The sequence below is a fragment of the Variovorax sp. Soil_C_26 genome, from assembly GCF_057657075.1.
Genome location: NZ_JBDGJC010000001.1, coordinates 1 through 54,613, shown reverse-complemented (window position 1 = coordinate 54,613; position 54,613 = coordinate 1). Strand labels below are relative to the sequence as shown.

The following is a 54,613-nucleotide window of genomic DNA, read 5'->3' as shown; positions in this document are numbered from 1 at the left end:
TGAAGGGCGCCGAGCCCGGCGACCTGCTGGTGGTCGACCTGCTCGACATCGGCGCCAAGCCCGACAGCCTCTGGGGCTTCAACGGCTTCTTCTCGAAGAAGAACGGCGGCGGCTTCCTGACCGATCACTTTCCCGAAGCGCAGAAATCGATCTGGGATTTCAAGGGCATGTTCACGAGTTCGCGCCACATCCCGGGCGTGAACTTCGCGGGCCTGATCCACCCCGGCCTCATCGGCTGCCTGCCCGACAAGCCCATGCTCGACATGTGGAACGAGCGCGAGAACGCGCTCATCGCCACCGATCCGGACCGCGTGCCCGGCCTTGCGAACCCGCCGTTCGCGGGCACCGCGCACATGGGGAAGATGACCGGTGAAGCGCGCGCCAAGGCCGCGGCCGAAGGCGCGCGCACCGTGCCGCCGCGCGAGCATGGCGGCAACTGCGACATCAAGGACCTCTCGCGGGGCGCGAAGGTGTTCTTTCCCGTCTACGTTGACGGTGCAGGCCTCAGCGTGGGCGACCTTCACTTCAGCCAGGGCGACGGCGAGATAACTTTCTGCGGCGCGATCGAGATGGCGGGCTGGGTGCACATGAAGGTCACGCTCATCAAGGGCGGCATGGCGAAGTACGGCATCAAGAACCCGATCTTCAAGCCGAGCCCGATCACGCCGCAGTACAACGACTACCTGATCTTCGAGGGCATCTCGGTCGACGAGAGCGGCAAGCAGCACTACCTCGACGTGAACGTGGCCTACCGGCAGGCCTGCCTCAACGCCATCGAGTACCTGAAGAAGTTCGGCTACTCGGGCGCACAGGCCTACTCGATCCTCGGCACCGCGCCGGTGCAGGGCCACATCAGCGGCGTGGTCGACGTGCCCAACTCGTGCGCCACGCTCTGGCTGCCCACGGGCATCTTCGACTTCGACATCAACCCGAGCGCCGCCGGGCCAATGAAGGCGATCGACGGCAGCATCCAGATGCCGCTCTCGCACGACCTGCGCTGAGGACGACGCGACCATGCCGACCTACGACTACGCCTGCGCGCAGTGCGGTGGCTTCGAGGCGCTGCGCCCCTCGGCGCTGCGCGACGACCCGGCCTGCTGTCCCGACTGCGGCGACGCCTCGCCGCGCGTGCTCTCCGCCGCGCCGCGGCTGGCGCTGATGGGGGCCGACGCGCGCCATGCAATGGCCACCAACGAGCGCGCGCGGCACGAGCCGGGCAGCTCGCGCGACTACGCGCGCTTCAAGCACCCGGCGGGCTGCGGCTGCTGTTCCGGGGCCTCCCGGCGCAGCGCGACGGTGGTCGCACCGAACGGCGCCAAGTCGGCGCCGGCCAAGCGGCCCTGGATGATTTCGCACTGAGCTGCTGCTGAAGCAGCAGCGGCCGCAGCGCGCGATTGTTTCGATCCCGTGAACGCCGCGATTCTTTTCGCCGAGGTTTTTTGGAGGCCTTCAGGTTCAAACTTCATTCCATCGACCAACCCATTGAAGGAGATTGAATGAATGCCTCGAAAGTCCTCGCCGCTGCTGCCCTCTCGCTCCTGGCTGCTGCCGGTGCACATGCAGAAACCTATGACGGCGTGCACACCGTGAACTCCACCCTGTCGCGTGCCGAAGTCGCATCGCAGGCCGTGGCCGCGGCGCGTGCCGGCAACGAATACGGTGAAGCCGCCAGCGCCGGTGCGCAGCGCTTCAACTCGACCGCCGACCGTTCGGTGGTCCAGGCCGAAGCCGTCGCCAAAGCGCACGACCCGCTCGCGAGCCTCGACCGCCGCGCGTTCTTCCGCGACGAAGTGCCGCAAGCGTACAAGAAGCCCAGCGTGTCGTTGACGCGCCAGGCCGGCCTGTAAGCCACTCGCGCGGTCGCCCGCGAACAACGCCCTCCAGCCCTCCGGCCGGAGGGCGTTTGTCGTTCAGTCGACCTTGACCTGGGCGTTCTTCACGATCTCGGCGTACTTCTTGAGGTCGGCCTGGATCTCTTGCGTGAACACAGCGGGCGTGTTGCCCGAGGCGGTGATGCCGAGCGACGCGAGCCGCTCCTTCACCTCGGGCGAATGGACCACCGCATGAAGTTCGCGCTGCAGCCGGTCGACGATGGCCTGGGGCGTCTTCTTCGGCGCGAGCACGCCGATCCACGAACTCGATTCGAAGCCCGGCACGCCCGACTCGGCCACCGTGGGCACATCGGGCAGGGAGGCGAGGCGTTCCTTGCTCGACACCGCGATCGCGCGGACCTGCCCGCGCTGCACGAACGGGTAGGCGCCGGCCACAGCCGTGTAGAGCATCGGCAGCGTGCCGCCCACCACGTCGGTCAGCGACTGGCCGCCGCCCTTGTAGGGCACGTGCACGAAGTTCGCGCCGGTGCGCAGCTTCAACAGTTCGCCCGCGAGGTGCGGCGTGCTGCCGGTGCCGGCGCTGCCGTACGAGACGCCGCCCGGATGGGTCTTCGAATAGGCCACGAGCTCGCCGAAGGTCTTGGGCGGCACCGACGGGTGCACGACGATGATCAGCACGGCGTCGCCGATCTTGCTGACCGGCGCGAAGTCGCGCACGGTGTCGAAGGGGATCTTCGAGAACACATGCGGATTGATGACCAGCGTGCCGTCGAAGCCGAGCAGCAGCGTGTAGCCGTCGGGCGCGGCCTCGGCGACCATCTGGGTGCCGATGTTGCCCGACGCGCCGGGGCGGTTGTCGACCACCACGGTCTGGCCCAGGCGCGCACCGAGCTTCTCGGCCACCACGCGCGCACCGGTGTCGGTCACGCCGCCGGGCGTGAAGGGCACGACGAGCCGGATCGGCTTGCTCGGATAGTCCTGTTGCGCGGCGGCGCCCGTGGCCGCGACCGCGGCGGTGAGCGCAACGGCGCAAAGCCGTGCCAGCGATCGGCGGCGGGTGGAGCCCGTGTGGTTCTGCGGGATGGTCATCTGTCTGTCTCCTTGTTTGTTGGTCTGTCCGCTTGCTTCTTTGTCTTCGCGCGATCGGCCGGCTCAGCGCGCCCACCGCCTGTCGAATTCCCACACGTCCTCGAAGCCGATGCGGCGGCAGAACTCGTCGAAGTCGAACAGCGCGGTGTCCGGCGCCTGGCTCGTGCCGTGGGCCTTCAGGTGCTGCAGCGCGCGCGCCATCGCGGCGGCGGCCGCCAGGCTGGTCATCGAAGGGTAGATCGCGAGCGCGAACCCGATCTGGCGCAGCGTTTCGGCGGGCAGCACGGGCGTCTTGCCGCCATCGGCCATGTTGGCGAGCATCGGCGTGTCGAAGGCCTCGCAGGCGCGGCGCATCTCGTCTTCCGACTGCGGCGCCTCGAAGAACAGGATGTCGGCGCCCGCGCGCGCATAGGCCTCGAGCCGGCGCAGCGCTTCGTCCACGCCGAGTTCGGCCCGCGCGTCGGTGCGCGCGACGATGAGGAAGTTCTTCTTGTCCTCACGCGCTTCGACCGCCACGCGGATCTTGTCGACCATCTCCTGCACCGGCACGCAGCGCTTGTTGGGCGTGTGACCGCACTTCTTTGGAAACACCTGGTCCTCGAGCTGGATTGCGGTGACGCCGGCGGCTTCGTAGCCGCGCACCGTGTGGTGCACGTTGAGCAGGCCGCCGTAGCCGGTGTCGGCGTCGGCGATGACCGCCGCGCCGCCGCTGCTGCGCACCAGCGTGGCCATGCGGTCGAGCATCTGCGTGTAGGTGGCGATGCCGGCGTCGGGCAGCCCGAGGTGCGAGGCCGTGAGCCAGAAGCCCGAGCCGTAGACCACGTCGAAGCCGACCTTGGTCGCCATGGTCGCGGCGATCATGTCCTGCAGCCCCGGGGCGACGACGAACTCGCCGCGATCGAGCTTCTCTCGGAGGAGGGGGTTGGCCATGCTGCCGGTCACTCCGCCGTGATGCCGCCGCGCTGCGCGACCGCGGTCCATTTGCGCGTCTCGGCGGCAAGGAAGCTGCGGAACTCGGCGGGCGGCGTCAGCGTCATGTGCGCGCCCTGGTCTTCCATCTGCTTCATCACGGCCGGATCGGCCGCGACCTTCTTCAGGTCGCGGTTGATCTGCGCCACGACCGGATCGGGCAGCCCGGCCGGACCGAAGAGGCCGTACCAGCTCAGCGATTCGACGCCCTCGAGGCCGGCTTCCTTGAAGGTCATCGCGTCGGGAAAGAGCGCCATGCGCTTGTTGTCGGCCACCGCCACCACGCGCAGCGCGCCCGAGCGCACGTGCGGCAAGGCGGTGAGCACGCTCGTCACGCCCATTGGCAGGTGGCCGCCGATGATGTCGACCATGATCGGCGCGCCGCCCTTGTACGGCACGCCCGTGGTCTGCAGCTTGCCGGCCTGGCGGATCAGCTCGCCGGTGAGCCGGGTCTGGCCTTCGGAGTAGCCCACGCCGAGCGGCTCTTTGCGTGCGGCGTCGAGCACGTCGCGCAGCGTCTTGTAGGGCCCGTTGGCACGCACCACAAGCACCGAGGGCGAACTCGCGATGTTGGTGATCGGCGTGAACGCGCGATCGGTGTCGTAGGGCAGGTTCTTCATCAGCACCGGGTTCACGGCATGCGAGCCGACCACCAGCAGCAGCGTGTGGCCGTCGGCGGGCGCCCGTGCGACGGTGGCCGAGCCGATCACGCCGTTGGCGCCGGTGCGGTTGTCGACCATCACCGACTGGCCCCAGAGCGCCGAGAGGCGCTGCGCCATGACCCGGCCGACGATGTCGGTGCCGCCGCCGGCCGAGTAGGGCACCACGAGCGTGACGGCCTTGGTGGGAAACGCGGGCGCCTGGGCCCAGGCGCCGGGGGCCGCGGCCATGGCGGCGAGCGCGGTCAGCGCGGCGCGCCGGGTGGTGCAGAAGGACTTGGATCGTTGGCTTGTCATGTCGTCGTGTGTCTCCGTGGTGTCTTCTTCAGGCATTCGCCTTGTCGCGCTGCCGGCGCAGCCAGGCGATCGAACGGCCACCGAGCGGGCGCTGCAAACGGGCCTCGGCGAAATCGATCGCATCGAGCAGGCCGTCGGGCGCAATGCCGGTGGCGAAGCCGCTGCGTTCGGCCATCAGCACCAGGTCCTCGGTCGCCACGTTGCCAGCCGCGCCGGGCGCGAACGGGCAGCCGCCGATGCCGCCCACGCTCGCATCGAAGCGTCGCACGCCGGCCTCGAGCGCGGCCCAGGCATTGGCCACGGCCATGCCGCGCGTGTCGTGCAGGTGCACCGCGAGGCGGTCGATCGGCAGCGTGTCGGCCAGCGCGGCGAAGCGCGCCTTCACCATGCCCGGCGAGGCCGAGCCGATGGTGTCGGCGATCACGATCTCGCCGGCACCGGCCGCGTGCATGCGCGCAGCCAGGCGCAGCAGTTCGGCGAGCGGCGTCTCGCCCTCGAACGGGCAATCGAAGGCCACCGCCACGTAGGCGCGCGTGCGCAGGCCGAGCGCCTGCGCGGCGGCGAGCGTCTGCTCGCTGATCTCGGTCGCCTGGCCCAGGCCCATGTTGATGTTCTTGCGGTTCATCGTCTCGGTGGCCGAGAGCACGACCGCGATCTCGGTCGCGCCGGCCGCATGCGCACGCTCGAGGCCCTTGAGGTTGGGCACCAGCACGGAGGTGCGCAGTGTCGGCAGCGCGTCGCGCAGCATCGGCAGTAGCGTGCCCGCGTCGGCCATCTGCGGCACGGCCTTGGGCGAGACGAAGCTCGTGGCCTCGACGCTCTGCACGCCGGCCGCGGCAAGCCGGCGCACCAGTTCGAGCTTGTCGGCCGCGGCCAGGTGCACCGGCTGGTTCTGCAGCCCGTCGCGCGGCGCGACGTCGGTGATGTGGATCTGTTCCATCGTGTGTCTCCGGTGCCGTCAGGCGATCGTGCCGGCGCGGCGCAGCGCTTCGAGCTTCTCGGCCGGGTAGCCCGCCAGCGCGCCGAGCACCTGCTGCGTGTGCTCGCCGAGCCGCGGCGGACTGCCGTAGGCCATCGGCGCGGCCGCCGAGAGCTTGATCGGGTTGCCCGGCATGCGCACGCGCTCGCCGTTGGCCAGAAGGACCTCGACCACCATGTCGCGCGCCACCACCTGCGCATCGCCGAGCGCCTGCGCAAAGTTGTTGACCGGCCCGCACGGAATGCGCGCCGCCTGCAGGCGCTCGAGCCAGTGGGCGGTGGGCTGCTTCTTCAGTTCGCCGGCGATCAGCGCGTCGATCTCGGCCTTGGCCGCGAAGCGCACTGGCTGCTGGCGGTAGGCCGGGTCGCGCAGCGCGGGCAGGTCGATGAACTCGACGAAGCGCTCGAAGAACGCATCGCCGATGCACGCGACGATGATGTGGCCGTCGGCGGTCGGGTAGCTGTTGTAGGGCACATGCACGAAGTGGCCGTTGCCGATGCCTGCCGGGACGTGGCCCGACATCAGGTGCATGGTCGCCATGTAGTTGAGCAGCGAGATCTGCGCGTCGAGCATCGAGATGTCGACATGCTGGCCGCGCCCGGTGCGCTCGCGCTCGGCGAGCGCCGCGAGCACGCCCATGGCGCCGAACATGCCGCCGCCAAGGTCGCCGATCGGGATGCCGCTGCGCGTCGGTCCGCTTTCGGGCGTGCCGGTGATCGACATGCCGCCGCCCATCGCCTGCACCACCTGGTCGAACGCGGGGCGCTGCGTCTCGGGGCCGGTCTGGCCGAAACCGGTGACCGAGCAGGTCACGATGCGCGGATTGATGCGCGCGAGCGCGGCATGGTCGATGCCGAGCCGTTCGGTGACGCCGACGCTGAAGTTGTCGAACACCACATCGGCGGTGCGCACCAGGTCGAGGAACACCGCCTTGCCGTCGGCGCTCTTGAGGTCGATGCAGACGCTCTGCTTGTTGCGGTTGAGCGTGAGGTAGTAGGCGCCCATGCCGCCGCGCGCGTAGTCGGGGTCGTGCTCCAGCAGCCGGCGCGTGCCTTCGCCGCTGCCCGGCGGCTCAACCTTGATGGTGCGCGCACCCAGGTCGGCCAGCAGCATGGTGCCGTACGGACCCGAGAGCATGTGCGTCAGGTCGAGCACGGTGATGTGTTCGAGTGCCAAGTCGTGTGTCTCCTGAAAGCAGCAGATGTCGCACGCAACGTGCCAGCACGGTCGGGGGGTGCGTAAGTCATTGATTCAAAACGAAAAGCGCTCGCGAATTGGGTAATTTCCCTGAGTTTCGCGAGACACGAAAGAGACGGTCGTGTGTTGCAATGCGACTGACCATGGAACATGCAACGACCTCCGTTTCCACCGCCCGCCGCGGCCTTCCGCGGCTGTGCTTCATGAGCTACCGGCAGATCCGCGAGTTCGCGCTGCCCGTGGTGGCGGAGTTCGTCGGCCGGGCCGACATCGAGGTGGTCGACGGCACCTTCGGCGATGCGCTCGCCACCGCGCGCGACCGCATCGAGCGCGGGCTCGTCGATGCCTTCGTGAGCGCCGGCTCGAATGCGAGCATCCTGCGCGCGGGGCTCGAGGCGCCGGTCGCGACGATTCAGCTCGGCGGCTTCGACCTGATGCAGGCGCTCATCAAGGCGCGGCGCATCTCGAGCCGCGTCGGCGTGGTGATGTACGGCCAGACCATCCCCGAACTCGACGAGGTGAAGGACCTGCTGAACATCGAGGTCAGCCAGTACGCCTACCAGACCCCCGACGATGCGCGCCAGCGCTTCGAGATGTTGCGGCGCGCCGGCTTCGACGTGATCGTGGGTTCGAGCCTCGTGGTCGAGCTTGCCGAGCAGGCCGGGCTGCACGGCCTGCTGGCCTATTCGCTCGCGAGCATCCGCAACGGCTTTGAGGATGCGCTCGAGCTCGCGCGCGTGGCGCGGCTCGAGGCCGGGCGCTACGAGCAGCTGAACGGCGTGCTGCACAACCTGCAGGAAGCCGTGCTCGCGGTGGATCGCGACAACCGCATCATCGCGGCCAACCCGCCGATGCAGCAGCTGCTCGGGCGCGGTTCGGCGCGGCTCCTGGGCCGCTCGCTCGACGCTGCGCAGCCCGAGCTCTCGTTGCAGGCCACGCTCGAAACCGGCCTCGAGGAGCGCGCGCTGGTGCAGCGCTTCGCGCAGCGCGACTGGGTCGTCAACCGCACGCCGATCCGCGAACATGGCGAGATCGTCGGTGCGGCGCTCACGCTGTACGACGCGCGCGCGATCCAGCAGGCCGACACCAGCCTGCGCATGCAGCACGGCCGGCGCCAGAGCGCGGCGCGCCACCGCTTCGACAGCCTGATCGGGCAGAGCCCTGCGTTCCTGCGCGCGGTGCGGACCGCGCAGCGCTTCGCGGGCAACGACCTCACGGTGCTGATCGCGGGCGAGAGCGGCGCCGGCAAGGAGCTGTTCGCGCAGGCGATCCACAACGGCAGCGCGCGGGCGGGGCGGCCGTTCGTCGCGATCAACTGCGCGGCCTTTCCCGAGGCGTTGCTCGAGAGCGAGCTGTTCGGCTACGAGGAGGGCGCCTTCACGGGCTCGCGCCGCGGCGGCAAGCGCGGGCTGTTCGAGACCGCGCACACGGGCACGCTGTTCCTCGACGAGATCGGCGATATGCCGCTGCACCTGCAGACGCGGCTGCTGCGCGTGCTGCAGGAGCGCGAGATCACGCGCCTGGGCGCCACCGCGCCGATTCCGGTCGACGTGCGCGTGATCGCCGCCACCCACCAGCCGCTGGACCAGATGATCCGCGACCGCAGCTTCCGGCAAGACCTGTACTACCGCATAAACACGCTGCGGCTCGCGCTGCCGGCGCTGCGCGAACGCCCCGAAGACGTGTCGCTGCTGGCCGAAGCGCTGCTCGGCGGCTGCCTGCGGCGCCTAGGCGTGGCCTTCGATGCGCGGCGCGCGCTCGCGCCGCTGCGGGCGCGGCTCGAAGCCCACCCCTGGCCCGGCAACGTGCGCGAGCTGGAGAACCTCTGCGAGCGCCTCGCGGTCTTCCTCTCGCAGTTCGAGCGCCTCGAGGTGGTGCGCTGGGACGAGCTGCCGCAAGAATGCCCCGAGATCTTCGCGGCCGACCCGCTGCCCGCGGCAGCAGCCGGGGCCGCGGACGTCTCGCCACGGGCACGGCTTGCCGAGGTGATGGCCGCGCACGGCGGCCATCGGCGCAATGCCGCACGCGAACTCGGCGTGAGCCGCTCCACGCTGTGGCGCTGGCTGCGCGAAGGCAGCGCGTAGGACGCACCCGCGCCACGAGGCCCAGTTAAGCTCGCGCCCCATGAAGCGCAACAGCAGCAGCCACAGCACGCCCCGATCCTCCGGCACCAAGGCGCCCGCGCCGCCGCCGCCCGCGGTGTCCGATGTGCCCGTCTCGGCGGTGCTCGCGCGCATCGAGACGCTGTGGTCCTCGCTCGGCCCGGTGGGCCAGCGCATCGCCGACTTCATCGTGAAGAACCCCCGCGAGGTCGTCCACATGTCGGTGAGCGAGGTGGCCGAGCGCACCGGCTCGAGCGAAGGCAGCATCGTGGGCCTGTGCAAGAACCTCGGCGCCACGGGCTTCCAGCAGATCAAGATCGCGCTCGCGCAGGAGATCGTGCGGCCGGTGCAGTTCATCCACGAAGACCTCGACCCGCAGGACAAGGCCGATGCGGTGATCCGCAAGATCTTCCAGAGCAACGTGCAGACGCTGCACGACACGGAGGCCACGCTCGACGCCCGGGCGATGGAGCGCGCCGTCAGGCTGATGCGCGAGGCTGAGCGCATCGAGATCTACGGCATCGGCAGTTCGGCCACCATCGCGGAGGATGCGCACTACCGCATGCTGCGCATCGGGCTCAACGCGAAGGTGGTGGTCGATTCGCACGTGCAGGCCATCAGCGCCTCGCTCACCGGACCCAAGGTGGCGGTGCTGACCATCTCGCATTCGGGCAGCACGCACGAGACGGTCACGGCCACGCGGCTCGCGAAGGAGGCGGGCGCCGGCACCGTGTGCATAACCAACTTCGGCAAGTCGCCGATCCAGGCCTTTGCCGACGTACTGCTCTTCACCATGGCGCGCGAGACCAGCTTTCGCACCGAGGCCATGACCAGCCGGCTTGCGCAGCTGGCGATCATCGACGTGCTGATCGCCTGCCTTGCGCTCTCGGACTACGACACCTCGGTGCGCACGCTGCGCCAGACCTTCGACGTGCTCTCGCTCAAGCGGTACTGAGGCGCGCCGGCTTCGGACGCCAGCAAACCCGCCACATTGGCCGCCACCGCCCCGGGCGCATGGCCCACCAGCAGGCAGCGCATGCCGAGCCGTTCGGCGCCCGCGGCATCGGTCAGCGGGTTGTCACCGACGACCACGGTGCGCTGCGGCTCCGCACCGAGGCGGCGCAGGCCTTCCTCGAACAGCAGCGGCGCGGGCTTGCCGATCACGCGCCAGGGCTGCACGCCGCTGGCCGCGACCACGGCCGCGAGCAGCGCGCCGGTCTCGGGCACCACGCGCCCCTGCGGACCGGGGTGCGTGGCATCGGCATTGGTCGCGACCAGCCTCGCGCCGCGCAGCAGTTCGTTGGCGACGGTGGCGAGCCTTGCATGGCTGAAGTGCATGTCGAGCGCGAGCAGTACGAAGTCGGCGTCGGTGCGCACCAGCGTGCAGCCCTCGGCCTGTGCGAAGCGCTGGAGCGCCGGGCTCGCGACCAGCAGCACGCGCGCGCCGGGGTGCTGCTGCACCATCTGCCGCACCGCAAGTTCGCCGGCCAGCACGATGCGCGCGGCCGGCACGCGCAGCCCCAGCCGGCGCAGCCGCTCGGCAAGGCCCTGGGCCGTGTGGGTGGAATTGTTCGAGACGATGGCGTAGCGGTCGTGGAAATGTGCGAGCAGCTCGGCCGCGCCCGCGATCGCTTCGTTCTGCCGCACCAGCGTGCCGTCGAGGTCGACCAGCAGGTGGCGGGCCTGCGCGAGCCAGCCGTCCGGCGGGGCGTTGCTGCCGTGGTCGTTGTCGTTTTCGCTGCTGCGATGCGCTGTCGTCGGGGGTTGGATGCTCATGGATCTCCGGTGATGCCGCCGGGTGGCGCGGCCATGGCGCCGGATTGTATTGAACATTGCTCAGTCAATATGCCAATTTAAAATGAGCTATTTTCATTTGCCTGTCATCTTCGGTTTTTAAGCTCAACGGCATCCAAGCGGGAAAGCCCGCTTTTGCCCACAGATCCGAACCCGAGGAAACCAATCATGAAAAAGCGCCTGGCCTTCGCCGCTGCCGCCGCACTCTCGCTGTCCGCAGCGCTCTTGTCGCTCCCGTCGCACGCACAAACGGTGGCCGACGGCTCGCGCGAGCGTCCGCTTCGCGTGCTGCTGATCCCCGCCGATGGCGGCACGGAGTCGGGCACCAAGGCCGACTATGCGCCGGTGTTCAACGCCATCACGCGCACCACCGGCCTGAACTTCGACCTGAAGGTCGGGCAGTCGTACGGCGCGGTGGTCGAGGGCATGTGCAACCAGCTTGCCGACATCGCCTTCTTCGGCCCCGTGTCGTACGTGCAGGCCCACAAGCGCGGCTGCGCACAGCTGCTGGCCGTGGGCGTGGAGAAGGGCGCCTCGGTGTACTACGCAGGCATGTTCGCCAAGGCCGCCGCGCCGATCGCCTCGGTCCAGGACCTGAAGGGCAAGCGCGTGGCCTTCGGCGACGTCAACTCGGCCTCGAGCTTCACGTTCCAGGTCGCGATGCTGCTGGACGCGGGCATGGACCCGGCGAAGGACCTCGGGGCCATCCGCATGACCGGCAGCCATGCCAGCAGCCTGGCCGCGCTGGTGCAGGACCAGGTCGACGTGGCCTCGCTCTCGTTCGACTCGTACGAGAAGGCCGTGAAGCAGGGCGTGGTCGATCCGAAGACGGTGAAGGTCATCGCCCGCAGCATGCCCATTCCGTACCCGCCGCTGGCGCTCAACTCGAAGCTGCCCGAGCCGCTGAAGGCGAAGCTGAAAGAGGCCTTCCAGACGGTGAACAAGGCGCCCGGCATCACCCCCGACATGATCCGCGGCTATGGCGGCAGCAAGATCGATGGCTACGACACCAAGTTCTCGGAAGACGAGTTCAACGTGGCAGCCGAGAAGCTCGGCCTGCTGACCGACGAGCTCAAGGGCCGCATCCTGGCCAAGGCCGCGCAGCGCTGAGCCCGCACGCCATGCTGAGTTTCGATTCGGTCGCGATGCGCTACGCCGACGGCACGCGCGCCGTCGATGGCGTCTCGCTGCAGGTGCCTGCGGGGCAGTTCTGCGTGGTGCTGGGCGCCTCGGGCGCGGGCAAGTCCACGTTGCTGCGCATGGCCAACGGGCTGGTCAAGCCCACGCAGGGCGCGGTGCGGGTCGAGGGCGTTGCCATCGCCGCCGCTTCGCTGGCCCGCATCCGGCCGCGCATCGGCATGATCCACCAGCAATTCAACCTCGTGCTGCGTTCGACCGTCGCCGAGAACGTGCTGTCGGGCGCGCTGCCCGCACTGCCGACCTGGCGCGCGCTGCTCGGCCTTTTCTCCGAGGCGCAACGTGCCAAGGCCTGCGCGCTGGTCGAATCGGTCGGCCTGCAGGAGCAGCATCTTCTGCGCCGCGTGAGCGAACTGTCGGGCGGCCAGCAACAGCGCGTGGGCATCGCGCGCGCCTTCATGCTGGACCCGCCGCTGGTGCTGGCCGACGAGCCGGTCGCGAGCCTCGACCCGCAGACCAGCCACGACGTGCTGTCGCTGCTGCGGCAGCAGGCGCGCGAGCGCGGCACCACGGTGCTGTGCAGCCTGCACCAGATCGAGCTGGCCTGCGAATTCGCCGACCGCATCGTCGCGCTGCGCCACGGCGCGGTGGTGTTCGACGGCGCGCCCGCGGGATTCGACCCGATGGTGTTCGATGCGGTCTACGGGCGCGAGCCGGCGCCGTTGCGGGCGGCACCCGAAGCTCGACCGCCGCTGCATACCGGTGCGTTGGAGCTCGCGCCATGAGTCGGCCCGCATCGGCCTGGGAACTTCCGCGCCCGTTCGGCGCCCGCAGCCTTGCCGTGCTGCTCATCGTGGTGGTGGCGGGCTTCTTCGCGGGCCAGCGCGTCGAGATGGGCCGCATGCTGTCGCTCTCAGGCGAAGCCGTGCTCGCGGCCGTGGGCTTGCGCGACCAGTCGCAGGTGCTGTCGGGCCTAGGCACCATCGCACGCTCGCTCTTTCCGCCGCAGGTGTCCGAACGCACCGAGGTCTCGCGCATCGAGGGCTTCGATGCGGATCGCCTGCCCTGGTTCTCCCACGTCGAGACCGAGACCTCGCGCCAGCCGAAGCTCAATCCCCAGACGCTGCAGATGGAAGAAGCGGTCGACCGGCGCGAGGTGCTGGTGGAGCCCTTCGGCTACCTCTGGCATGTGGCGGTGAAGATGCTCGAGACCTTCGAGATCGCCATCTGGGCCACGCTGCTGGCCATGGTGCTGAGCGCGCCGCTCGCCTGGTGCAGCGCGAAGAACTACACGCCGAACGCCGTTGTGTACACGCTCGCGCGCAGCGTGGTCGGCATGTTCCGCGCGGTGCCCGAACTGGTGAGCGCGCTGTTCCTGGTGATCGCCTACGGCTTCGGCCCGATCGCCGGCGTGCTGGCGCTTGCGCTGCACTCGGCGGGCTTTCTCGGCAAGTTCTACGCCGAAGACATCGAGACCGCCGACGACAGGCCGCAGGAAGCCCTTCGCGCCATCGGCGCCAACAAGCTCAAGGTGATGCGCTTCGCGGTGCTGCCGCAGGTGATGCCGCAGTTCATCGCCTACACGCTGTACATCCTCGACCGCAATGTGCGCATGGCCACCGTGGTGGGCCTGGTGGGCGCGGGCGGCATCGGCCAGGAGCTCAAGGGCCGCTACGACATGTACAACTACGCGCACGTCGGAACGATCCTGATCGCGATCTTCCTGACGGTGCTCTTGCTCGACAGGGTCGCAGCCAGGCTGCGCAGCCGCTATGCCTGAGCCCTGACGAACGCCCGCCCGGGCCACCCGACTCCCTTTGCTTTTCTCCGCCGCGGCGCAGGCCCTTCAAGGCCTGCGCGGCCCGGCTTCGCTCTGCATTTGCTTTTCACGCCCCTTCGACCACAGAAAAGGACAGCTTCATGACCCCACGTTCCTCCCGGTATGGCCTCGCTGCGGCGGGCTTTCTCCTGTGCCTGAGCCTTGCCGCCTGCGGCGGTGGTGGTGGCGGCGGCGGCGGTGGACTGCCGTTCCTGCCGCCCGGGCAGACGCCACCGCCCACCGACCAGCCGAACCCGCCCGAGACGCCGGCCGCGCCCGTTCTCAAGTGCGCGCCCTGAGCGCCACGCTTGCCTTGCAACTTCCCTGCGTTGAAAGAACACCCATGAACACCTCCAACCGCCGCGATTTCTTCCGCAAGTCGGCAACCGCCATCGGCGCCGCCTCGGCCATGACGATGCTGCCGCCGGCCATCCGCAAGGCGCTCGCGATCGAGGCCGCCGTCGAGACCGGCACCATCAACGACGTCAAGCACATCGTGATCCTGATGCAGGAGAACCGCAGCTTCGACCACTACTTCGGCACGCTGCGCGGTGTGCGCGGCTTCGGCGACCGCTTTCCGATCCCGCTGGCCAACGGCAAGCCGGTGTTCTTCCAGGCCGACCCCGCGGGCGGCCCGGAGATCCAGCCGTTCCGCCGCGACTCGCGCATCGCCAACGCGCTGATCGGCTCGGGCACGCCGCACAACTTTCCCGACCAGCAGGCCGCGTGGAACCAGGGAAAGATGGACACCTGGATCCAGTTCAAGAACCAGGCGACGATGGGCTACTTCGTGCGCGAAGACATTCCGTTCCAGTTCGCGCTGGCCGATGCCTTCACGATCTGCGACGGCTACCACTGCTCGATCCTCACGGGCACCGACCCGAACCGCATCGTGTTCATGTCGGGCTCGAACTTCAACCCCGAGCTGCGCAAGAAGGGCATCAATTGCACCGACACCGACTCCGAACCTGTCAACTCGCGCTGCTGGCCGAAGCCTGCCAACTGGGTCGCGGGCCGTGCGCAGCAGGCCGACGGCTCGGGCCAGATCGATCCGGCCACCGGTGTGCACAACTACAAGTACGTCAACAGCGCGTTCAAGTGGGACACGCTGCCCGACCTGCTGCAGCGCGCGGGCATCAGCTGGCACATCTACCAGAACATGAACAACAACTGGACCGGCGCCATGCACGGCGGCCTGGCCTTCGAAAGCTTCCGCACCGCGCAGCCGGGTTCGCCGATCTATGAGCATGGCCTGACGGGCGGCCCCAATACGGCGGACGGCGCGACCAACTTCCTCGCCCAACTCAAGCAGGACGTGATGAACGACACGCTGCCGCAGGTCTCGTGGGTGCTGCCGACGCAGGCGCTGGCCGAGCATCCGGGCAGCAGCGAAGGCGTGGCGGGTGCCGCCGACTTCATCGCCGACGTGCTGGCCGCGCTCACCTCCAACCCGGCGGTCTGGAGCAAGACGGCGCTGTTCGTGACCTTCGACGAGAACGACGGCTTCTTCGACCACCTGGCCATGCCCGCAGTGCCGTCGTACGACGCCAGCGGCAACCTGATGGGCAAGTCGACCGTGCCGCTCGACGGCGAGTACTTCGACGCCTCGGTGGGCAGCTACCTGAGCGCCGCAGACACCACCAGCGGCAAGATCCGCCCCTGGGGCCTGAGCTCGCGCGTGCCGATGTACGTGATCTCGCCGTGGAGCAAGGGCGGCTGGGTCAATTCGGAGGTGTTCGACCACACTTCGGTCGGCCGCTTCCTGGAGAAGCGCTTCGGCATCACGGTGGACGCGATCAGCCCGTGGCACCGCGCCGTCTGCGGCGACCTGACTTCGTGCTTCGACTTCGTGAGCCCTAACGATCCGGTCATGCCCGCGCTGCCCGACACCAGCAACTTTCCGGCTGTCAACGCGGCGCAGCGACTGTTGCCGACGGCGCCCGTACGGACCGCGCCCGCCACCCCGCAGCCGCTCTACCAGGAGACCGGCACCCGCTTCTCGCGCGCGCTGCCGTACGAGCTGCACACCAGCGCGCGCATCGAGCCGCGCGGCCTGGTGTCGCTGGTGTTCGCCAACACCGGCACGCAGGGCGCGGTGTTCCACGTCTACGACAAGCTGCACCTGGACCGCATTCCGCGCCGCTACACGGTCGAGGCCGGCAAGCAGCTGGCCGACCACTGGAACACCGGCGCCAGCGACAGCGGCAAGTACGACCTCTGGGTCTGCAGCAGCAACGGCTTCGTGCGCAGCTTCTCGGGCGATGCGCTCGCCACCGACACCGCGGCCTTCAAGCCCGAGGTGCAGGTCTGCTACGAGCCCGCGAACGGCCAGGTCTACGTGAAGGTGCACAACACCGGCAAGGCGGGTGGCACCGTGACGGTGACGGCCAACGCCTACCGCACTGACGGCCCCTGGACGCTCGACGTGGCCGCGGGCCAGACCGGCGTGCTGCACTGGAACCTCGACGGCAGCGGCCACTGGTACGACTTCACGGTGACCGCCGAACACTTCGAGCGCCGCTTCGCGGGCCGCGTCGAAACGGGCAAGCCCGGCGTGAGCGATCCCGCCATGGCGATGCACCTGGAGGGGTAAACAGATGACGCACCCCATTCACTTTCATCGCCACGCGCGTGCCGCGGCCGTGTTCGGTCTGGCCGTCGCGCTCGGTGCGGCCTGCAGCATGGCGTCGGCCCAGCCGGTCGCCTGGGATCCGGCCAAGAAGAACCTCGGCATCGGCGAGAACGCCGGCACCACCGGCGTCACCGGCAGCAACAACCAGGCCATCGGCGGCAATGCCGGCAACAATGTCTCGACCCAGTGGAACCTGGGCATCGGCGAGGCCGCCGGCACCAACGTGAGCGGCGGCAACGCCAACACGGCCATCGGCTTCAATGCGGGCCAGAACGTGGTGGGCGGATGGAACCAGTCCATCGGCCGCAGCGCGGGCCAGAACGTGACCGGCAACTACAACAACGCCACGGGCTTCTGGGCCGGCACCAACGTGACCGGGTCGCACAACAGCGCCTACGGCACCAATGCGGGCCGCACCGTCACCGGCAGCAACAACCAGGCCTTCGGCCAGGGCGCGGGCAACAACGTGGGCACCAACTGGAACCTGGCGATTGGCGAGGGCGCGGGCTCCAACGTGTCGGGCAAGAACGCCAACCAGGCGATCGGCTACTACGCGGGCACCAACGTGGTTGGCGGGTGGAACCAGTCGATGGGCCGCAGTGCGGGCCAGAACGTGACCGGCGACTACAACAACGCGACCGGCTTCTGGGCCGGCACCGACGTGACCGGCAGCGGCAACGAGGCCTACGGCAGCAACGCGGGGCGCAACGTGGTCGGCAACGGCAACCAGGCCTACGGCGCCGATGCGGGGCGCGGCGTGAACGGCAGCAACAACATCGCCACGGGCCAGGGTGCGGGCGCCGGCGTGAGCGGCACGGGCAACCAGGCGTCGGGGCAGATGGCCGGTGCGCAGGTTGCGGGCAACTACAACGTCGGCATCGGGCAGGCTGCGGGCGGTGGCGTCGAGGGCCACCGCAACGTAGCGGTCGGCGACGCGGCGGGGCAGGGCGTGGTCGGCAACCACAACATCGCGCAAGGCAGCGGCGCGGGCCAGAGCGTCGTGGGCAGCGGCAACATCGCGATCGGCACCGATGCCGGCGTGTACGTCAACGCGAGCCAGGCGATCTCGCTGGGTACCGCCGCGCGCGCGAGCGCCGACGACGCCATGGCCATCGGCAGCAACGCAACGGCTTCGCACGCCGGCAGCGTGGCACTGGGCGCGGGCAGCGCGACCACCCGCGGCGCGCAGTCGAACTACGTGGCCGCCGGCCTGGCGGCGCCGCAGTCGTCGGCGGGCGAAGTGGCGCTCGGCAACCGCCAGCTCACCGGCGTGGCGCCCGGCAGCGAACCGACCGACGCAACCAACGTGGGGCAGGTGCAGGGCATGGTGCAGGACGGCGTGGCCTCGGCCAACACCTACACCGACACCGTCGCCGCGCAGGGCCTGCCTTTCGGCAAGGCCTACACCGACCTCACGGCCGCATGGCTGCAGAACCGGATCGACGACAACGCGCGGCGTGCCTATGCAGGCATCGCGGGCGTCGCGGCGATGGAAGCTGCGCCGATCGTGCCCGGCAAGATCAGCTACGCGGTGGGGCTCGGCAACTTCCGCAGCGAGAGCGCCATGGGCGGATCGCTGCGCCGCACCTCGCAGGACGGGCGCTACAGCGTCACGCTCGGCGTGGGCGCGACCAGTTCGGGCGTGGTGAGCCGGGTGGCGTTCACCGGCGTCTTCGACTGAGGCGGTGCCGGATCATTTGCCCGCGAGCACGAAGCGCTTGCGGATGCCGCCCGCGGCCGAAGGCGCGACCCACAGGTCGAACTCGCCGGGCTCGACCACCGGCTTCATGTCGCGACCCATGAAGGCCAGGTCGGCGGCCGCGAGCCTGAACTCGACCGCCTTCGACTCACCCGCCGCGAGACGCACCTTGCGGAAGGCCTTGAGCTCGCGCACCGGGCGCGTCACGCTGGCCGCGCGCTTGGCGATGTAGAGCTGCACCACTTCCTCGGTCTCGCGCCGGCCGGTGTTGGTGACCGTGGCCCGCACGTCGAGCGCGCCGCCGGGCGCCAGGCGCTCGCTGCCGAGCGCCACGCCGTCGTAGCGCACCGGCGCATAGCCCATGCCCCAGCCGAAGGGAAAGAGCGCCCGGTTGGTGGTGTCGAGGTAGCGCGTGCGAAAGGCCATCTGCGCATCGTTGTCGGGCGGCGGCCGGCCGGTGCGCTTGTGGGCGTAGTAGAACGGCACCTGCCCGGCGGTCTGCGGAAAGCTCACGGGCAGCCGGCCCGAGGGGTTGAAGTCGCCGAACACCACGTCGGCGATCGCATGGCCGGTCTGCACGCCGAGGAACCACGTCACCAGGATCGCGCGCGCATTGCGTACCGCGCCCCTGAGCGCCATCGCGCGGCCGTTGCTCAGCAGCACGACCACCGGCTTGCCGGCGGCGGCCACGGCCTCGGCCAGGTCCTGCTGCGCCTGCGGCAGGCCGATGTCGGTGCGCGAGCGCGACTCGCCCGACATGCGCTCGCTCTCGCCCACGGCCAGCACCACCACGTCGGCGGCGCGCGCGGCGGCAACCGCGGCTTCGATGCCGCCCGCGAGCGCGGTGTCGACGTTCGAGCCGCGCACCACCGTGAGCGAGGCCGGATCGCCGAGCGCGGCCCGCAGGCCGTCGTCGATGCCCACGGGCGCCGCCTGGCCCGGGAACAGGCTCCAGGCGCCGAGCAGGTCCTGCGTGCCCGAGGCAAAGGGCCCGACCAGCGCGATCTTCTGGCCAGCCTTCTGCAGCGGCAGCAGCTCGCCTTCGTTCTTGAGCAGCACCACCGAGCGGCGCGCACTCTCGCGCGCGAGTGCTAGCGTGGCCGGATCCGACGGGCGCTCGGCGGCGGGCGGGCCTTCGAGCCCGCGGAACGGATGCTCGAACAGGCCGAGCTTCTGCTTGACGCGCAGCACGCGCCGCACCGCATCGTCGAGCCGCGCCATCGGCACCTCGCCCGAGGCGACGAGGCCCGGCAGTTCGCGCATGTACAGGCCGCTCTGCATGCTGACGTCGGTGCCGGCGAGAAAGGCCTGCTTCGCGGCCTCGCGGCCGTTGGCGGCGTAGCCGTGCGCGATCAGTTCCTCGTCGGCCGTGTAGTCCGACACCACGAAGCCCTGGAACTGCCATTCGCGGTGCAGCACGCCGGTGAGAAGGGCGGGGTTGGCAATCGACGGAATGCCCGAGATCTCGTTGAAGGCGCTCATCATCGACAGCGCCCCGGCATCCACCGCGGCCTTGAACGGCGGCAGGTAGACCTCGCGCAGCGTGCGCTCGGAGATGTCGGTGGTGTTGTAGTCGAGCCCGCCCTCGGCCGCGCCATAGGCCGCGAAGTGCTTGGGCGTGGCCAGCAGCGCGTCGCCGCGCGAGAGGTCGGGTCCCTGAAAGCCGCGCACGCGCGCGGCCGCGAACAGGCTGCCAAGGTACGGGTCTTCGCCGATGCCTTCGATGCCGCGGCCCCAGCGCGCATCGCGCGCGATGTCGAGCATCGGTGCAAAGGTCCAGCGGAAGCCGTCGGCGCTGGCCTCGACCGCCGCCGCGCGCGCCGTGCGCTCGGCCAGATCGGGCTCCCAGCTGGCGGTCTCGGCCAGCGGCATCGGGAAGATGGTGCGAAAGCCGTGGATCACGTCGGCGCCGTACAGGAGCGGAATGCCGAGCCGCGACTCGCGTACGGCCGCCTGCTGCAGCCGCAGCTTGCGCGCGAGCCCTTCGTTGTTGAACAGCCCCGTGACGCGGCCCGCGCGCACGTCGTCGATCTCGCGCTGCGCATTGCGCTGGTTCGCGGCCGGGTTGCCCGGGATGTTGGTGTCGGCCGGGCCGTAGAGGCTCAGCTGGCCGACCTTTTCCTCCACCGTCATGCGCGCGATCAGCGCTTCGGTGCGCGCATCGGCCTGGGCCTCGGGCGGCGGCGGCGCGCCCGTGGTGCAAGCGGTGAGAAGAAGGGAGGAGGAGAGGAGGAGGGCGTGGAGGCAGATGCGCATTGCCCCCATTTTTAAACGATTGCAAAGCAGGACCCGAACCGCCGGACGCTACGAAGTGTTTCTCCCTCCCCCTCCGGGGAAGGGTTGGGGTGGGGGCAGGCAGCGTGCGCGAAGTGGCGCTGCGTCTCAATCCACCCGGTTCACCAGCCCCCGTCCCTCGACCCAGCGCCCCAGGTTGTCGAGGAACATCGCCGCCACGCGCGCCTCGTTGCCGTCCGAATGGCCCGCCGTGTGCGGCGTGACGATCACGTTGGGCAGTGCCCACAGCGGCGACGCGGGCGGCAGCGGCTCTTCGGCGAACACGTCCAGGAAGGCGCCGCCCAGCGCGCCGCTCGCGAGTGCCTCGATCAGCGCGGGCTCGTCGACCACCTCGCCGCGCGCCACGTTCACCACGCAGGCGCCGCGCGGCAGCAGCGCGAGCGCCCGTGCATCGACGAGCCCGCGCGTGCGCTCGCTCAGCGGGCAGGCCAGCACCAGCCAGTCGGCACGGGGCAGCACGGCATGCAGTTGCTCGTAGCGCACGCTTTGCTCGGCGGGCGCGCCTGCGGCCACGTCGCTGCCGCGCACCGCTACCACGCGCAGGCCCAACGCGGCGAGCAGCGTGCCCAGGCCGCGGCCGATGGGGCCCCAGCCGACCAGCACCGCGGTCTGGCCCGCCAAGTCGCGCGGCAGCGCGTCGCCGGCCACGAGCGGGGCCCACGCATGCTGGCGCTGCGCTTCCATCAGCTGCGGAAAGCGCCGCGCGAGCATCAGGAGGCCGGCCAGCGCGCTTTGCACCACCACGCCCGCATTGGCGCCCGACGAAGTCGTCACCTCGACACCGCGCGCGCGCAGCTCGCCGTACACCGGCCGGTCGGCGCCGGCGGAATGCGCATGCACCCAGCGCAGCGACAGTGCATTGCGCAGTGCATCGTGGAAGACCTGTGTGTGCGGCTGCAGCCGGTGCTTGGTCGACAAGCCGGTGACGTCACGCGAGACGAAAGCCACGTCGGCGTCCTCGCCCGGGACGACGATCGCGTGCGGCCGCCCGGCGAGCGCGGCCGCGAGCCCGGCGGCGGTCTGCGCCGCACCGCCGGGCGACATCAGGATGCGCAGCGGCGGCGTCACTCGGCCACGGCGCCCGACTCGCGCACGATCGTCTTCCACTTCTCGTACTCGCTGCGCGTGAACTTGCCGAACTGCTCGGGCGATCCGCCGATCGGGTCGGCGCCTTCGCGGATCATCTGCGCCTCGAGCGGCGGCAGCACCTCGTTGACCGACTTGTTGAGCAGCGCAACCACCGCCTGCGGCGTGCCCTTTGGCGCGAAGAAGCCGAACCACGAACCGGCCGAGAAGTCGGGAAAGCCCTTCTCGGCCACCGTGGGCACGTCGGGCAGCGAGCGCGAGCGCTTCGGGCTGCTGACCGCGAGCGCGCGCAGCTTACCGGCCTTGATGTGCGAGATCACCGAGGGGATGGTCGCGAACATGAACTGCACGCGCCCGCCGAGCAGGTCGTTGAGCGCGGTCGCGCCCTTGTAGGGCACGTGCAGCGTCTCGGCGCCCGCGCGCTTGCTGAGCATGAAGCTCGACAGGTGCGACGAGGTGCCGATGCCCGTCGAGCCGTAGTTGAGCTTGCCCGGGTTGGCCTTGGCGTAGGCAAGGAATTCCTCGAGCGTCTTCGCGGGAACGTCGGGATGGACCACGAGCACGTTCGGCACGTCGGCGATCTGCACCACGGGCACGAGGTCGGTGAGCGGGTCGTAGGGCATGTTCTTGTAGAGCGTCTGGTTCACCGCCATCGGGCCGACCGAATTGACGATGAGCGTGTAGCCGTCGGCCGGTGCACGCACCACGAACTCGGTGCCGATGTTGCCGCCCCCGCCGGGTTTGTTGTCGATGACGAAAGGCTGCTTGAGCTTCTCGCTCAGCTTCTGCGCCACGGCGCGCGCGAGGATGTCGGTGGTGCCACCGGCGGTGAAGGCCACGACCACGCGCACGGGCTTGTTCGGGTAGTCGCTTGCCTGCGCGGCGGCAGGGCGTGGGGCGTAAAGGCCGGCGGCCAGCAGCAGCGCGGCCAGGCCGGCAGTGGCTGCGCGGCGGCGGCGCGGGAGGGCGGGGGTGAGTGCGGTCATTGTCTTTGTCTCCGTTGTGTTTTCGTGTGGTTGCGTTTGGGGTGCGTCTTGTGTTCAGTCGCGAAAGCCCGGGTCCATGCGGTCGAGCTTGCGCAGCAGCGCGGGCCATTCCATGAGGCCGTAGGGCCGTCGCGTGCCGGGCTGGTAGTTGTTCCAGGTTTCTTCGAGCACGTGCTGCGGCACCGACCGCAGCGGCGTGTTGCACGACATCGCGCCGATCTGCGCTCGGCAGGCCAGCTCGAGCCGGTGCATCCAGTTGAAGGCTTCGCCGACGCTGCGGCCCACCACGAGCGCGCCGTGGTTGCGGAAGATCACGGCCTCGCGGTCGCCGAGGTCGGCGAGCAGCGACGCCTGCTCCGCCTTGTCGAGCACCACGCCCTGGTAGTCGTGGTAGCCGATCTTCAGGAAGCGCATCGCTGTCTGCGTGAGTGGCAAGAGGCCGCATTCGAGCGAGGACACGGCCATCGAGGCCCAGCTGTGCGTGTGGATCACGCAGGCCACCTCGGGCCGCGCGGCGTGCACTGCGCTGTGGATCACGTAGCCGGCCTTGTTGATGCCGTAGTCGAGCGCGCCGAAGTCGGGCTTGGCGAGGATCTCGCCGTTCGCATCGACCTTGATGAGGCTCGAGGCGGTGATCTCCTCGTACATCATCCCGTACGGATTGATGAGGAAGGCGCCCGGCTCGCCGGGCACGTGCGACGAGATGTGGTTGGCCATCATGTCGGACATGCCGTAGAGATCGACCAGCCGGTAGCAGGCCGCGAGGTCGATGCGGGCCTGCCATTCGGCTTCGGAGCAGCGGCCTTTCATGGAAGGGATCTGGAGCACGCCGGGAGCGTTCATCGTGGGGTTCCTTGCGACGGGTTCATGAAAGAGAGAAAAAAGGAGGGCGGTCAGTCGGCGCCGAGCTGCAGGCGGTTCGGCAGCCGCTTCTCGATCGCGAACTTCAAAAGCGCCGCCGAGCGGAAGATGCCGTGCGCGAACTTGCCGTAGGGCAGCGTGAGGAACAGCGCCATCACCACGCCCAGATGCACCGCGAGCAGCAGCGCCATGAAGCCGGTGTCGCGCCAGGCGAGCAGCGCCAGGCCGGTGAGGCTGGTGAGCAGCAGCAGCGCGATGAAGCCGCGGTCCATCGGCCGCTGCGCCACGTCGCCATGCGCGGCGTCGCGCCGCAGGTTCATCCACAGCAGGCCGACCGGGCCGATCACCAGGCCGATGCCGCCCGCGGTGCCGAGCAGCACCGGCAGGCTCGTGAGCGCATAGGGTGCGGGCAGGCCGAGCAGGTAGTGGTAGAGCGTGGCCACGCTGGTGGAGGCGAAGCACAGCATGAAGCCGTAGAAGGTGAAATGGTGGAAGCGCCGGCGCCAGAGCGTGAAGCGGTCGTCCTCGTTGTTGCAGCCCTCGCCGTGGCCGCCGCCCAGGTACCTGAGGCGCAGCACGTCGTGTGCGGCCTCGGCCCCCGCGGCGGCGCGCACGCCCGCCACCGACGGCGCGTCGCGCACGTCGTTGGCGGGTGACACCTCGCGCCAGAAGCGCCGCGTGCCCATGGCCAGCGCAAACACCACGAACAGGAACACCGCGCCGAACAGGCCCGCCAGCAAGTTGTGCGGAAAGATCGCGTAGAAGTCGCCCGCGAGCGGTTCGTGCAGCAGCGAGCCCGACATGGCCACCGCCAGCACGAGGAACAGCGCCAGCCCGCCCGCGAGCGCCAGCGCCACCGTGAGGCCCGCGCGGCGGTAGAGCGCGCCCATGGCGGGCGGCCAGGCGTAGTCGTGGTAGGTCTGCAGGCGCACCTGCGCCATGGCCTGCGGCACGTTGACCGCAAATTCGTGCGGCGGCGCGTACTGGCAGGCATGCAGGCAGGCGCCGCAGTTGTGGCAGAGGTTGGCGAGGTAGTGCGTGTCGGCCTTGCCGAACTCGAGCCGTCGCGTCATGGCCGGGAACACGGCGCAGAACCCTTCGCAGTAGCGGCAGGCATTGCAGATCTGCAGGATGCGCGCGACCTCGGCCTCGCTCGCGGCCAGCGGCAGGGCGGGGCGGATCGGGATCACGCGCGGCGAGGCGCTGCCGATGCCGTCGGCATCTCCATCGGCATCCGCACGCGCACGCGCGACCAGGTCAGTGAGCTGCTGCAAGGCGGGCCTCCGGATTCTTGTTGGACAGTGCGGCTGCCGCTTTCGCCGCCTGCGTGCCGGCGATGCGGCCGAAGGCCGTGCCGATGCTCATGCCGACGCCGGCCGTGTAGCCCTGGCCGAGCACGTTGCCGGCCATCATCTCGCCGGCCACGAACAGGTTGGGGCTCGGCCGGCCGCCGAAGCGCACCGCCGCGGTCTCGTCGACCTTCAGGCCGAGGTAGGTGAACGTGATGCCGGGCCGCAGCGGGTAGGCATGGAACGGCGCGGTGTCGAGTGGGCGCGCCCAATGCGTCTTGGCGGGCGTGAGGCCTTCGGTGCGGCAGTCGTCGAGCGCGGTGTGGTCGAAGCGGCCGGGGCGGCAGGCGGCGTTGTAGTCCTGCACGGTGCGCACGAAGGCGGTTTCGTCCAGGCCGATCTTGCGCGCCAGTTCGCCGAGCGTGCCGGCCTGCGTGCCTTCGAACACCGGCGGCATGAAGCGGCCCACCGCCTTCTGGTCGATGACCGACCAGGCGATCTGGCCCGGCTGCTGCGCCACCAGGCGGCCCCAGATCGCATAGCGCTTGGGCCAGAAATCCTCGCCTTCGTCGTAGAAGCGCCGCGCCTCGCGGTTGACCACCACGCCGAGCGAGACGCAGTCGATGCGTGTGCAGATGCCGCCGTCGTAGAGCGGTGCGCGCGCATCGATCGCGACCATGTGGCCCTGCGACGGGTCACCGATGCTGTCGGCGCCCGCATCGATCATGTGCCTGAGCAGCACGCCCTGGTTGAAGCGGGTGCCGCGGATCAGGAAGTTGTCGGCCGGCCATTCGCCAAGCGCGTTCTGGCCCCAGGCCTCGCGCAGCCATTCGCGGTTCGACTCGAAGCCGCCGGCCGCGAGCACGCAGCTCTTCGCCGCGATGCGTTCGCCGGCCTCGGTGCGCACCGCCACGAAGCGCTCGCCGTCGCGCTCGACCGAGGCCACGGGCGTGTCGTAGCGCACCTGCACGCCGAGCCGTTCGGCGCTGCGGTAGTAGGCGTTGACGAGCGCCTTGCCGCCGCCCATGAAGAAGGCATTGGTGCGCGCGACATGCAGTGCGCCCGACAGCGGCGGCTGGAAATGCACGCCGTGGCGGCGCATCCAGTCGCGGCAGTTCGACGAGGCGCGGATCACCAGCCGCGCGAGGTGCTCGTCGGTCAGGCCGCCGGTCACCTTCAGCAGGTCCTGCCAGTATTCCTCTTCGGGGTAGGCATCGACCAGCACGTCCTGCGGCGCATCGTGCATGCAGCGCAGGTTGCGCGTGTGCTGCGAATTGCCGCCGCGCCACGCCTTCGGCGAGGCTTCGAGCAGCAGCACCGAGGCGCCGGCCTCGCGCGCCATCAGCGCGGCGCAGAGCGCGGCATTGCCACCGCCTACCACCAGTACGTCGATCAATCGTGGGTCTCCTTGGAATGCGTGGACTCTAAGGAGAGCGGCCTTCACCCGAAAGGCCGCATCGGGCAACGGGTGTTCAGTTCTTGTGAAGGGTGGCGCCGGCCCAGTGCCCGGCGCGAACGAGGTCGCGCGCGGTTTCAGCCAGCACCACGCGCGCCGCCAGCGCCGCCGGCGACAGCTCGTCGTCGGACAGGCTCACCAGCAGGTTGTGGCGGCCCACGTGCGCATCGCTGATCTGCGTGCGCTGCAGGTCGCCCTGGTCGTGGCGCGCGGTGGCGGCACCGGGCTGGATGGTCGCGCCGTGGCCGGCGCGCACCGCGTCCATCAGCAGCGCCAGCCCGTCGACTTCGGCAACGATGTTCGGCGCGATGCGCGCACGTGCAAATGCCGCCATCAGCGTGGCGCGCAGGCCGTGGCTGCCGCTCGGCAGGATCAGCGGCAGACCGGCCAGTTGCGACAGCCGCACCTTCGCGCCGGTGGGGCGCTGCGCGAGATCGGACGCGGCGATCACGAAGAGCTTCTCTTCGAGCAGCGGCAGCACGCTCCAGCGCCGCGGCGTTTCGGTCTGGAACAGCACCGCCAGGTCGAGCTGGCGCGCATGCAGCATGGTCGTGAGGTGGCCCGAAAGCGCTTCCACCATGTGCAGCCGCACGTCGGGGTAGCGCTCGCGCATGGCGCGCATCAGCGGCACGCCGAGTACCGAAGCGGTGGTGGGGGCGAGGCCCACGCTCACGTGGCCCGAAAGGCGTGCCTGCTGCGCGGCGCGCACCGCATCGTCGGCATGCCGCAGCGTGAGCTGGGCCTGCTGCAGAAAGGCCAGGCCGGCGTCGGTCGGCACCACGCCGGTCGAGCTGCGCTGCAGCAGGCGGGTGGACAACTCGCTTTCGAGCCGGCTGATCTGCTGGCTCAGCGCGGAGGTGACCACGCCGAGCTCGACCGCGGCCCGGCCCATGCTGCGGAGTTCGCAGACCTTGACGAAATAGCGCAGTTGCCTCAGTTCCATGCGCGCATCATCGCGCAGGCGCGGCTAGCGCCTGAACAGGCCTACTGTTTGTAGCTGTCGTCGGTCCGGTCGAGCTTGCGGATCAGCGAGGGCCAGACGAATTGCCCGCCGATGCCGCCGGTCTGCACCTTCATGGCATGGCCCACGCCTTCGACGATGCGCGGGTTCACCTGCGTGAGCTCGCCGCCGCCGGCCTGCGCCGCGATCTGGATCTGGCAGGTGTTCTCGAAGGTGTACATCGACAGGAACGCGTCGGCGATGGTCTTGCCGCAGGTGAGCAGGCCGTGGTTGCGCAGCACGAGGAAATTGGCGTGGCCGAGGTCGGCCTGCAGGCGCGGCTTCTCGTCGTCGCGGAAGGCCACGCCCTCGTAGTCGTGGTAGGCGAGCGAGGCCAGCACGAAGGTCGATTGCTGGCTGATCGGCAGCACGCCGTTCTTCTGCGCGCTCACGGCGATGCCGGCGCGCGTGTGCGTGTGCAGCACGCACTGGATGTCCTCGCGCGCGGCATGCACCGCGCTGTGGATCACGAAGCCCGCCGGGTTCACGGGGTAGGGCGAATCGATGACCTTGTTGCACTGCTGGTCGACCTTGACCAGGCTCGACGCCGTGATCTCGTCGAACATGAGACCGTAGGGATTGATGAGGAAGTGGTGCTCGGGGCCGGGAACGCGTGCGCTGATGTGCGTGAACACGAGGTCGCTCCAGCCGTGCAGCGCCACGAGGCGGTAGCAGGCGGCGAGGTCGACGCGCAGCTGCCATTCCTCGGGGGAGACTTGCTGCTGGACTTGGGAGGGGGTAGTGGCATTCATGGGGGGTCTTGTTGGAGGTTGTTGAAATCGGGCTGCCGTTCTGCGTGCCTCAAACAGCCGCCGGTTCCTTCAGCGCCGATTTGTAGATGCTCTGCTTCGGCTGCGCCATCAGGCGTCGCAGCATGGGCTCGAACTCGCCGATGGGCAGCGTCTCGGCCTTGGGGTCGAATGCGGGGTTGTCGTAGAGCGCGCAGAACTCGGCCGTGCGTTCGTAGTGCGGATGGTCCTTGAAGCCGTCGCGCATGTCGCGGTCGAGCCCGATGTGGTGGAAGAAGTAGTGGCCCTGGAAGATGCCGTGGTGCTGCACCATCCAGAGGTTGGCTTCGCTCACGAAGGGCTTGAGGATCGCCGCGGCGATGTCGGGATGGTTGAAGCTGCCGAGCGTGTCGCCGATGTCGTGCAGCAGCGCGCAGACCACGTACTCCTCGTCGCGGCCGTCGCGTAAAGCGCGGGTCGCGGTCTGCAGCGAGTGGGTGTAGCGGTCGACCGGAAAGCCGCCGTAGTCGCCTTCGAGGATCTGCAGGTGGCGGACGATGCGCGCGGGCAGGTCGCCCGCGAACTGCCTGAACTCGCCGCCGATCCGTTGCCAGTCTTCGGCGGTGCTGTCCTGCATGCTCGTGAATGTTGCGCGTTCGCCCATGGTGTGGTCTCCATCGTGTCGTGAGGTGGCGGCCACTGTAGACCCGCACTTGACCATCAACTGTCAAGAATTTGACAATGCAAGGCCCTGGTAAACCCCCGCCCCCGAGGCTTTAGTCCGCGCTCACATGCCCGCATCCAAGCCGCGCCTTTCCGCCGCGCACCGCGCCGCGGTGGAGCGCAACCCGTGGTTCATGAGCCTGCCGCGCGGCCAGCGCGAGACGCTGCTCGCGGCAGGGGAACTCATCCACGTGCGACGCGGCGCGATGGTGTTCCGCCAGGGCGATCCGGTCCATGCCGCGGGCGGCGGCTTCTACGGGTTGCTGGCCGGCACGATCAAGATCTCGTCGCTGCGGCGCGACGGCCGTGAGGCGATCCTGGCCGTGCTCGAGCCCGGCAACTGGTTCGGCGAGATCACGCTGATCGACGGCTCGCCGCGCACGCACGATGCCACCGCCCTCGACGCGCTCGACCTGCTGGTGGTGCCGCCGGATGCCTTTGCCGAGCAGACGCGCGACGTGGTGTTCGCCGCCGCGATGGCGGCGCTGCTCGCCGCGCGCGTGCGCATGCTCTACGGCCTGACCGAGGATGCGACGCTGCGCAGCCTGCGCGCGCGCGTGGCGCACCGGCTGCTGGTGCTGGCGCGCGGCGATGCCACGCAGTCGGTGCAGCTGCGGCGCGAACTGAGGCTGTCGCAGGAGGCGCTGGCGATGATGCTCGGCGTGACGCGCCAGACGCTCTCGAAAGAGCTCAATGCGCTGGCCGCGACCGGTGCGATCGTGCTCGGTTACGGGCGGATCGCGCTCGCGTCGCCCGGGGCGCTGCAGGCGTTGGTGAACGCTGGATAGGCCTCAGCGCAGCACGCGCCCGTCGGCCGAGATGCTGATCAGGTCGATGCTGCGCGAGGGGTCGCGCAGGCCCGGGCGCAGATTGATGCGGAAGCCGCCCACGTCGTAGTCGGTCATGGCGGTCATGGTTTTCTGCAGGCTCATGCTCGTGAAGCCGCGGCCCGCGCGGCGCAGCGCCTCGCCCACGACCTTGACCGCGATGAAGCCCTCGAGGCCTTCGTACGAGGGCGCCTGGTCGGAGTTGTCGAGCACGGTGCGGTATTCCTTGACGATCGGAATGGCCGAGGGGCGCGGCGAGGGCACCACCTGCGAGATCACGATGCCGCCCATGTCCTTGCCGAGTTCCGCATAGAGCGGGTCGATGCCGACGATCGAGAAGGCCAGGAAGGTGCTGCTGTAGCCGCTTTTGCGCAGCTTGCGGATCGCGCTGGCCGTGGTGCCCGAAAGCGAGACCAGCACGATGGCCTGCGGCTTCTGTTCGAGCACTGCCTTCAGCGGGCCGTCGAGCGCGTCGCCGCCGCCCGGGGGCACCATCGCCGTCGCGACCAGCGGTTCCATCTTGCGCTCGGCCAGCGCCTGCTGCACGGCGGTCCGGCCGGCATGGCCCATGGCGTTGTCGTCGCCGACCAGCGCGATGCGCGTCTGCCCCACGGTGGCGCATTGGCGCACGATCTTCAGCGCCTCGTCGATCATGCCGGGGCGAACGTGGAACACGTGGGGATGGTCCGCACCGCGCAGCACGTCGGAGGCCGCGAACGGGGCGAACAGCAGGCTGCCGTGTTGCGTGGCGATCTTGGCGGCGGCGGTGCTGCCCGCGGTGCCCACGAAGCCGAACAGCATGTCGGCCTTTTCCTTGGCGAGCAGCGTCTGGGCATTGCGCGCGGCGCGGGTTTCGTCGTAGCCGTCGTCGAGCTGGATCAGCTTGAGCTGCAGGCCGGTTCCGGCGTGGCGCTCGTTGAAATCGTTCACGCCGAGCCGGCTGCCCGCCGCAAACGCGAGGCCGATTTCGCTCGCGTCGCCCGTGAGCGGTACCGACTGGCCCAGCACCACGACGCGGTCGCCTGCGGCGCGGGTCGATTGGCCGAAGGCCGGCAGTGCCGTGCCGCTGCCCAGCAGCAGTGCGCCGCATGCCTTGCCCAACCACTGTCTGCGCGTGTTCTGCATGAATTCCCCCTGATGGTGAGTTGTAAGTAAAAGTGTAGCAATTTGGATGCCTGCCGCGAAGGCGGCGACCGGCGGTGCTTACACCTACAACGAAGGGAATGGCGCGCGCCCGCTGCGCGCGGGGGTGCCTCAGGCGCGCTCGAACACCAGGTCCCAGACGCCGTGGCCGAGCTTGAGCCCGCGGTTCTCGAACTTGGTCAGCGGCCGGTACGACGGCTTGGGTGCGTAGCCGTCGGCGGCGGTGTTGCGCAGCAGCGGCTCGGCGGACAGCACCTCGAGCATCTGCTCGGCGTAGGGCTGCCAGTCGGTCGCGCAGTGGATGTAGCCGCCGGGGCGCAGGTGCTGGGCGAGCTTCTTCACGAACTCGGGCTGGATCAGCCGGCGCTTGTTGTGCCGCTTCTTGTGCCAGGGGTCGGGAAAGAACACATGCACGCCCGCGAGCGAGGCGGGCTGCAGCATGTGGTCGAGCACGTCGACCGCGTCGTGCGCGCAGATGCGGATGTTGGTGAGCGACTGTTCGCCGATGCGCTTGAGCAGTGCGCCCACGCCGGGCTCGTGCACCTCGCAGCACAGGAAATTGGTCTCGGGCAGCACCGTGGCGATGTGCGCCGTGGCCTCGCCCATGCCGAAGCCGATCTCGAGCACGGTCGGTGCGGCGCGGCTGCCGAAAGCGGCCGTCAGGTCGAGCGGCTCGGGCTTGTAGGGCAGCAGGAACAGGGGGCCCAGTTCGGCAAAGGCGCGTGCCTGGCCGTCGGTAGTGCGGCCGGCGCGCTTGACGAAGCTCTTGAGCCGGCGGTGCAGCGGATGCGGCAGATCGCTGGCCGGACTGCCGGCTGGATGGTCGGCCGGATCGTCTGCGGAAGGGGAATCGGGGGGCACGGTGTCGGAAGGGTTCATGTGGCCCGTGGATTGTAGAGATCGCGCCATTCGCCGACCCAGCCGGCCAGCGCCTCGGCGCAGCTGCCGCCCGTTGCCGCGCCCAGGCCGAGCGCGCGCGCGGCGGTGTCGAGCGCGGCAAGGGCGGCTGCGGGCGTGGCGGTGTCGATGGCGCGCGCGCCGTTCTGCTTGGAGAGCTTCTCGCCGTTGGCACCACGCACCAGCGGCGTGTGCAGGTACCCCGGCGTGGGCAGGGCGAGCGCGCGCTGCAGCAGGATCTGGCGCGCGGTGTTGTCGGCCAGGTCTTCGCCGCGCACCACGTCGGTGACGCCCTGGTCGGCATCGTCGACCACCACCGCGAGCTGGTAGGCCCAGGGGCCATCGGCGCGGCGCAGCACGAAGTCGCCGACCTCGCGTGCGACGTCCTGGCGCTGCGTCCCGAGGCGCCGGTCGGTCCAGTGGAGTTCGCCGGTCGCGAGCGATGCCTGCTCGAATTTCTCGGTGGCGAAGCGCCAGGCACGTGCGGGCTTGCCGTGCAGGCCGTTGCGGCAGGTGCCGGGGTACACGCGCTCGCCATGGCGCTCGTGGCGCTGCCCGAGGCGCGCGAGCGCGATGTCGATGTCCTTGCGCGAGCAGCCGCAGGGGTACGCCAGGCCAAGCGAGCGCAGCCTCGCCAGCGCCGCGTCGTACAGCGCGGTGCGCCGTGTCTGCCACACCGGCGGCGCGTCGGGCACGAGGGCGCAGTCGGCCAGCTGCCGCAGGATGTGCTCGCCCATGCCGGGCAGGCAGCGTTCGGTGTCGGCGTCCTCGATGCGGATCAGCCAGCGCGCCTGCGGTCCGCGCGCGCGCACGTCGAGCCAGCTTGCGAGCGCGGCCACCAGCGAACCGGCATGCAACGCACCGGTCGGCGAAGGCGCGAAGCGGCCGGTCGCATGCATCGCGCCCTCGTCAGATCACCGCCAGCGCGAGCGACAGGCCCGACAGGAAAGCGTCTTCGACGCGGTGCCCGATGCACCAGTCGCCCGCCACGCCGATGCGCGCCTTGGCGTCCCAGAGGTGGCTCTTGCCGACCGGCACCTGGGTCTGGGCTTCGGTCCAGCAGCGCGCCTGGGCATGGGTGGGCGCGGCATGGATGCCGGTGATCTCGGAGAAGGCGCGCAGCAGCTTGGCCTGCACGCGCGCGGCATCGTCGCGCAGGTGCTCCTGCGACCAGGTGGCGCTGGCCTGCAGCGTCCAGCGTTCGATGCGCTCGCGGCCGGGCTTGGACGATTCGCGCGCGAGCCATGCCACGCGGTGGTGGGTGCTGCGCGCGGCATTCCACTGCGGCCCGAGGTGCGACATGGTGGGCTGGTTGGCCTGCGGGAAGGCGATCATCAGCGTCCAGCACGGCGCGATGCGCACCGGCTCGATCTTCTGGCTGATGGCGGCCGAGAGCCTGCCGTCGCCGAGCAGCACGCGCGCGCGCTGCGGCGGCACCGCGAGCAGCACGGCATCGAAGCCCGAATACACATGCTGCGAATCGTCGGCGCCCGTGGTGCGCAACTGCCAGCGCTTGGCATCGAGCGCATCGGGCTCGATCTGCGTGACCTGGATGCCGGCGACCAGGCGGTCGCCGAGCGGTGCGGCCCAGTGGCCCACCAGCGCGTCCATGCCGGGCTGCGCGACCCAGTGCGGCTCATGGCCTGGCAGCGCGGCCTCGGCCACGCGGCCGTGCGCGTCGAGCACGCGCACGAGGTTGGCGCTCCAGGGCCGGCAGAGACCCGGCGTGGGTTCGAGTGCGAGCGCAAAGCGCGGATCGCGCACGGTGAAGTACTGCGCGCCGCTGTCGAAGCGGCCGTAGGCGGTGTCCACGCTGGCCATGCGCCCGCCCGGTGCGGCCTCGCGCTCGAACACCGTGACCCGGTGGCCCGCCTGCATCAGCGTGCGCGCGCAGGCAACGCCCGCCATGCCGGCGCCGATGACGGCGTAGTGGCGCGGCGCGGCGGGGGCTCGGCGGCGTTCGGCGGCGGGCTTGGGTTGGGCGCGAGTGGTCATGTGGACTCTTTTCTTTTGCAGGGAAGACGATGGACGTGGACGGACTCTACAACGGTCGAAGCGGCGTGCTTCTTCAGCGGCCACGGTGGCGTTCGAGCAGTGCGCGGCGCGTGGCCTCGTGCTCGAACTGCGCAAGCCACCATTCGAGCGCGCGGCCCGGGCCGCCCGCACTCGGCACGCGCCAGGCGCAGTGCATGGTGGCGAGCGGCGGCTGGCGCTCGGTGCGGCGCTCGACCAGGTGGCCGGCCTCGATGTAGGGCCGCGCCATCGGCTCGGGCAGAAAGCCGCCGCCCAGGCCGTGCAGCTGCGCGGCCAGCTTGGCCTGCAGCGTGGGCACGGTCAGCACGTCCTGACCGCCGACGAGGTTGACCGTCATGCTCGGGCCGGAGCGCACCGAGTCGGCCGCGGCCACCGCGCGGTACTGCCGCAGCACCGCATCGCTGAGCGGCTCGTCGAGCCGGGCCAGCGGATGGTGCGGCGCGACTGCGTAGACGAAGCGCAGTTCGCCGATCGGGCGGCTGCGGATGCCGGTGGCGGTGAAGGCAAGGCTCGCGGCGTCGAGCACGGCGCCGATGGCCAGGTCGGCCTCGCCGCTCGTGAGCGCCTCGATGGTGCCGAGCAGGGTCTCGTCGCGCAGCTTGAGCCGTGTCGGCGGATCGAGCGCGAAGAAGGCGGTTGCCAGGTCGAGCAGCGGATCGCGTGCGATCGCGCCGTCGACCGCGATTGTGAGCATCGGCTCCCAGCCCGTGGCAACGCGCTTCACGCGGTTGGCGACGGCATCGATCTCGCCGAGCAGCCGCGCGGCTTCACGCAGCAGCTCGACCCCGGCCTCAGTGAGCCGGGCCTGGCGCGCACTGCGGTCGAACAGCAGCACATCGAGGGCGTCTTCGATCTGGCGCACGCGGTAGCTCAGCGCGCTGGGCACGAGGTCGAGCGAGCGCGCCGCGGCCGCGAAGCTGCCGGTGCTCGCCACGGTCTGGAGCATGGCGAGCGCATCGGGGGTCAGTACGTCTCTGGCATTCGGCATGGTTTTCGAAGCGTTCGGATCATTCAAAAAATTTGAATGATGCCATCAAAACACAGCGCTTTTCACTTGTGAGTGAAGGCCTAAAGTTCATCTCATCCGCTGCGCATCCGGCGCGGCATGCAAGCAAGACGGCCCGGTGCCCACGACGGCGCGGTCGTCGAAAAAGGAGTTCGACGATGTTGAAGATTCGCAAATCCCAGGAACGCGGTTATGCCGACCATGGCTGGCTGCGCTCGTTCCACAGCTTTTCGTTTGCGGGTTATTACGACCCGGCCTACATGGGCTTCGGCAACCTGCGCGTGATCAACGAGGACCGCGTCGCCGCGGGCGCCGGCTTCGGCACCCATGGTCACAAGGACATGGAGATCATCAGCTACGTGCTGTCGGGCGAGCTGGCGCACAAGGACAGCCTCGGCAACGTGGAAACCATTCCGCCGGGCGACGTGCAGCGCATGAGCGCGGGCCGGGGCGTGATGCACAGCGAGTTCAACCACAAGGCCGACGAGACCACGCACTTCCTGCAGATCTGGATCGAGCCGAACGTGCGCGGCATTGCGCCGGGCTACGAGCAGAAGAAGTTCGCCGACGCCGAGAAGCGCGGCACGCTGCGCCTCGTGGCTTCGCCCGATGGTGCCGAGGGCTCGGTCACGGTGCATGCCGACGCGCGCCTGATGGCCGGCCTGTTCGACGGCGCCGAGACCGCCAGCCTGGCGCTCGACCCGGCGCGCAAGAGCTACGTGCACCTGGTGCGCGGCGAGCTCGAGGTCAACGGCCAGAAGCTCGCGGGCGGTGACGCCGCGATGCTCGAAGGCGAGTCGCAGCTGACGCTCGGCGCAGGCAAGGACGCCGAAGTGCTGGTGTTCGACCTGGCCGCCTGATGTTTCCCCTCGGCCGGGCGCGCGCCGCCCGGCTTTTTCTTTCGCTCGTCTTTTCACCTCAACCATTCCCGAGGAGTTTTCCCATGACCACCGCTTCCCTTCCGCTGAACACCGCCGCCAACCCCAACGCCGCACAGGACACGCTCGCGCTCGTGGGCCGCATCCTCATCGCGCTGCTGTTCGTGCCCGCGGGCTTTGCCAAGCTCACCGGCTTTGCCGGCACCGTGGGCTACATCGCATCGGTGGGCGCGCCGCTGCCGCAGGTGGGCGCGGTGATCGCGATCCTCGTGGAACTGGGCGTGGGCCTGGCGCTGCTCGTGGGCTACAGGACGCGCCTCGCGGCGATCGTGCTCGCGGTGTTCACGCTCGTCGCTACCGTGATGTTCCACAACTACTGGAGCATGCCGGTCGACAAGGCCTTCGTGAACCAGCTGATGTTCTTCAAGAACGTGGCCGTCGTGGGTGGCCTGCTCGCGATCGCCGCCTTCGGTGGCGGCCGCTTCGGCATCGACAGGAAGTAAGCTTCCTCACCGATCCGCAACCATCCAAGATTCAGGAGAAGCATCCATGGCCGACATCGTCGTTGTCTTCCATTCCGGCTACGGCCACACCCAGCGCGTGGCCCAGGCCGTGGCCGATGGCGCCGGCGCGCAACTGCTCGCGATCGACGCCGACGGCAACCTGCCCGAGGGCGGCTGGGAAATGCTGGCTGCGGCCGACGCGATCATCTTCGGCTCGCCCACCTACATGGGCAACGTGAGCTGGCAGTTCAAGAAATTCGCCGATGCGTCGTCGAAGGTCTGGTTCACGCAGGGCTGGAAGGACAAGCTCTTCGCGGGCTTCACCAACAGCGCGACGATGAACGGCGACAAGGTCACCACGATGGCCTACCTGTGGACGCTCGCGATGCAGCACAGCGGCATCTGGGTCAGCATGGGCATCATGCCGACCAACAACAAGGCCGCGACGCGCGACTCGACCAACTACGTCGGCGGTTACGGCGGCCTGCTCACGCAGTCGCCCTCGGACGCGAGCCCGGCCGAGATCCCGAAGGGCGATCTCGACACCGCGCGCGCCTTCGGCGAACGCATTGCCACGGTGGCAAGATCGCGCGCCTGAACCACGCCGACACAAGGAGAACACGATGACCGATGCCGCGCCCGCCACCCGATTGCTTCAACCGCACGACAAGGACCTGGGGGGCGGCTTCAACGTGCGGCGCCTGCTGCCCGCGGCGGTGCGCCGATCCGTAGGCCCCTTCGTGTTCTTCGACCATTTCGGTCCCGCCACCGAACAGCCCGGCAATGCGCACGATGTGCGCCCGCATCCGCACATCGGGCTGGCCACGGTCACTTACCTGTTCGAGGGCGCGATGATGCACCGCGACAGCATCGGCAGCGTGCAGGAGATCCTGCCGGGCGCCATCAACTGGATGACCGCGGGCCGCGGCATCGTGCATTCGGAGCGCAAGCCCGAGCGCCTGCTGGCCGAGCACTACGTCAACCACGGCCTGCAGCTCTGGGCTGCGCTGCCGCAGGCGCATGAAGAGGTCGAAGCGAGCTTCGAGCACACGGCGGCCGATGCGATTCCGGCCGTGGTCGAGCAGGGCGTGGGCGTGCGGGTGCTGGTGGGCGAGGCCTTTGGTGCGCGCTCGCCGGTGCGCACCTTCTCGCAGACGGTGTACCTCGACATCGCGCTGCCCGCGGGTGCAAGCTTCGAGCTGCCGGCGCTCGCACCCGAGCTCGCGGTGTACCCGATCGATGGCGACATCGGCGTCGACGGCAGCGCGGTGCCGGCGCACACCATGGCCGTGCTGGCCGAGGGGCAGGGCGCGCGCCTCACGGCGCCCGTGACGGCGCCGGTGCGGCTGGTGGTCATCGGCGGCGAGCCGCTCGACGGCCCGCGCTATATCACCTGGAATTTCGTCTCGAGCCGGCGCGAGCGCATCCTGCAGGCCGGCGAAGATTGGGCCGCGCAGCGCATGGGCCATGTGGCGGGGGAGACAGAGTTCATTCCGTTGCCGGGCAAGCCGTTTGGGGTGCGGGAGCCGGATGTGGGGACGACGCCGGTCTGATCTTCGCTGGGCGGTTGTTCGGGGCGCGTGCCCAGGCCACCGGGTACTCCCCTCCGCGAATGTCCCCCGCCTTCGGCTCCTCCTTATTTCGCTGCGGGGAGCACCCGGTACCCTGGGCACAGGGCACGCTCGCAGTGCATCGCTGATCAACGACCGCTCTGCGCAACGATCACGCCCCGAACAGCAGCGCGCGCTAAGTCTTGATCCCGAGGTCTGGGTCTTCCGACGCCCGCGCACTGGCCTTGTTGGAACGCGCGCTCAGGTCCGGCGCCAGTGCCTCGCGCCCATCGAACACGAAGCAGTCGCCGCTGTAGTGCGCGCCGCCCACGAGCTCGAAGTACTTGAGGATGCCGCCTTCGAGCTGCAGCACGTTCTCGACGCCTTCCTCGCGCATCAGGATGGCGGCCTTCTCGCAGCGGATGCCGCCGGTGCAGAAACTCACGATGGTCTTGCCGGCGAACTCCGCGCGGTGTTCGCGCAGTGCGGGCGGGAACTCGGTGAACTTTCCGATGCGCCAGTCGATCGCGCCTTCGAAGCTGCCGTGGTCGACCTCGAAGGCATTGCGGGTGTCGAGCAGCGCGATCTCTCGACCCTGGTCGTCGTGGCCCTGGTCGAGCCAGCGCTTGAGCGTGGGCGCATCGACACCGGGCGCGCGGCCGGCCGCGGGCTGGATCGCGGGGTGGTCCATGCGGATGATCTCGCGCTTCAGCTTGACGAGCATGCGGCGAAACGGCTGGGTGGCCGACCAGCTTTCCTTGGTTTCGAGATCCGAGAAGCGCGCATCGGCGCGCAGGTGGGCCACGAAGGCGCGCACCGCGTCGGCGGCGCCCGCCAGAAACAGGTTGATGCCCTCGGGCGCCAGCAGGATCGTGCCCATGAGGCCGAGCGCCCCGGTGCGTTCGCGCAGGTCCTCGCGCAGCGCGGGGGCGTCGTCGATGGCCACGAACTTGTAGGCCGCGATATTCAGAATCTCTTGTTGCACGGGGTCCGATTGTAGGTGTCGCGACCCGCGCGGCCGGCTTCGAGGGTATGCCAACCCACATCGTGGAGGCTGCGCTTTCTACAATGGGCGGATGTTCGTTCACCTGCGCCTGCACACCGAGTTTTCCGTCGTCGACGGGACCATCCGAATCGACGAAGTCGTCAAGGCCGCCGCCGGCGACAGCCAGCCGGCGCTCGCGATCACCGACCTCAACAACCTGTTCGGGGCCATCAAGTTCTACAAGCAGGGGCGCGGCAAGGGCGTCAAGCCGATCATCGGTGCCGAGGTCTTCGTCGAGGGCCTGGGCAAGGAGCCCGGGGCGCTGACCCGCATCGTGCTGCTGGTGCAGAACACCGAAGGCTACCTGCACCTGTGCGAACTGCTGGCGCGCGCCTGGACGCAGAACGTCGGCCGCGGCCAGTCGCAGGCGGCCTGCAAGCTCGAATGGCTGCAGGAACTGCAGGGCGGGCTGATCGCGCTCTCGGGCGCGCAGGCGGGCCCGCTGGGCCAGCCGCTGCTGCAGGGGCAGCACGAACGCGCGGCCGAACTGGCGCTGCAACTCGCGGGCATCTTCCCGCACCGCTTCTACATCGAGCTGCAGCGCGCCGGCCGCCCCGAGGACGAGCCGCACGTGATCGCGGCCGTGAAGCTCGCGGCCCGGCTGCGGCTGCCGGTGGTGGCCACGCACCCGGTGCAGTTCGCCGAGCGCGAGGACTACGAGGCGCACGAGGCGCGCGTGTGCATCTCGGAGGGCGAGATCCTCGGCAATCCGCGCCGCGTGCGCAAGTTCACCCCCGAGCAGTATTTCAAGTCGGCGGCCGAGATGGAGGCGCTCTTCGCCGACGTGCCGAGCGCGCTCGCCAACACGGTCGAGATCGCCAAGCGCTGCAACCTCACGCTGGTGCTCGGCAAGCCGCAGCTGCCCGACTTTCCGACGCCGTTCATCAGCGACGGCGTGCGCATGCCGATCGACGAGTTCTTCCGGCAGGAATCCTTCGTGGGGCTCGAGGAGCGCCTCGCGCACCTCTACCCCGATGCCGCGAAGCGCGAGGCCGAGCGCCCGCGCTACGTGGAACGGCTCGAGTTCGAGATCAACACCATCCTGAAGATGGGTTTCCCGGGCTACTTCCTGATCGTGGGCGACTTCATCAAGTGGGCCAAAAGCAACGGCTGCCCGGTCGGACCGGGCCGGGGCTCGGGCGCCGGTTCGCTGGTGGCCTATGCGCTCAAGATCACCGACCTCGATCCGCTCGAATACAAGCTGCTGTTCGAACGTTTCCTGAACCCGGAGCGCGTGTCGATGCCCGACTTCGACATCGACTTCTGCCAGGGCAACCGCGACCGCGTGATCGACTACGTGAAGGACAAGTACGGCCGCGACGCGGTGAGCCAGATCGCCACCTTCGGCACGATGGCCGCGCGTGCCGCGATCCGCGACGTGGGCCGCGTGATGGACATGAGCTACATGTTCTGCGACGGCATCAGCAAGCTCATTCCCAACAAGCCGGGCAAGCCCGTCACGCTGCAGTACCCGCCCGCCGACCTGTCCGAAGACGACAAGGAGAAGTACGCGATCGCGGCCGAGCCGCAGCTCGCGCAGCGCATCGAGCGCGAGGAAGAGGTCAAGTCGCTGGTCGAGATGGCGCAGAAGCTCGAGGGCATGACGCGCAACATCGGCATGCACGCGGGCGGCGTGCTGATCGCGCCGGGCAAGCTCACCGACTTCTGCCCGCTCTATCAGCAGCCCGGCAGCGACTCGGCCGTGAGCCAGTACGACAAGGACGACGTGGAGGCCATCGGCCTGGTGAAGTTCGACTTTCTGGGCCTCGCGACGCTCACGATCCTCGAGATCGCGAAGGATTTCATCGCGAGCCGCCACAAGGGCCAGGAGAACTTCGCCTACGAGAACATCCGGCTCGACGACCGCGAGACCTACAAGCTCTTCTCCGAAGGCAAGACCGAGGCGGTGTTCCAGTTCGAAAGCCGCGGCATGCAGGGCATGCTGAAGGATGCGCGGCCGACGCGGCTCGAGGACCTGATCGCGCTCAACGCGCTGTACCGCCCCGGCCCGATGGACCTGATCCCGAGCTTCGTGGCGCGCAAGCACGGCCGCGAAGAGGTCGAGTACCCGCACCCGGCCGTGGCCGAGATGCTCTCCGAGACCTACGGGATCATGGTCTACCAGGAGCAGGTGATGCAGACCGCGCAGATCCTGGGCGGCTACTCGCTCGGCGGCGCCGACCTGCTGCGCCGCGCCATGGGCAAAAAGAAGCTCGAGGAAATGGCCGAGCACCGCGAGAAGTTCCGCGCGGGCGCGCTCGCCACGCACGGCATCCCGCAGGACAAGGCCGACGAGATCTTCGACTTGATGGAGAAGTTCGCGGGCTACGGCTTCAACAAGTCGCATGCGGCCGCGTACTCGCTGCTGGCGTACCACACGGGTTGGCTCAAGGTTCATTACACGGCCGAGTTCTTCTGCGCCAACATGACCGTGGAAATGGACAACACCGACAAGCTCAAGGTGCTGTTCGAGGACGCGCAGAAGAACTTTGGCATCAGCTTCGAGCCGCCGGACGTGAACCGCGGCAACTACCGCTTCGAGCCGGTGACCGACAAGGTGATCCGCTACGGGCTCGGCGCTGTCAAGGGCACGGGCCAGCTCGCGGTCGAGGCGCTGGTGCGCGCGCGCGAGGAGGGCGGCCCGTTCAAGAGCCTCTATGACTTCTGCGTGCGCATCGACCGCCAGCGCATCAACAAGCGCACGGTCGAGGCGCTGATCAAGGCCGGCGCCTTCGACGCGATCCAGCAGAACCGCGCGTCGCTCGTCGCCTCGCTCGACCGCGCCTTCGAATTCTCGGCCGCCACCGAGGCGAATGCGGCGCAGGTCGACATCTTCGGCGACTGCGAGCACGGCTCGGCCACCGCCGAGCCCGAGCTCGTCGATGCCACGCCGTGGGGCGTGAAGGAGCGGCTGACCTTCGAGAAGACCGCCGTCGGCTTCTACCTGTCGGGCCACCTGTTCGACGAGGTGGCGCACGAGGTGCGGCGCTTCTGCAAGCGCGAGATCGGCGACCTGATGGACACGCGCGAGCAGCAGGTGATCGCGGGCATCGTGAGCGACCTGCGCGTCATCAACGGCCAGCGCGGCCGGCTCGCGATCTTCAAGCTCGACGACAAGTCCGATTCGATCGAGGCCACCGCCGACGAGGCGCTGATCAATGCCAACCGCAACACGCTGAAGGAGGACGAGCTCGTGATCGTGAGCGGCCGGCTGCAGCCGGGTCGCGGCGGCTTCGAGGCACGCTTCCAGGTGCAGCAGGTCTGGGACCTGGCCGCGGCGCGTTGCCGCTTCGGCAAGTTCCTGCGGGTGGCGGTGAACGGCAAGGCGCCCGACATCGCGCGCCTCGTGAAGGACTTTCCGCCGCGCACCGAGCAGAGCGAGCACGGCGACCTGGTGCAGGGCCTGCCGGTGCGCCTGTCGATGGCGCGCGGCGGCGCACAGGTCGAACTGCAGCTCGGCGAGCGGGCCAAGTTCTTTCCCACCGATGCCGCGCTCGCGAGTTGGACTGCGCAGGCCGAAGCCGGCAAGGCCTCGGTCGTCTACGAATGACACGAATGACATCGTTCAACAAGGAGTAACACCGCCATGACGCTTGCAGCCAAACTGAAGAAAACCACGTTCGCCCTCGGCCTGGCGGTCGCGCTGACGCCGGCCCTGGCCCAATACAGCGGCCCGAGCAGCGTGCAGGCCATGACGGTCAAGCAGTTGCTGGACACCGGCAAGGACGACCAGCATGCGACTCTGCGCGGCTTCATCGTCTCGCACGATGGCGGCGAGCACTACACCTTTGCCGACGACAGCGGCCGCATGAAGGTCGAGATCGACGCCAAGCACTTTCAGCCGGGCGTGAAGATCGACGACAAGGTGCGCGTCGAGATCTCGGGCGAGTTCGACAAGGACATGGTCGGCAACAAGGCCGAGCTCGACGTCAAGCGCCTGAGCGTGGCGCGCTGAGCGGCGCCCGCGCGGGCGCCGGCCCTCAGCGGCTCAGCGCTTGGGCTTGAGCGTGACGATCAGCCGCGACGGCACGGTGCCGTCGACGTCGCGCGGCAGCTTCTCGGTCTTCTGCAGCGCACGCAGCGCGGCTTCGTCCCAGTTCGCCACGCCGCTGCTCTTCACCAGCGAAGGCGTTCCGACGATCGTGCCATCGGGCGCGAGGCGCACGTCGAATTCGGCGCCGGGGTTGCCGTTGATCAGATCGGCCTCGGGGAACACCACGTTGGGCCGGACGGCCGCAGCCACCTTGCCGCCATAGCTGCCCGACGGGCCGGACGAGCGCGCGGCATTGCCCTCGCCGCCGCTGCCCGCCATGGCCTGCATGCGCTTGAGCGTGGCGGCGCGATCGGCGGCTGCCTGCGCGGTGGCCTTGGCCTCGGCTTCCTTCTTCTTGGCGGCCGCAGCGGCTTCGGCTTCCTTCTTCTTGGCCGCAGCAGCCTCGGCTTCCTTCTTCTTCGCTTCGGCCAGCTTCTTTTCCTGCTGCTCCTGCTGCGCTTCCTTCTTGCGCTCGGCCTCGAGCCGCTCGGCGCGCTCGCGCGCTTCCTGCTCTTTCTTTTCCTGCGCGGCCTTGCGCTCGGCTTCGAGCTTTTTCTGCCGCTGCTCGCGCGCCAGTTCTTCCTGGCGCTCGCGCTCCTTCTGCTCCTTGAGCTTCTTCTCGCGTTCGAGCGCGATGTCGGGCTCCTTGGGCGGCGGGGGCGCCGGTTCCGGCGGCCGCACGGCCTGGGGCGGCGGGGGCGGTGGGGGTTCGGGCGCGGGGGCCGGCGCCGGCGCGGGCGGCGGCGGTGTGGGCGCCACGGCACGCGGCGCGGCCTGCTGCACGGTCGAAGACCACAGCTCGGCGTCGACGGCGGCGTCTGCCGTTTCGCGCCGCCAGCTCACGCCCCAGGTCAGCGCGGCGATCAGGAGCGCATGCGCGACGAGCGCCAGCAGCACCGCGCGCGGCGTGCCGCGCTGCGGCGGGGGTGCGAATTCGGGGCGGTCCAGCGCGAGCGACATGCCTTATTTGCCGCCCGTGGTGGTGACCGACAGACCCACGCGCTCGATGCCGCTGCGCTTGAGCTGGTTCATCGCCTTCACGACGGTTTCGTACTTGACGGACTTGTCGGCGCTGATGACCACCGGGCGCTGGTCGTCGCCGCCCTGGGCCGTCTTGGCTGCATCGCCGATCTGGGTCATGGGGATGGACGTGCCGCCGCTGCCGGTGGACGGGTCCTTCTTGATCTGCACTTCGTCGTCGCTCTTGATGACGATCTCGATCGGCTTGTCGGGCTGCTTGTTGGCGCGGTCGACCGAAGGCAGGTTGATCACGCTCGGCGTGATGAGCGGTGCAGTGACCATGAAGATGATCAGCAGCACCAGCATCACGTCGATGAACGGGACCATGTTGATCTCGTTGATCGTCCGGCGGCCTCGGCCTCGGGATGAAACGGCGGGCATGGGTTTGTCTTCTCCGCTCAGCGGTTGGTGGCCGTCGCCGACGTGGCCGTTGCCGCACCCGGGTTGGCCGACAGGTTGCGCTGCAGGATGTTGGAGAACTCCTCGATGTAGGTCTCGAGGGCGATGGCGATCTTGTCGATCTCGCGCGCGAAGCGGTTGTAGCCGACCACCGCGGGAATCGCCGCGAACAGGCCGATGGCGGTCGCCACCAGCGCTTCGGCAATGCCGGGCGCCACGCTGGCGAGCGTGACCTGCGCGAGCGCGGCCAGACCGGTGAAGGCATGCATGATCCCCCAGACCGTGCCGAAGAGGCCGACGTAGGGCGAGACCGAACCGACGGTGGCCAGGAACGACAGGTTCTGTTCGGCCGCGTCGAGCTCGCGCTGGAAGCTCGCGCGCATGGCGCGGCGGGCACCGTCGAGCAGCGTGGGGGCGTCGCTCACGTGGCGTTCACGCAGTTTTTGGTACTCGCGCATGCCCGAGGCGAAGATGCGCTCCATGGGGCCGGAGAACTTGGCGTTCTGCGCGGCCGAGGCGAACAGCTCGTTGAGGCTGGTGCCCGACCAGAACTCGCGCTCGAACTCATCGTTGAGCGCGCGCATGCGGCGCAGCGCGAAGTACTTGCGGATGATCGCGGCCCAGCTGGCGATCGAGACGATCACGAGCAAGAGCACGACCAGTTGGACCACGATGCTCGCTTGGAGCAGGAGATTGACGATGGAGAGATCTTGGTTCATGGCTTGAAAGGTTGAGTCATGGAGCCGCGCGGCGCTCGAGGGTTCCCGCAATTTCGGCCGGGATGCGCGCGGGGCGCAGTGTGGAAGCGTCCACCCAGCCGATGCGGATGGTGCCCTCGCACAGCAGCACGGGGTCGGCCGCGTCGGTCCGCGTTTGCTCTGTTTTTGATAGCACTCGCTGTCCGATTATCAGCGATGCAGTGCCCGATTGTCGAAGTTCGGCTGTCACCAGCAGTTCGTCGTCGAGCCGCGAGGGGCGGTGGTATTTGAGTTGCGTCTCGCTCACCACGAACTGGCCGCCGGTTCGCTCGCGCAGCGCACGCTGTTCGATGCCCAGCGAGCGCAGCCATTCGGTGCGCGCGCGTTCCATGAACTTGAGGTAGTTGGCATAGAACACGATGCCGCCGGCGTCGGTGTCTTCCCAGTAGACGCGAATGGGGAACGCGAAGCTCATCTCGCAATCATGGCCCGCAGGCGCTCAATCGATTCCTGCAGGTGCGCCATCGAACTGGCTGTCGAAAAGCGCACGAAGCGCGAGGTTTCGGCGCTGCCGAAGTCGCGGCCGGGCGTCACGGCGACATGGGCCCGCTTCATGGTTTCGAAGGCGAAATCCCAACTGCCCGAAATGCCGAGCTGTTCGGCGATGCGGGTGCAGTCGGCCCAGGCGTAGAAGGCGCCGTCGGGCACGACCGGCACGTCGAGGCCGAGTGCGTTCAACTGCGGAATGAACCAGTCGCGCCGGGCCTTGAACTCGGCGCGGCGGCGTTCGTATTCGGCGATGCTGGCGTCCTCGAAGCAGGCGAGCGCTGCGTACTGCGACACCGTGCTCGCGCAGATGAAGAGGTTCTGCGCCAGGCGCTCGACCACCGGCACCAGCGCCTCGGGCACCACCAGCCAGCCGAGCCGCCAGCCGGTCATGTTGAAGTACTTGCTGAAGCTGTTGATGCTGATGACGTTGTCGTCGATCGCCAGCGCCGTCTGTCCGAATTGCGCGTCGTACGACAGCCCCAGGTAGATCTCGTCGATCAGCGTGATGCCGCCACGCTGCGAAACCACCTCGTGGATGCGGCGCAGTTCGTCGGGCGCGATGGAGGTGCCGGTGGGGTTGGAAGGCGACGCCAGCAGCACGCCGCGCGTGTTGGCGGTCCAGGCGGCCTCGACCTTGGCGGCCGTGAGCTGGAAGCGCTCGGCCGCCGTGGTCGGCACCAGCACGGCCTTGCCGTCCGCCGCGCTCACGAAATGCCGGTTGCACGGATAGCTCGGGTCGGGCATCAGGATCTCGTCGCCCGCATCGATCAGCGCCAGGCAGGCAAGCTGCAGCGCTGCCGAGGCGCCGGCCGTCACCACGATGCGCCGCGCCGGCACGTCGACGCCGAAGCGCTGCGCATACCAGCCGCTGATGCGCTCGCGCAGTGCGTCGAGGCCGGTGGCCTGGGTGTATTGCGTGGCGCCGGCGCGCACCGCGCGCGCTGCGGCTTCCTGCACCAGCGGCGGCGCGGTGAAGTCGGGCTCGCCGATGTTCAGGAAAATCATCGGCCGCTCGGTGTGTGCCACCTCGCGCGCGAGCACGCCGGCGGCCTTGGCGACCTCCATCACGTAGAAGGGTTCGATGCGCTGGGCGCGCGCCGAAATCCTCACGGCCTGGCCTTGCCCGAGGCGCGATCGGCCTCGACTTCGGCGGCGCGCAACTGCGGCGCCAGGCCGTTGAGCACGGCATTGACGTACTTGTGGCCGTCGGTGCCGCCAAACTCCTTGGCCAGTTCGACGCACTCGTTGAGCACCACGCGCCAGGGCACGTCGAGGCAATGCTGGAATTCGTACACACCGATCCACATCACCGCGTGTTCGACGGGCGATATCTCTTCGAACTTGCGGTCGAGCAGCGGCCGGATCAGCGCATCGAGCTGCTCGGCGTTCTCGATCGAACCGTGCAGCAGCGCGTCGTAGTGCGCGGCGTCGGCCTTGTGGAAGCCCGCGAGGTCGCGCGTGAAGTGGTCGATGTCGGAAGCGTCGTTGCGGCCCACCAGGTGCTGGTAGAGCGCCTGCAGCGCGAATTCGCGCGCGCGGCTGCGGTTCGACTTGGCCGAGGCCTTGCGCACGCCGCTGCTCGTGAGGCCGGTGCGCAGCTGCCGTGCGGGGCGCGGCTTGGCGCCGGTGGTCTTGGGGGTGTCGTCGGTCATTGGAGGGCGGCCAGCAGCTGCGCCATTTCGACCGCCACGCGGGCCGCGTCGCGGCCCTTGTCGGTCTGGCGCGCCACGGCCTGCTCGAGGTTCTCGGTGGTCAGGATCGCGTTGGCGATGGGAAGGCGATGGTCGAGTGCGACGCGGCTCACGCTCGCGCCCGATTCGTTGGCCACCAGTTCGAAGTGGTAGGTCTCGCCGCGGATGATGCAGCCCAGCGCCACCAGCGCGTGGTAGCCGCCGCGTCGAGCCATGGCCTGCAGCGCCACGGGCACTTCGAGGGCGCCGGGCACGTTCACGTGGTGGATGTCGTCCGCGGCCACGCCGAGCGCCTCGAGCTCCGCGAGGCAGGCGGCAGCGAGCGCGTCGGTGATGTCGGCGTTGAAACGCGCCTGCACGATGCCGATGCGCAGTCCTTTTCCGTCGAGCGGCTTCGCATCCGCTCCCTTGTTTGCACCTTGCATGTCGGGTTCGTCTTTTGTTGTCTTCAGTCTTTGGAAAGGTAGCCGGCAATCTCGAGGCCATAGCCCGCCGCCATGCTCGGCATGCGGCGCGGCGTGCCGAGCAGGTTCATTTTGTGCACGCCGCATTCGCGCAGGATCTGCGCGCCGATGCCGTAGCTGCGCAGGTCCATGCGGCCGCGTTCGGGCGCCTGCGCCGGGCGCGCGGTGCCGTCGAACTGCGCGAGCAGCTCGGCGCCGGTCTCGCCGCAGTTCAGGAGCACCGCCACGCCCTTGCCCTCGCCGGCGATGTGCGCGAGGCTGGCGTCGAGGCTCCAGGAGTGCAGCGAACGGTTGATCTCGAGCGCGTCGAGCACCGAGAGCGGCTCGTGCACGCGCACCGACACGGTCTCGTCGGGCGTCCACTGGCCGCGCACCAGCGCCAGGTGCACGCCGCGGCTCGGCTTGTCGGTGAAGGCGTGGGCGGTGAAGCTGCCCCAGGCGGTCTGGATCTCGCGGCAGCCGACCTTTTCGACCAGCGACTCGGTGCGGCTGCGGTGCTCGATCAGCGCGGCAATGGTGCCGATCTTGAGCCCGTGTTCGGCCGCGAAGACCTGCAGGTCGGGCAGCCGGGCCATGGTGCCGTCTTCGTTCATCACCTCGCAGATCACCGAGGCCGGCGAGCAGCCGGCCATGGCCGCGAGGTCGCAGCCGGCTTCGGTATGGCCCGCGCGCATCAGCACGCCGCCGTCGACCGCCTGCAGTGGAAAGATATGCCCGGGCTGCACCAGGTCGCTCGCCACCGCATCGCGGGCCACGGCAGCCTGCACGGTGCGCGCGCGGTCGGCCGCCGAGATGCCGGTGGTCACGCCTTCGGCCGCCTCGATCGACACGGTGAACGCCGTTGAATGCTTGGCGCCGTTGCGCGACACCATGGGCGGCAGCTGCAGTCGCTCGCACATCTCGCGCGACAGCGTGAGGCAGATCAGCCCGCGTGCATGGCGCGCCATGAAGTTGATGGCGTCGGGCGTGATGTGGTCGGCCGCGATGACGATGTCGCCTTCGTTCTCGCGGTCTTCCTCGTCGACGAGGATCACCATGCGGCCCGCGGCGAGCTCGGCGACGATCTCCTCGACCGGGGAGATCGGCGCGGGAGCCCGCGTATTGCGGGGGGCGCCGATCGGCGTGACGGAGGCGTTCATTCGGCGGTGTCCTTGGAATACGTGGGCGTGGACGCTGTGGAGGGCACCGCCAGCACGCCGGCCTGGAGCATGCGCTCCACGTAGCGCGCCACGGTGTCGATTTCGAGGTTGACCTTGGCGCCGGCCTGGAGGCTGCCGAGCGATGTGTTCTCGACGGTGTGCGGGATCAGGTTGATGCTGATCTCGGCGCCGTCGGCCATATCGGCCACGCTGTTGACCGTGAGGCTCACGCCATTGACGGTGATCGAGCCTTTGTAGGCCAGGAACCGTGCCAAGGCGGGCGGCGCGACCACGCGCAGTTCCCAACTCTCGCCGACGGGCGCGAAGCGGCTCACGGTGCCGATGCCGTCCACGTGGCCCGACACGATATGGCCGCCGAGGCGGTCGCTCGCGCGCAGGGCCTTCTCGAGGTTGAGGCGCGCGTCGGGTTCGGTGAGGCCCGCGGTCTTGTCGAGCGATTCGGCAGAGATGTCGATGGTGAACTGCCGCGCGGCCGCATCGAGGCTGGTCACGGTCATGCAGGCCCCGTTGAGGGCGATGCTGTCGCCCAGGCCGACGTCGTCGAGGTAGCCGTCGGGCGCCGCGATGGCGAGTCGTTTGCCGTGGGAGGAGGAGGGGCCGAGGTCGTGGATGGCGGCGATGCGCCCCACGCCGGTGATGATTCCGGTGAACATCCGCGCATTTTCGCAGACATCCTGGGCTTCCCGGGCGGCGGCGCCCATTCGGCGCTAGAAAGTATCCCGTCCCGCGACGCGGGCGACGATCCGCAGGTCGGGCCCGATCCGGTCGAACTGCCTGAAATCGAGCGGCAGCGCGCCCGACAGTTCGGCGAGCGGCCCGCCCGCATGCATGCCCGAGGCGATCTCCATGCCGTCGCCCAGGAGCTTGGGCGCCAGATAGAGGAGCAGCTCGTCGACCAGCCCTTCGCGCAGCAGCGATCCGTTGAGCTTGTGGCCGGCCTCGACGTGCAGTTCGTTGACCTCGCGCCGCGCGAGATCACGCAGCACCGCCGCCAGATCGACCTTGCCCTGCGGATTGGGCAGGCAGGTGACGGTGGCGCCGCGCGCTTCGAGGGCCGCCGCCCTGGTCTCGTCGCGTGCCGCGGCATAGATCCAGACGGCGCGGCCCGGCATGAAGAGGCGCGCGGCGGGCGGCGTCTGCAGATGGCTGTCGATCACCACCAGGTGCGGCTGGCGCGTGGTTGCCACCAGCCGCACGTCGAGCCGGGGGTCGTCCTCGAGCACCGTGCCGACGCCGGTCAGCACCGCGCTGGCGCGCGCCCGCCACGCGTGGCCGTCGGTGCGTGCCGGCTCGGCGGTGATCCATTGACTCACGCCATTGCGCAGGGCGGTCTTGCCGTCGAGCGAGGCCGCGGCCTTGAGCCGCACCCAGGGCGTCTTGCGGACCATGCGGCTGAAGAAGCCGATGTTGAGCTCGCGCGCCTCGTCCGCGCCCGGCCCGATCTCGACCGTCACGCCGGCGGCGCGCAGCCGGTCGAAGCCCTGGCCGGCGACCAGCGGGTTCGGGTCAGCCATCGACGCCACGACCCGACCGATGCCCGCGGCGATCAGCGCATCGCAGCAGGGTCCGGTGCGGCCGTGGTGGGCGCAGGGTTCGAGCGTGACGAAGGCGGTGGCGCCTGCGACCGAATGGCCTTTTGCCGCAGCGTCGCGCAGCGCCATGACTTCGGCGTGCGGGCCGCCGACCTGCTGGGTGTGGCCTTCGCCGATGACGGCGCCGGCGGCGCCGACGAGGACGCAGCCGACGCGGGGATTGGGGTCGGTTTCGGGGCCGGCTTGACAGGCGAGGGCCAGGGCCAGGGCCATGAAATCTTTTTCAGTTCCCATTGTTTTTCTTTTACGGAAGTATTTTGAACAAATTGGTGCAGTGAGTAGAAAAAGACCGTCGATCCATTTGCTTTGACCGCTTGTCGTTCACTAGATGTTCAAAAGAAATTCGACGAACTAGATTCGTGGCCATACAAGGAAATCAGGGAGAAGAGCGTCGCCACGCATGCATTTGCGGGGCGGCGCGAGCTACAAGATGGATCACCGATTCTGCGCGCTCGCCCGGCGGCCCAAGCGGCCCATCGGAACGGGACGGGGACTTACGTTGGTCGAGATGCTGGTCGTCATCGTACTGATGGCGATCCTCGCGGCCCTGGCCCTGCCGGGCTTTCGGGATCTGATTGAAAACTACCGGGTCGAACGCATGGCTTCGGCGTTGGCAGCGAGCATCAGCCATGCCCGTTCAGAGGCCGTGCGCCGCGGGCGGACGGTGAGCATCCGAAAGGGTGTGGCCTGCAGCGACAAGGACTGGAGCTGTGGCTGGGACACGCTCGTCATCGATGGAGCGACGACCGAGATCCTCCAGCAGCAAGGGTCTGACAGCGGTGTCGTGGTCGAACGGACCGCTGCTGGCGGCTTGTCTTTCGACGCCACTGGCCATGTCTCCGCTTCGGCGGGCTTCAGGTTCTTTCCGGTCGGTCGGCCGAGTTCGCCCCATGCGATCGTCGTCTGCGTGGCGAGCGGAGGTCGAGTTCTCCTTGTGAAGGGGGTTGAGAGATGCCCCGGATCCTGAGCCGCGTGCCCGCAAGGCAAGCCGGCTTTTCGCTGATCGAGGCCCTCGTCTCCATTCTCGTGCTCTCTTTCGGGTTACTCGCTCTGGCCGGCTTTCAGTTGCGGGTGCTTTCCGACAGTTCGGGCGCGAGCAATCAGAACATTGCGGCGCAACTGGCAAGTGAAATGGCCGAGCGCATCCGCGCGAATCCTGTGAAAGGCGCTACGGCCGGGAGTCCTTACAAGGTTGACTTTACGCCTGCGCCCGAGAGCGAGCCGAGCCCTTCCTGTGCAGATATCGACAGCGCCTGCAGCCAGGCGGAACTTGCGGCCTGGGACTTGTGGGCCTGGAAGCGCAGGGTGGCCGCCGCGCTGCCAGGCGGCCTCGGCGATGTGCAATCCAAGGACAACGCAGGCGGCCTGCTCTTCGTCCATGTCACCTGGAACGACGCTGCGGCCACCCATCCCATCGCGCCGGATACGAGTTGGGGATGTCCGGGCAAGTCCTGCCAGGAAGTCATCGTTGCGGTGCCCGAACCATGAGCAATATCACTCCCCATTGCACGCGATCAGCCGGCTTCACGCTGGTCGAATTCCTGGTCGCGCTGATCATCGGCATGCTCGTGATGCTTGCCGCCATCGCCAGCTTGTTCGGCACGCGCAGCACCGCTCTGACGGGCAGCGATGTCAGCACATTGAACCAATCGGCCGCGCTCGCCCTCAGGATGCTGGGACAGCAGATTCGGCAAGCCGGCTACATCCCGATCGACCCGACGGGGCCGCTCTACTACTTCAACGTCAATCTGGCGACCAACCTTCGAGGTGACCGCGATTTCTTCGCCCTCAATGGACAGGAGGCATCGAGCGGTTCTGTGAATGACACGCTGGCGGTTGGCTATGCGCCAGCCCCTGACTATTTCAGGGACTGCCTCAATCAGCGGGCGGAGAGCGATGCGAGAGCCGACTACGACCCTGCCAACCCCGCTGACCCATTCAACCCTCGCCTGATCACCAGCGAGTTCTCGGTAGTGAAGGGTACCTTGCGCTGCGCAGGCAGCGGCGGCAACGGCGCCCAGCCGATCATCGACGGCGTGGAGCGCTTCGACGTGATGTATGGCATCGCAGCGGAGGGCGGAGGTGAGCAGGCGGGGCGCTATGTGACGGCTGCCGGCGTGCCCGATTTCGGACGGGTCCGTACGGTACGTGTATGCCTGCAGCTCGTGGGAAGGTCGCGCAACAACCCGGACGGCAGCTACATGGATTGCGACGGAAAAGCGCAGGCCAGCACGGACGGGAGGCTGCGGCGCGTTCACACGGCCGTGTTCGCTCTGAGAAATCAATGAGCTCCCTCATCTGCATCTCTCCACGGCCGATGCGCGCTGCCGGCGTTCGCCGCGCCGGGTTCCGCCAGTGCGGGTTTTCCTTGTTCATCGTCGTGATCATGCTGCTGATTTCGGGGTTGCTGGTCATCGGAGGCGCTCGCATCGCCCAACTGCTCGAATCGATGGCGGGCAACGAGCGCGACCATCAACGAGCGTTCGAGGCGGCCGAGGCGGCGCTGCTCGATGCGGAGCACGACATTCGACAGAAGGTCTTCGACACCGCGACCAAGACCTACGTCCATTGTTCGGCCGTCATGGATGCGCCCTGTCGCACGCCAGAGCGCAACCGCGTCTTTCCCGACCGGGACACCGGCTGGGTGACAGCCTACGTGCTAACCGAGAGCAACAGCTGTACGGACGGCATCTGCTATTTCGCTGCGCCCGAATCCGGCATGGCTGCGAAGGACAGCGAGGCTTATCGCTTCTGGACCAAGAAGAACTACGCAGAAAAGTACGCCAAGTACGGGCAATTCACTGCTGCACCCACCGCTGACAGTCCGGCGCTGTCCAGCGCGCGGTATTGGATCGAGGTGATCGACCGTCCGAACAGCAAATACCCGTTGTACCGGATCACCGCGATGGCCGCGGGCGCCCGCGCCGCAAGCGCGGCCGGCGGCACCGAGGTGATGCTGCAGATCTCCCTGGATCCGGATCCCGTGAAGACCTTGAACTGAGCGCTGTGGAAACAAGCAATATGAATATCAACAGGTTTTCAGGTCGCGTCTTCGGATGCGTGCTGATCCAGGTGCTGGTACAGACACTCGGTCATGCAGCCGCTTTCTCGCTGGCCCAGGAGCCGCGCGATGCCAGCGTCGAGCAACCAGCGCCGAACGTGATCGTGTCAGTCGACAACTCGTACAGCATGCGGTGGTCGTCGCGTGCGTCGGACGGCAGCAGGTACCCTCCGAGCGGCGTACCCACTCGCCTGGCTGCGCTGAAAAAGGCATTGAAGTCCAATTTCTCGGAGAGCAAGATCCCTGATCGTCGCATTTGCCTCGCCTGGCAGGCGATGAATCACACGACGACCGAGAGCTGCGTGGGCTTTGCCCCCGATGAAAAAGCGGCCGCTGACTACCGAGCGAGCAGTTGTGTCGTCGATGGCTCCGCAAACGCAAACCTGCTCCGCCCATTCAAGGGTGCCCATCGGAAGAACTTCATGACCTGGGTTGACGCGCTGCACGCCGACGGTGGCACCCCCATGCACGCGATGATGGTGCGTGCTGGCGAATACATGAAGACCACGGGAAGGCTGAGTCCCTATTCCGACGATCCGGGCGTGGAAGGCGCCAGCCAGTCGAGCTGCCGCAAGTCGTTCCACATTTTCATGACCGATGGCGAATACACGCTGTTCGGCTTTCAAAACGACCCCGAGACATTTGGCATACCCGACATCGGCAACGCAGATGGCACCCGGCGCGACTTGCCGGGCGGCATCAGATACGAGCCGCGCGCTCCTTATGCCGATTACGCAGGAGCCAAGATTGAGGCGCACCTGTTGAGTTCCATGCAATCCTGACCCGGCATTTCCATCCAATATTGACCCACCCTCTTTGCGAGCCTGGTGGCTCACGGTGTGGATAAGTTTTTGGTCTTCTCCTTCTTTCTGGGTTGGTCTGCCTGAACGGGTTGTGCCGAGCTGTGCTTGAAGCGGAAGCTGTCGTTGCCGGTCTCCAGGATATGGCAGTGATGCGTGAGCCGGTCTAGCAGCGCCGTCGTCATCTTCGCATCGCCGAACACGCTGGCCCATTCGCTGAAGCTTAGGTTCGTCGTGATCACCACGCTCGTGCGCTCGTAGAGCTTCGAGAGCAGATGGAACAACAGCGCCCCGCCCGAGGCGCTGAACGGCAGGTAGCCGAGTTCATCGAGGATCACCATGTCGGCGTACATCAGCCGATGCGCGATGTGCCCCGGGTTGCCGCTGGCCTTCTCCTGCTCGAGGGCGTTGACCAGTTCGACCGTGGAGAAGAACCTCACGCGTCGGTGGTGGTGTTCGATGGCCTGCACACCGAGCGCCGTGGCGATGTGGGTCTTGCCCGTGCCGGGACCACCGACGAGCACCACGTTCTGGGCATCTTCCATGAACTCGCAACGGTGCAACTGCCGCACCAAGGCTTCGTTGACCTCGCTGTGCTGGAAGTCGAAGCCTGTGAGGTCGCGGTAGGCCGGGA

General features: G+C 68.7%; 55 protein-coding genes (1 of these 55 cut by a window edge). 23 read left to right on the top strand and 32 right to left on the bottom strand.

The features are described 5' to 3' along the window. From fmdA to AC3A6G_RS00265, 3 genes are all read left to right on the top strand, one after another. Positions 1-1,001: the 3' portion of a formamidase gene (gene fmdA, locus AC3A6G_RS00275; protein WP_487861519.1), read on the top strand. 232 nt of this gene lie to the left of the window's left edge; the window shows 1,001 of its 1,233 coding nt (coding positions 233-1,233); its start codon lies beyond the left edge, outside the window; its stop codon occupies positions 999-1,001. 13 nt (positions 1,002-1,014) lie between these two features. Continuing rightward, positions 1,015-1,359 (top strand): zinc ribbon domain-containing protein, encoded by a 345-nt coding sequence (locus AC3A6G_RS00270; protein WP_487872813.1) that lies wholly within the window; start codon positions 1,015-1,017, stop codon positions 1,357-1,359. 137 nt (positions 1,360-1,496) lie between these two features. Next, on the top strand, positions 1,497-1,847 hold the full coding sequence (locus AC3A6G_RS00265) for an alpha/beta hydrolase (protein ID WP_487861517.1): 351 nt from the start codon (positions 1,497-1,499) through the stop codon (positions 1,845-1,847). A gap of 63 nt (positions 1,848-1,910) precedes the next feature. On the opposite strand, the gene AC3A6G_RS00260 is transcribed toward AC3A6G_RS00265, so the two are convergent. The 5 genes from AC3A6G_RS00260 to AC3A6G_RS00240 form a co-directional block, all read right to left on the bottom strand. Beyond that, positions 1,911-2,921 carry a Bug family tripartite tricarboxylate transporter substrate binding protein gene (locus tag AC3A6G_RS00260; protein WP_487861516.1) on the bottom strand — a complete coding sequence of 337 codons (1,011 nt, stop codon included), beginning with the start codon at positions 2,919-2,921 and terminating at the stop codon, positions 1,911-1,913. Positions 2,922-2,984: 63 nt separating this feature from the next. Further along, positions 2,985-3,851 (bottom strand): isocitrate lyase/PEP mutase family protein, encoded by an 867-nt coding sequence (locus AC3A6G_RS00255; RefSeq protein ID WP_487861515.1) that lies wholly within the window; start codon positions 3,849-3,851, stop codon positions 2,985-2,987. An 8-nt stretch (positions 3,852-3,859) separates the two neighbouring features. Beyond that, complete coding sequence (locus AC3A6G_RS00250) at positions 3,860-4,846, bottom strand: tripartite tricarboxylate transporter substrate binding protein (RefSeq protein WP_487861514.1); 987 nt, start codon at positions 4,844-4,846, stop codon at positions 3,860-3,862. A 28-nt stretch (positions 4,847-4,874) separates the two neighbouring features. Further along, positions 4,875-5,786, bottom strand: coding sequence for a hydroxymethylglutaryl-CoA lyase (locus tag AC3A6G_RS00245; RefSeq protein WP_487861513.1), 912 nt, complete (start codon positions 5,784-5,786; stop codon positions 4,875-4,877). A gap of 18 nt (positions 5,787-5,804) precedes the next feature. Then, positions 5,805-7,001: a CaiB/BaiF CoA transferase family protein gene (locus tag AC3A6G_RS00240; RefSeq protein ID WP_487861512.1), complete on the bottom strand. Its 1,197-nt coding sequence runs from the start codon at positions 6,999-7,001 to the stop codon at positions 5,805-5,807. A gap of 164 nt (positions 7,002-7,165) precedes the next feature. Between AC3A6G_RS00240 and prpR the strand changes: the two genes are divergently transcribed. Continuing rightward, entirely contained in the window at positions 7,166-9,106 is a 1,941-nt protein-coding gene (gene prpR, locus AC3A6G_RS00235; RefSeq protein ID WP_487864390.1) for a propionate catabolism operon regulatory protein PrpR, read from the top strand. Between the two features lie 40 nt (positions 9,107-9,146). Continuing rightward, entirely contained in the window at positions 9,147-10,079 is a 933-nt protein-coding gene (locus tag AC3A6G_RS00230; protein ID WP_487861510.1) for a MurR/RpiR family transcriptional regulator, read from the top strand. On the opposite strand, the gene AC3A6G_RS00225 is transcribed toward AC3A6G_RS00230, so the two are convergent. After that, positions 10,016-10,900, bottom strand: coding sequence for an HAD-IIA family hydrolase (locus AC3A6G_RS00225; RefSeq protein WP_487861509.1), 885 nt, complete (start codon positions 10,898-10,900; stop codon positions 10,016-10,018). The genes AC3A6G_RS00230 and AC3A6G_RS00225 overlap by 64 nt on opposite strands. 186 nt (positions 10,901-11,086) lie before the next feature. On the opposite strand from AC3A6G_RS00225, the gene AC3A6G_RS00220 reads away from it, so the two are divergent. The 6 genes from AC3A6G_RS00220 (at position 11,087) to AC3A6G_RS00195 (ending at position 18,187) form a co-directional block, all read left to right on the top strand. Next, positions 11,087-12,028, top strand: a complete 942-nt coding sequence (locus tag AC3A6G_RS00220) for a phosphate/phosphite/phosphonate ABC transporter substrate-binding protein (protein ID WP_487861508.1) — start codon at positions 11,087-11,089, stop codon at positions 12,026-12,028. A gap of 11 nt (positions 12,029-12,039) precedes the next feature. Next, the gene (phnC, locus tag AC3A6G_RS00215; RefSeq protein WP_487861507.1) at positions 12,040-12,840 is read left to right on the top strand and encodes a phosphonate ABC transporter ATP-binding protein; all 801 of its coding nucleotides are present in this window, start codon (positions 12,040-12,042) and stop codon (positions 12,838-12,840) included. Continuing rightward, positions 12,837-13,835: a phosphonate ABC transporter, permease protein PhnE gene (gene phnE, locus AC3A6G_RS00210; protein WP_487864391.1), complete on the top strand. Its 999-nt coding sequence runs from the start codon at positions 12,837-12,839 to the stop codon at positions 13,833-13,835. Before phnC ends, phnE begins: the two co-directional genes overlap by 4 nt. A gap of 140 nt (positions 13,836-13,975) precedes the next feature. After that, positions 13,976-14,173, top strand: a complete 198-nt coding sequence (locus tag AC3A6G_RS00205; protein WP_487861505.1) for a hypothetical protein — start codon at positions 13,976-13,978, stop codon at positions 14,171-14,173. A gap of 44 nt (positions 14,174-14,217) precedes the next feature. Beyond that, the gene (locus AC3A6G_RS00200) at positions 14,218-16,467 is read left to right on the top strand and encodes a phosphocholine-specific phospholipase C (RefSeq protein WP_487861504.1); all 2,250 of its coding nucleotides are present in this window, start codon (positions 14,218-14,220) and stop codon (positions 16,465-16,467) included. A gap of 4 nt (positions 16,468-16,471) precedes the next feature. Further along, positions 16,472-18,187: a YadA family autotransporter adhesin gene (locus tag AC3A6G_RS00195; RefSeq protein ID WP_487861503.1), complete on the top strand. Its 1,716-nt coding sequence runs from the start codon at positions 16,472-16,474 to the stop codon at positions 18,185-18,187. Between the two features lie 12 nt (positions 18,188-18,199). Here AC3A6G_RS00195 and AC3A6G_RS00190 read toward each other — a convergent pair whose 3' ends face one another. From AC3A6G_RS00190 to AC3A6G_RS00150, 9 genes are all read right to left on the bottom strand, one after another. Beyond that, the gene (locus AC3A6G_RS00190) at positions 18,200-20,461 is read right to left on the bottom strand and encodes a glycoside hydrolase family 3 N-terminal domain-containing protein (RefSeq protein WP_487864392.1); all 2,262 of its coding nucleotides are present in this window, start codon (positions 20,459-20,461) and stop codon (positions 18,200-18,202) included. Positions 20,462-20,587: 126 nt separating this feature from the next. Continuing rightward, positions 20,588-21,544 (bottom strand): D-2-hydroxyacid dehydrogenase, encoded by a 957-nt coding sequence (locus AC3A6G_RS00185; protein WP_487861656.1) that lies wholly within the window; start codon positions 21,542-21,544, stop codon positions 20,588-20,590. 20 nt (positions 21,545-21,564) lie between these two features. After that, positions 21,565-22,572, bottom strand: a complete 1,008-nt coding sequence (locus AC3A6G_RS00180) for a Bug family tripartite tricarboxylate transporter substrate binding protein (RefSeq protein ID WP_487861501.1) — start codon at positions 22,570-22,572, stop codon at positions 21,565-21,567. Positions 22,573-22,626: 54 nt separating this feature from the next. Next, entirely contained in the window at positions 22,627-23,415 is a 789-nt protein-coding gene (locus tag AC3A6G_RS00175; protein ID WP_487861500.1) for a class II aldolase/adducin family protein, read from the bottom strand. Between the two features lie 50 nt (positions 23,416-23,465). Next, the gene (tcuB, locus tag AC3A6G_RS00170; RefSeq protein ID WP_487861499.1) at positions 23,466-24,707 is read right to left on the bottom strand and encodes a tricarballylate utilization 4Fe-4S protein TcuB; all 1,242 of its coding nucleotides are present in this window, start codon (positions 24,705-24,707) and stop codon (positions 23,466-23,468) included. Further along, complete coding sequence (gene tcuA, locus AC3A6G_RS00165; protein WP_487861498.1) at positions 24,691-26,118, bottom strand: FAD-dependent tricarballylate dehydrogenase TcuA; 1,428 nt, start codon at positions 26,116-26,118, stop codon at positions 24,691-24,693. Before tcuA ends, tcuB begins: the two co-directional genes overlap by 17 nt. Before the next feature lie 76 nt (positions 26,119-26,194). Next, entirely contained in the window at positions 26,195-27,121 is a 927-nt protein-coding gene (locus AC3A6G_RS00160; protein WP_487861497.1) for a LysR family transcriptional regulator, read from the bottom strand. A gap of 41 nt (positions 27,122-27,162) precedes the next feature. Continuing rightward, on the bottom strand, positions 27,163-27,930 hold the full coding sequence (locus AC3A6G_RS00155; protein ID WP_487861496.1) for a class II aldolase/adducin family protein: 768 nt from the start codon (positions 27,928-27,930) through the stop codon (positions 27,163-27,165). Between the two features lie 49 nt (positions 27,931-27,979). Next, positions 27,980-28,570 carry an HD domain-containing protein gene (locus AC3A6G_RS00150; RefSeq protein WP_487864394.1) on the bottom strand — a complete coding sequence of 197 codons (591 nt, stop codon included), beginning with the start codon at positions 28,568-28,570 and terminating at the stop codon, positions 27,980-27,982. 127 nt (positions 28,571-28,697) lie between these two features. On the opposite strand from AC3A6G_RS00150, the gene AC3A6G_RS00145 reads away from it, so the two are divergent. Further along, positions 28,698-29,417 carry a Crp/Fnr family transcriptional regulator gene (locus AC3A6G_RS00145; protein ID WP_487861494.1) on the top strand — a complete coding sequence of 240 codons (720 nt, stop codon included), beginning with the start codon at positions 28,698-28,700 and terminating at the stop codon, positions 29,415-29,417. Between the two features lie 3 nt (positions 29,418-29,420). Here the strand turns inward: AC3A6G_RS00145 and AC3A6G_RS00140 are convergent, their stop codons facing one another. The 5 genes from AC3A6G_RS00140 to AC3A6G_RS00120 all read right to left on the bottom strand — a co-directional run bounded on the left by AC3A6G_RS00140 (position 29,421) and on the right by AC3A6G_RS00120 (position 34,518). Then, positions 29,421-30,581, bottom strand: coding sequence for an ABC transporter substrate-binding protein (locus tag AC3A6G_RS00140; protein WP_487861493.1), 1,161 nt, complete (start codon positions 30,579-30,581; stop codon positions 29,421-29,423). A gap of 129 nt (positions 30,582-30,710) precedes the next feature. Continuing rightward, positions 30,711-31,478 (bottom strand): tRNA (guanosine(46)-N7)-methyltransferase TrmB, encoded by a 768-nt coding sequence (gene trmB, locus AC3A6G_RS00135; protein WP_487861492.1) that lies wholly within the window; start codon positions 31,476-31,478, stop codon positions 30,711-30,713. Then, positions 31,475-32,395, bottom strand: coding sequence for a tRNA glutamyl-Q(34) synthetase GluQRS (gluQRS, locus tag AC3A6G_RS00130; RefSeq protein ID WP_487861491.1), 921 nt, complete (start codon positions 32,393-32,395; stop codon positions 31,475-31,477). Before gluQRS ends, trmB begins: the two co-directional genes overlap by 4 nt. 10 nt (positions 32,396-32,405) lie before the next feature. After that, on the bottom strand, positions 32,406-33,491 hold the full coding sequence (locus tag AC3A6G_RS00125; protein ID WP_487861490.1) for an NAD(P)/FAD-dependent oxidoreductase: 1,086 nt from the start codon (positions 33,489-33,491) through the stop codon (positions 32,406-32,408). 73 nt (positions 33,492-33,564) lie between these two features. Beyond that, positions 33,565-34,518: a LysR family transcriptional regulator gene (locus tag AC3A6G_RS00120; protein ID WP_487861489.1), complete on the bottom strand. Its 954-nt coding sequence runs from the start codon at positions 34,516-34,518 to the stop codon at positions 33,565-33,567. Positions 34,519-34,694: 176 nt separating this feature from the next. Between AC3A6G_RS00120 and AC3A6G_RS00115 the strand changes: the two genes are divergently transcribed. The 4 genes from AC3A6G_RS00115 (at position 34,695) to AC3A6G_RS00100 (ending at position 37,470) form a co-directional block, all read left to right on the top strand. Beyond that, positions 34,695-35,396: a pirin family protein gene (locus AC3A6G_RS00115; RefSeq protein WP_487861488.1), complete on the top strand. Its 702-nt coding sequence runs from the start codon at positions 34,695-34,697 to the stop codon at positions 35,394-35,396. 83 nt (positions 35,397-35,479) lie between these two features. Then, complete coding sequence (locus AC3A6G_RS00110) at positions 35,480-35,917, top strand: DoxX family protein (protein WP_487861487.1); 438 nt, start codon at positions 35,480-35,482, stop codon at positions 35,915-35,917. A gap of 46 nt (positions 35,918-35,963) precedes the next feature. Then, positions 35,964-36,515 (top strand): flavodoxin family protein, encoded by a 552-nt coding sequence (locus AC3A6G_RS00105; protein WP_487861486.1) that lies wholly within the window; start codon positions 35,964-35,966, stop codon positions 36,513-36,515. A gap of 25 nt (positions 36,516-36,540) precedes the next feature. Further along, a complete protein-coding gene (locus tag AC3A6G_RS00100; RefSeq protein ID WP_487861485.1) occupies positions 36,541-37,470 on the top strand; it encodes a pirin family protein in 930 nt (309 codons plus the stop codon). Between the two features lie 193 nt (positions 37,471-37,663). On the opposite strand, the gene AC3A6G_RS00095 is transcribed toward AC3A6G_RS00100, so the two are convergent. After that, positions 37,664-38,452, bottom strand: a complete 789-nt coding sequence (locus tag AC3A6G_RS00095; protein ID WP_487861484.1) for a sulfurtransferase — start codon at positions 38,450-38,452, stop codon at positions 37,664-37,666. Between the two features lie 91 nt (positions 38,453-38,543). Here AC3A6G_RS00095 and dnaE point away from each other — a divergent pair, with 91 nt between their 5' ends. Then, on the top strand, positions 38,544-42,062 hold the full coding sequence (gene dnaE / locus AC3A6G_RS00090) for a DNA polymerase III subunit alpha (protein WP_487861483.1): 3,519 nt from the start codon (positions 38,544-38,546) through the stop codon (positions 42,060-42,062). A 36-nt stretch (positions 42,063-42,098) separates the two neighbouring features. Continuing rightward, on the top strand, positions 42,099-42,467 hold the full coding sequence (locus AC3A6G_RS00085) for a YgiW/YdeI family stress tolerance OB fold protein (protein ID WP_487861482.1): 369 nt from the start codon (positions 42,099-42,101) through the stop codon (positions 42,465-42,467). 33 nt (positions 42,468-42,500) lie between these two features. Here the strand turns inward: AC3A6G_RS00085 and tolA are convergent, their stop codons facing one another. From tolA to ribD, 10 genes are read right to left on the bottom strand one after another with little or no spacing between them, the layout of a single operon-like run. After that, on the bottom strand, positions 42,501-43,505 hold the full coding sequence (gene tolA, locus AC3A6G_RS00080; protein ID WP_487861481.1) for a cell envelope integrity protein TolA: 1,005 nt from the start codon (positions 43,503-43,505) through the stop codon (positions 42,501-42,503). A gap of 3 nt (positions 43,506-43,508) precedes the next feature. Then, the gene (locus AC3A6G_RS00075; protein WP_487861480.1) at positions 43,509-43,946 is read right to left on the bottom strand and encodes an ExbD/TolR family protein; all 438 of its coding nucleotides are present in this window, start codon (positions 43,944-43,946) and stop codon (positions 43,509-43,511) included. Between the two features lie 17 nt (positions 43,947-43,963). Then, the gene (gene tolQ, locus AC3A6G_RS00070; protein WP_487861479.1) at positions 43,964-44,683 is read right to left on the bottom strand and encodes a protein TolQ; all 720 of its coding nucleotides are present in this window, start codon (positions 44,681-44,683) and stop codon (positions 43,964-43,966) included. A 16-nt stretch (positions 44,684-44,699) separates the two neighbouring features. Then, a complete protein-coding gene (gene ybgC, locus AC3A6G_RS00065; RefSeq protein ID WP_487861478.1) occupies positions 44,700-45,137 on the bottom strand; it encodes a tol-pal system-associated acyl-CoA thioesterase in 438 nt (145 codons plus the stop codon). Then, a complete protein-coding gene (locus tag AC3A6G_RS00060; RefSeq protein WP_487861477.1) occupies positions 45,134-46,321 on the bottom strand; it encodes a pyridoxal phosphate-dependent aminotransferase in 1,188 nt (395 codons plus the stop codon). The genes ybgC and AC3A6G_RS00060 overlap by 4 nt, the downstream gene beginning before the upstream one ends. Then, positions 46,318-46,863 (bottom strand): transcription antitermination factor NusB, encoded by a 546-nt coding sequence (gene nusB, locus AC3A6G_RS00055; protein WP_487861476.1) that lies wholly within the window; start codon positions 46,861-46,863, stop codon positions 46,318-46,320. Before nusB ends, AC3A6G_RS00060 begins: the two co-directional genes overlap by 4 nt. Next, complete coding sequence (ribH, locus tag AC3A6G_RS00050) at positions 46,860-47,327, bottom strand: 6,7-dimethyl-8-ribityllumazine synthase (protein WP_487861475.1); 468 nt, start codon at positions 47,325-47,327, stop codon at positions 46,860-46,862. Before ribH ends, nusB begins: the two co-directional genes overlap by 4 nt. Before the next feature lie 23 nt (positions 47,328-47,350). Continuing rightward, the gene (ribBA, locus tag AC3A6G_RS00045; RefSeq protein WP_487861474.1) at positions 47,351-48,505 is read right to left on the bottom strand and encodes a bifunctional 3,4-dihydroxy-2-butanone-4-phosphate synthase/GTP cyclohydrolase II; all 1,155 of its coding nucleotides are present in this window, start codon (positions 48,503-48,505) and stop codon (positions 47,351-47,353) included. Beyond that, positions 48,502-49,179, bottom strand: a complete 678-nt coding sequence (locus AC3A6G_RS00040; protein ID WP_487861473.1) for a riboflavin synthase — start codon at positions 49,177-49,179, stop codon at positions 48,502-48,504. The genes ribBA and AC3A6G_RS00040 overlap by 4 nt, the downstream gene beginning before the upstream one ends. A 54-nt stretch (positions 49,180-49,233) precedes the next feature. Further along, entirely contained in the window at positions 49,234-50,331 is a 1,098-nt protein-coding gene (gene ribD / locus AC3A6G_RS00035; protein WP_487864395.1) for a bifunctional diaminohydroxyphosphoribosylaminopyrimidine deaminase/5-amino-6-(5-phosphoribosylamino)uracil reductase RibD, read from the bottom strand. A 187-nt stretch (positions 50,332-50,518) separates the two neighbouring features. Here ribD and AC3A6G_RS00030 point away from each other — a divergent pair, with 187 nt between their 5' ends. From AC3A6G_RS00030 to AC3A6G_RS00010, 5 genes are read left to right on the top strand one after another with little or no spacing between them, the layout of a single operon-like run. Beyond that, positions 50,519-51,085, top strand: coding sequence for a GspH/FimT family pseudopilin (locus AC3A6G_RS00030; RefSeq protein WP_487861471.1), 567 nt, complete (start codon positions 50,519-50,521; stop codon positions 51,083-51,085). Next, the gene (gene pilV, locus AC3A6G_RS00025; RefSeq protein ID WP_487861470.1) at positions 51,070-51,606 is read left to right on the top strand and encodes a type IV pilus modification protein PilV; all 537 of its coding nucleotides are present in this window, start codon (positions 51,070-51,072) and stop codon (positions 51,604-51,606) included. Before AC3A6G_RS00030 ends, pilV begins: the two co-directional genes overlap by 16 nt. Next, on the top strand, positions 51,603-52,406 hold the full coding sequence (locus AC3A6G_RS00020; protein ID WP_487861469.1) for a PilW family protein: 804 nt from the start codon (positions 51,603-51,605) through the stop codon (positions 52,404-52,406). The genes pilV and AC3A6G_RS00020 overlap by 4 nt, the downstream gene beginning before the upstream one ends. Further along, complete coding sequence (locus tag AC3A6G_RS00015; RefSeq protein WP_487861468.1) at positions 52,403-53,119, top strand: pilus assembly PilX family protein; 717 nt, start codon at positions 52,403-52,405, stop codon at positions 53,117-53,119. The genes AC3A6G_RS00020 and AC3A6G_RS00015 overlap by 4 nt, the downstream gene beginning before the upstream one ends. A 20-nt stretch (positions 53,120-53,139) precedes the next feature. Beyond that, positions 53,140-53,961, top strand: coding sequence for a hypothetical protein (locus AC3A6G_RS00010; RefSeq protein ID WP_487872812.1), 822 nt, complete (start codon positions 53,140-53,142; stop codon positions 53,959-53,961). 50 nt (positions 53,962-54,011) lie between these two features. Here AC3A6G_RS00010 and istB read toward each other — a convergent pair. Beyond that, the coding region (gene istB / locus AC3A6G_RS00005) for an IS21-like element helper ATPase IstB (RefSeq protein WP_487872811.1) at positions 54,012-54,613 on the bottom strand (602 nt) is incomplete at its 5' end.

What these genes read in the sequence shown, in the direction of transcription:
- AC3A6G_RS00160 (WP_487861497.1), bottom strand. Translation starts at nt 27,121, where the DNA reads ATGGAACTGAGGCAACTGCGCTATTTCGTCAAGGTCTGCGAACTCCGC.
- gluQRS (WP_487861491.1), bottom strand. Translation starts at nt 32,395, where the DNA reads ATGCATGCGACCGGCCGCTTCGCGCCTTCGCCGACCGGTGCGTTGCAT.
- AC3A6G_RS00195 (WP_487861503.1), top strand. Translation starts at nt 16,472, where the DNA reads ATGACGCACCCCATTCACTTTCATCGCCACGCGCGTGCCGCGGCCGTG.
- AC3A6G_RS00155 (WP_487861496.1), bottom strand. Translation starts at nt 27,930, where the DNA reads ATGAATGCCACTACCCCCTCCCAAGTCCAGCAGCAAGTCTCCCCCGAG.
- AC3A6G_RS00140 (WP_487861493.1), bottom strand. Translation starts at nt 30,581, where the DNA reads ATGCAGAACACGCGCAGACAGTGGTTGGGCAAGGCATGCGGCGCACTG.
- prpR (WP_487864390.1), top strand. Translation starts at nt 7,166, where the DNA reads ATGGAACATGCAACGACCTCCGTTTCCACCGCCCGCCGCGGCCTTCCG.
- ribD (WP_487864395.1), bottom strand. Translation starts at nt 50,331, where the DNA reads ATGGCCCTGGCCCTGGCCCTCGCCTGTCAAGCCGGCCCCGAAACCGAC.
- AC3A6G_RS00245 (WP_487861513.1), bottom strand. Translation starts at nt 5,786, where the DNA reads ATGGAACAGATCCACATCACCGACGTCGCGCCGCGCGACGGGCTGCAG.
- ribH (WP_487861475.1), bottom strand. Translation starts at nt 47,327, where the DNA reads ATGCAAGGTGCAAACAAGGGAGCGGATGCGAAGCCGCTCGACGGAAAA.
- ribBA (WP_487861474.1), bottom strand. Translation starts at nt 48,505, where the DNA reads ATGAACGCCTCCGTCACGCCGATCGGCGCCCCCCGCAATACGCGGGCT.
- AC3A6G_RS00175 (WP_487861500.1), bottom strand. Translation starts at nt 23,415, where the DNA reads ATGAACGCTCCCGGCGTGCTCCAGATCCCTTCCATGAAAGGCCGCTGC.
- trmB (WP_487861492.1), bottom strand. Translation starts at nt 31,478, where the DNA reads ATGAACCCTTCCGACACCGTGCCCCCCGATTCCCCTTCCGCAGACGAT.
- AC3A6G_RS00150 (WP_487864394.1), bottom strand. Translation starts at nt 28,570, where the DNA reads ATGGGCGAACGCGCAACATTCACGAGCATGCAGGACAGCACCGCCGAA.
- AC3A6G_RS00255 (WP_487861515.1), bottom strand. Translation starts at nt 3,851, where the DNA reads ATGGCCAACCCCCTCCTCCGAGAGAAGCTCGATCGCGGCGAGTTCGTC.
- AC3A6G_RS00115 (WP_487861488.1), top strand. Translation starts at nt 34,695, where the DNA reads ATGTTGAAGATTCGCAAATCCCAGGAACGCGGTTATGCCGACCATGGC.
- nusB (WP_487861476.1), bottom strand. Translation starts at nt 46,863, where the DNA reads ATGACCGACGACACCCCCAAGACCACCGGCGCCAAGCCGCGCCCCGCA.
- AC3A6G_RS00110 (WP_487861487.1), top strand. Translation starts at nt 35,480, where the DNA reads ATGACCACCGCTTCCCTTCCGCTGAACACCGCCGCCAACCCCAACGCC.
- AC3A6G_RS00085 (WP_487861482.1), top strand. Translation starts at nt 42,099, where the DNA reads ATGACGCTTGCAGCCAAACTGAAGAAAACCACGTTCGCCCTCGGCCTG.
- AC3A6G_RS00270 (WP_487872813.1), top strand. Translation starts at nt 1,015, where the DNA reads ATGCCGACCTACGACTACGCCTGCGCGCAGTGCGGTGGCTTCGAGGCG.
- AC3A6G_RS00100 (WP_487861485.1), top strand. Translation starts at nt 36,541, where the DNA reads ATGACCGATGCCGCGCCCGCCACCCGATTGCTTCAACCGCACGACAAG.
- AC3A6G_RS00250 (WP_487861514.1), bottom strand. Translation starts at nt 4,846, where the DNA reads ATGACAAGCCAACGATCCAAGTCCTTCTGCACCACCCGGCGCGCCGCG.
- AC3A6G_RS00180 (WP_487861501.1), bottom strand. Translation starts at nt 22,572, where the DNA reads ATGACCGCACTCACCCCCGCCCTCCCGCGCCGCCGCCGCGCAGCCACT.
- AC3A6G_RS00125 (WP_487861490.1), bottom strand. Translation starts at nt 33,491, where the DNA reads ATGACCACTCGCGCCCAACCCAAGCCCGCCGCCGAACGCCGCCGAGCC.
- AC3A6G_RS00190 (WP_487864392.1), bottom strand. Translation starts at nt 20,461, where the DNA reads ATGCGCATCTGCCTCCACGCCCTCCTCCTCTCCTCCTCCCTTCTTCTC.
- AC3A6G_RS00260 (WP_487861516.1), bottom strand. Translation starts at nt 2,921, where the DNA reads ATGACCATCCCGCAGAACCACACGGGCTCCACCCGCCGCCGATCGCTG.
- AC3A6G_RS00015 (WP_487861468.1), top strand. Translation starts at nt 52,403, where the DNA reads ATGAGCTCCCTCATCTGCATCTCTCCACGGCCGATGCGCGCTGCCGGC.
- phnE (WP_487864391.1), top strand. Translation starts at nt 12,837, where the DNA reads ATGAGTCGGCCCGCATCGGCCTGGGAACTTCCGCGCCCGTTCGGCGCC.
- ybgC (WP_487861478.1), bottom strand. Translation starts at nt 45,137, where the DNA reads ATGAGCTTCGCGTTCCCCATTCGCGTCTACTGGGAAGACACCGACGCC.
- dnaE (WP_487861483.1), top strand. Translation starts at nt 38,544, where the DNA reads ATGTTCGTTCACCTGCGCCTGCACACCGAGTTTTCCGTCGTCGACGGG.
- tolQ (WP_487861479.1), bottom strand. Translation starts at nt 44,683, where the DNA reads ATGAACCAAGATCTCTCCATCGTCAATCTCCTGCTCCAAGCGAGCATC.
- AC3A6G_RS00010 (WP_487872812.1), top strand. Translation starts at nt 53,140, where the DNA reads ATGAATATCAACAGGTTTTCAGGTCGCGTCTTCGGATGCGTGCTGATC.
- AC3A6G_RS00225 (WP_487861509.1), bottom strand. Translation starts at nt 10,900, where the DNA reads ATGAGCATCCAACCCCCGACGACAGCGCATCGCAGCAGCGAAAACGAC.
- AC3A6G_RS00030 (WP_487861471.1), top strand. Translation starts at nt 50,519, where the DNA reads ATGCATTTGCGGGGCGGCGCGAGCTACAAGATGGATCACCGATTCTGC.
- AC3A6G_RS00220 (WP_487861508.1), top strand. Translation starts at nt 11,087, where the DNA reads ATGAAAAAGCGCCTGGCCTTCGCCGCTGCCGCCGCACTCTCGCTGTCC.
- AC3A6G_RS00200 (WP_487861504.1), top strand. Translation starts at nt 14,218, where the DNA reads ATGAACACCTCCAACCGCCGCGATTTCTTCCGCAAGTCGGCAACCGCC.
- phnC (WP_487861507.1), top strand. Translation starts at nt 12,040, where the DNA reads ATGCTGAGTTTCGATTCGGTCGCGATGCGCTACGCCGACGGCACGCGC.
- AC3A6G_RS00205 (WP_487861505.1), top strand. Translation starts at nt 13,976, where the DNA reads ATGACCCCACGTTCCTCCCGGTATGGCCTCGCTGCGGCGGGCTTTCTC.
- AC3A6G_RS00020 (WP_487861469.1), top strand. Translation starts at nt 51,603, where the DNA reads ATGAGCAATATCACTCCCCATTGCACGCGATCAGCCGGCTTCACGCTG.
- AC3A6G_RS00265 (WP_487861517.1), top strand. Translation starts at nt 1,497, where the DNA reads ATGAATGCCTCGAAAGTCCTCGCCGCTGCTGCCCTCTCGCTCCTGGCT.
- AC3A6G_RS00120 (WP_487861489.1), bottom strand. Translation starts at nt 34,518, where the DNA reads ATGCCGAATGCCAGAGACGTACTGACCCCCGATGCGCTCGCCATGCTC.
- pilV (WP_487861470.1), top strand. Translation starts at nt 51,070, where the DNA reads ATGCCCCGGATCCTGAGCCGCGTGCCCGCAAGGCAAGCCGGCTTTTCG.
- AC3A6G_RS00075 (WP_487861480.1), bottom strand. Translation starts at nt 43,946, where the DNA reads ATGCCCGCCGTTTCATCCCGAGGCCGAGGCCGCCGGACGATCAACGAG.
- AC3A6G_RS00230 (WP_487861510.1), top strand. Translation starts at nt 9,147, where the DNA reads ATGAAGCGCAACAGCAGCAGCCACAGCACGCCCCGATCCTCCGGCACC.
- AC3A6G_RS00185 (WP_487861656.1), bottom strand. Translation starts at nt 21,544, where the DNA reads ATGTCGCCCGGCGGTGCGGCGCAGACCGCCGCCGGGCTCGCGGCCGCG.
- AC3A6G_RS00040 (WP_487861473.1), bottom strand. Translation starts at nt 49,179, where the DNA reads ATGTTCACCGGAATCATCACCGGCGTGGGGCGCATCGCCGCCATCCAC.
- tolA (WP_487861481.1), bottom strand. Translation starts at nt 43,505, where the DNA reads ATGTCGCTCGCGCTGGACCGCCCCGAATTCGCACCCCCGCCGCAGCGC.
- AC3A6G_RS00145 (WP_487861494.1), top strand. Translation starts at nt 28,698, where the DNA reads ATGCCCGCATCCAAGCCGCGCCTTTCCGCCGCGCACCGCGCCGCGGTG.
- AC3A6G_RS00105 (WP_487861486.1), top strand. Translation starts at nt 35,964, where the DNA reads ATGGCCGACATCGTCGTTGTCTTCCATTCCGGCTACGGCCACACCCAG.